The organism is Rhodococcus sp. MPR-R1B (assembly GCF_058793255.1).
In genome coordinates this window covers 221,264-275,306 of the sequence record NZ_JBXAFO010000008.1, presented here as the reverse complement: position 1 = coordinate 275,306, position 54,043 = coordinate 221,264, and the positions used below count along the sequence as shown (strand labels likewise).

Here is a 54,043-nt window from a genome sequence, read left to right as displayed (position 1 = left end):
AACAAGATCGCTGCGTTCTTCGCGGAGCCGATCATCGGTGCGGGTGGGGTGTATCTGCCGCCGGAGGGGTATCTGGCGGAGGTGCGTGACATCTGCCGTGAGCACGACATTCTGTTTGTCGTCGACGAGGTGGTGACCGGTTTCGGCCGGATCGGTGGTGAGTGGTTCGCGTCCACTCGTTTCGATTTGCAGCCGGACATGATGACCACGGCAAAGGGTTTGACGTCGGGTTATGTTCCGATGGGTGCGGTGTTCATCGCGCCGCGGGTGGCGGAGCCGTTCTATGCGGGTTCGTGGTGGCGTCATGGGTACACCTACGGCGGGCATGCCGGTGCTGCTGCGGCGGCGATGGCGAACCTGGACATTCTCGAGCGTGAGAATCTGCTCGCGGAGTCGAAGCGTTTGGAGGCGTCGTTGCATACGCATCTGCAGCCGTTGGCGGAGCATCCGCGGGTGGCGGAGGTTCGTAGTGGGCTCGGTGCGGTTGCTGCGGTGCAGTTGGCTGATCCGGCGGAGGCGTTGCCGTTTGTGAAGACGCTTCGTGAGCATGGTATTTCGGGTCGCGCTGCGGGTCAGGGTGCGATGCAGATTTCGCCGACGTTCGTCATGAGCGATGATCAGGTCGCGGAGATGGCAGCGGGAATCCTCGCAGCCCTCGGCTAGGACTGTCGTTTTCCGTTGACAGACATCGTGTTACGGAATCATTAAGCCGAAGAAAATGTTTGGGCCCTTCGTGGCGTGGTCCTCATTTCGGTCGAAACTGCCTCCAACACTGACGATGACCCCTGCCCGCATCATCTGCCACCATTGTTGCCAATCTCGGTGAGTGGGTTCTGGCAGATTGTCATCACGTCCAAATCTCGGTCCTGCATTAGCGTTTCACTCCAGACACGGTGTTTGTGAGCTGGGGCACAAAGCATTTCGAACACCTTCCTCCTTTGCGAAAGGTCTCGTCATGCCGATCTGGACGTTGCACGGAGACGGAAAGAACATCGGAGCCGGTGAAGTGGTCGCTCCCGGCGAGCGACTCAGTTGGGCGAGAACCATCGGGTTGGGCGGCCAGCATGTCGTGTCGATGTTCGGCGCGACGTTCGTCTTCCCGATCATCATGGGCCTCAATCCTCAACTTGCCGTGATGATGTCAGGCTTTTGTACGCTCTTCTTCCTGCTGGTGGTCAAGGGGCACGTCCCCAGCTACCTCGGAACATCCGCAGCTTTTGTCGGTGGCGTTGCCGCCATTCGTGCCCAAGGTGGAACGACGGCCGAAGTGACCGGTGCGATTCTGGTGTCGGGGTTGGTTCTGGGATTCGTCGGCATCGCCATCCACTTTCTCGGCGGTGGCGTCATCAGTAAAGCGCTACCGCCGGTGGTCACCGGCGCTGTGGTGATGTTGATCGGCTTCAACCTGGCGCCCGTTGTCGCGGGGTTGTACTGGCCGCAGGATCAGTGGGTGGCACTGATCGTGATGGTTGCACTGATCGTGATGAGCGTTGCGCTACGCGGCTTCCTGGGACGTATCGCCATTCTCGTCGCGCTGGTTTTCGGCTACATCTTCTCGTGGGTCCTCGACCGGCTCTCCGGTCCGATCACGTCCGCCAGTGGTAGCGGCGCACCCACCGAGCACTTTCGTGTCAACTGGGATTCGGTGCACTCGGCGTCCTGGTTCGGGTTGCCGCCGTTCTCGGACGAAGCCAACGGGATCGTCGGTATTCATGCTCCCTCGTTCAGCCTCACATTCATCGTTCTGGTGCTTCCCGGTGTCATCGCACTGGTCGCGGAAAACGCCGGACACGTCAAGGCGGTCGCCGAAATCACGGGCGACGATCTCGACCCGTACATCGGACGCGCCATTGCCGGTGACGGTTTTGCCACCGCCATCGCCAGCGCAGTAGGCGGCTCCCCTACGACGACTCATGCCGAGAACATCGGTGTCATGGCTGCCACGCGGGTGTACTCGACCGCCGCGTACGTGATTGCGGGTTTCATCGCGATCCTGCTCGGCTTCTCGCCTAAGTTCGGAGCAGTCATGGCGGCGACGCCCGGCGGCGTCCTGGGCGGAATTCTTGTGGTTCTGTTCGGCATGATCGGTCTGCTCGGCGCCAAGATCTGGAAAGAGAACGGCGTCGACTTCGGGAACCCGCTAAATCTGATGCCGATTGCCGCCGGTCTGATCATCGGTATCGGCGACACGGCGCTGAAGTTCAGTGACACGTTCTCGCTCGGAGGTATCGCGCTCGGCACCATCGTCTTGATCGTGATGTACCACCTCTGCCGGCTCGTAGGGTCCTGGAACCCTGAACTGAACAGGCCGAAGTCCGGCAGGCGGCCGGGCGCAACGCCGGGGGCGAATGCGTCAGATGACGAACGCGAAGAGCCCGTGGCGCAGCTCACGTGATGCCAAGTTGAATGTATGCCAGGTATGACCCGTGACCGTTGTCACATCTGCACAAAACGTGAAGTGACTCATAGAGGCAGGATTGAGTAATGAAACCGTCGCCGCTGACTTATCACCGACCGTCCTCGGTCGAGGACGCGTGCCGAATCCTCTCCGAGGTCTCTCACGAGGGGAAGGTGCTCGCCGGTGGGCAATCGCTTGTGCCGCTGCTGTCCATGCGCCTCGCCGCGCCCGCCCACATCGTCGACATCGGATCGATCCCGAACCTCGCTTCGGTGACCTCGTCCGAAGACGAAGGAGTGCGGTTCCAGGCCCTGGCCACGCACTCGGTGCTGGCGGCCGACGAAGGTGCTCGTCGAGTCCAGCCTCTGCTGAACCGTGCTCTGCAGTTGGTAGCGCACCCCACGATCCGTAACCGCGGGACGAGCGTCGGCTCCATCGTCCATGCCGATCCGTCGGCGGAGATGCCGGCAGTCCTGACGCTGCTCGGGGGCAGCGTGACCGTCCAGTCGGTGCGTGGCACCCGCGAGATCGCGTCGACGGATCTCTTCGCCGGCCCTCTCGAGTCGAGCCTGGAATCAGACGAGATCGCGGTGTCGGTGTCGGTGCCCGCCGCCGAACCCGGCGTGGGAACCGCCATCGACGAGATCGCGCGTCGTCACGGTGACTATGCACTGGTCGGCGTCGTCGCCCGGATTCGCGTGGTCGACGGTCTGGTGACCGAAGCGCACATGACGTACGTGTCCGCCGGAGAGCTGGGGCAGGTCGTGGACTACACGAACGTGCTGGCGGGGGCGTCCGCGACGGATCAGCGAGACCCGCGGTGGCGCACCCTCGGGGAATGCGCCCGCGCGCAGATAGATACCGAGGCAGACATTCACGGGACGGCGGCGTACCGCTCGCAGTTGGTGTCCGCGCTCACGGCGCGGGTCGGCTTCGCGGCGGCAACGGATGCTCTCAGTGAGAACGCAGTACTGGCAGGAAAGTGGTGACAATGTCCAAAAACGATCGCTCCATCGATGATCAACTTGCCGAGCTGGCAGCAGATACCGGTGAGCACCATGTAGCTGTCACGTTCACGCTCAACGAGGTGACGAACACCGTCGTTCTTCCCTCCCGCACTCTGGCTTCGGATGCCATTCGTCACCACCTCCGTAAGACGGGCACGCACGTGGGTTGTGAACACGGCGTGTGTGGTGCGTGCACCGTGCTGCTCGACGGAAAGCCTGTTCGATCCTGCCTCGTCCTCGCGGCCAGCCTCGAAGGTCGATCGATCACCACCGTCGAAGGCCTCGTCGAGCCGGACGGCACTTTGCATCCGGTTCAGCAGGCGTTCAAGGATTGTCACGGTCTGCAGTGCGGATTCTGCACTCCGGGATTCGTGACGACCATCGCGGCATTTCTCGAGGAGAACCCCAACCCCACGCGGGAGGAAGCTACCGACGCGATAGCGGGAAACCTCTGCCGTTGTACGGGGTACCAGAACATCAGGGCGTCGGTTCTGCGCGCAGCCGAGATCAAGCGTGAACGGGCCGGGCAGTTCCCGCTCGGAATCGACGACGCGTCCACTCGGGAGGCGTTGGATCGTAAAGTGCGGGGAACAACGAATCCCGTCGGAGGACGGGCGGGTAAGGCATGAGTACTCCGGTCAAACCAGCAAAGCGCAACGGGGCGAAGCATCCCGCTTCCGATCATTCGACGGCCGATCATTCGGTTGCCGACGACGGCAAGTTCTTCGGCAAACCGATTCCGCGCGAGGAAGATACGCGTCTGCTCAGCGGGCAGGGGCGATACCTCGACGATCTGGGCCACAATGCGCTGATCGCGGCATTCGTCAGGTCGCCGCACGCCCATGCGCGAATCATCGACATCGACATCGATCAGGCGCTGGAAGTGCCTGGCGTACATGCCATCTACACCTACGAAGATCTCCTCGCGGACACGCCGGAAATGGCGGAGAACCTGCCACTGCTCATTCCTCATCCGGGAATCATCGCTCCGCGCAACGGGTATCCCCTCGCGAAGGACGAGGTGAAGCATGTCGGAGAAGCCATCGCCATGGTGGTCGCCGACAACCGGTACATCGCCGAGGACGCTTGCGCGAAGATCGACGTCACCTACGAGGCGCTGAAGCCTGTAGTGGGGATCGACGTCGCTCGCACCGCCGCCAACGCCGTCCACGCCGACGTTCCGGACAACGTCGCCGCTCACCTGCAGCACGGGTTCGGAGATCTGGATGCCGAACTGGCCGCCGCGCCGCACCGACTGACGCTGGATCTCGAAATCGAGCGTTCGGCTTCCATGCCGATGGAGGGCAAGGGCGTCTACGCACGTTGGGACGGTGACGAGAACACCCTCACGTTCTGGACCTCCACCCAGACGTCCACGTCCGCCCGCGCCGCAATCGCCGCGCGATTGGGGATGGCGCTGAACAAGGTTCACTGCATCGCTCCTGACGTCGGCGGCGGATTCGGCGTCAAGATCGTTCACCCGTGGCCCGAAGAAGTCATGATCACGTGGGCCGCTCGACGCCTCGGCCAGGCCGGTATCTCCTGCGAGGTGAAGTGGGTCGAGGATCGCCGTGAGCACTTCATCTCGAGCGCACACGAGCGCGGGCAGATCCAGAAGGTCGACATCGGATTCGACGACGAGGGTCGTCTGTTGGCGTTCGACTTCACGTTCTGGCACGACAACGGTGCCTACCTGCCGTACGGGATCATCGTCATGATCAACACCGCGACGCAGGTTCTCGGGCCGTACAAGCCGAAGTCGTTCCGGGTCAACGCCTATTCGCTGTACACCAACACCGTGATCGTGACCCCGTACCGCGGCGCCGGACGTCCGCAGGCCGTGTTCGCGATGGAGCGATCCATGGACGCCATCGCCAAGTACCTGAACAAGGACAAGATCGCGGTGCGGGAGGCGAACTTCATTCGCCCCGAGGACATGCCGTACGACTTCGGCCTGATGTTCCAGGACGGACGCCCGTTGATCTACGACACGGGCGACTATCAGGCAGGCATCGAAAAGCTCAAGAAGCTCATCGACTGGGACGGATTTCCCGAGTACCAGAGGAAGGCTCGCGCCGAAGGTCGGTCGGTCGGAATCGGTATCGGTGCGTACGTCGAGGGAACCGGACCCGGACCCTACGAGGGTGCGCACGTCGTGGTCGAGACGTCCGGAAAGGTCAAGGCCGCAACAGGCCTGACGACGCAGGGTCAGGGCCACCAGACCGCGTTCGCCCAGATCGTTGCGGACGACCTCGGAGTCAAGGTCTCCGACGTCGAGATCGTCACGGGTGATACCCGCCGGTTCGGTTATGCCGTCGGCACTTTCGCCTCGCGTGGTGCGGTCATGTCAGGTTCGGCCTTCCACGTCGCAGCGCAGATGGTCGCGGAGAAGGCGAAGAAGATCGCGTCCGGAATCCTGGATCTGCCGGAAACCGAACTGGAACTCCGGGAAGGCCACGTGTGCAAGATCGGCACCGAAGCCGGCGTGGAAGGTACGTCCGTACCGCTGAGTGTTGTTGCCGTGCTGTCGAACCCGCTACGATATGCGTTCGACCGTGAGTCGAAGCTGGCCACCGGTTTCGCCAAGACCGACACGGACATGTCGAAGCCGCCGATTCCCGAGGGCGAGCAGCCCGGTCTGGAAGCAACCGGCTACTACTCGCCGCCCAGTTCCACCTTCGCTTCGGGAGTGCACGCGGCGATCGTCGAAACCGATCCCGTGACAGCGGAAATAACGGTGCGTCGTTACGTTGTCATCCACGACTGCGGAAACGTGATCAACCCCCGCATCGTCGAAGGTCAGGTCATGGGCGCCGTTGCGCAAGGTATCGGCGGCGCACTCTACGAGCGGATCGTCTACGACGAGCACGGGCAGATGCTCAACGCGTCGTACATGGACTTCTTGATGCCGTTCGTCACCGAGATGCCGGATTCGCTCGAGATGGATCACACCGTCACGCCGTCAGGGCTCAACCCACTCGGAATGAAGGGTGCCGGTGAGGCGGGTGTGATCCCCACCAGCGCCGTCATCGCGGCTGCCATCGAGGACGCCGAAGGAATCTCGATCACGTCCATGCCCATTTCACCGTCCGAACTGTTCGAACTTCGACTCGCACATGCGGGTTCGTCATCAGAGGAGAATGCATGAGAATCGCCGGCACCGCGCAGCTGACGGCACCTCGCGAAGAGGTCTACGACAAGCTCCAGGACGGTCGTGTACTGGCCGCGACCATTCCCGGTGTGCAGTCGCTCGAGCAGCTCACGGACAATCACTACAAGCTCTCCATCATGGCGGGAGTTGCGTCGATCAAGGGCGTCTACGACGGCGAGGTTGTTCTGTCGCAACAGAATCGGCCTAATTCGTTTGTCATGACGGCTTCGGGGGCGGGTGCTCCCGGCACGGTGAAGGCGGACGTCACGGTCACCTTGACGGAGAACGAGGGTGGCACGCTGCTTTCGTATGACGCCGACGCCGTGGTCGGCGGGATGGTCGGCGGCGTCGGGCAGCGCATGATCACCGGTGTAGCCAAGAAGATGGCCGGGGTGTTCTTCAAGAGCATCGACGGCGTCATTGCCAACGGCATCCCCGAGAAGGTCACTGCCGCCGTGGCGGCGGCGGTACCGGCAGTGGCGGTCGAAGGCGCGCCGGTAGTTTCCGGAGCTGTCGCGGCACCGGCGGTTCTCCCGGCCGCTGCACCGACAGCGGGCGGCACAGATGCTCGCACGGTGATGGTCAGCGCCGTCGTCGGCGCAGCCATTGCTTTGTCAGGTGTTGCTATAGGCGGATTCCTGGCGCGTTCTGGTTGTCGCGAGTAGTTCACTCAGGTGTCAACAGCTGATTTGCGATGAGGGAAACGCCCCGAACCGACCAGGTTCGGGGCGTTTTTCACGTCCGCGTAACCCACGGGGGCGCCGGCGAAGATCCGCTCGTGATCGTGCGCCGAACCTTGGTCCCCCGATTCGGCGAATTGTGACAAAGAATCCGCTCTTCCGAACCTGTGGAATAGCTCTACACGTCAGGTACGAGCCACTTACCGGCTAGGCCGCAACCGTCGATCGGTACCAGACGAGACGAGCCAAAGATCTCAGGAGGAAGCGTGGAACCCAGGAAGATTCGGGTCGGTATCGATACCGGCGGAACGTTCACCGACATCGTGGCAGTGGACGACGAAACCGGCGCCATCGTCACCACCAAGACCCCGTCCACCCCGGCGGACCCCGCCGAGGGCTTTCTCGCCGGTATCGAGAAGGTACTCGCCAAGCTCGGTGAGAGTGGCGACTCCATCGGTGCGGTCAGCCACGGCACGACCGTAGCGACGAACAAGCTGCTCGAAGGCAAGGTCGAGAACCTCGGCTTCATCACCACTGAGGGCTACGAGCACGTTCTCGAGATCGCTCGTCAGTCGGTGCCGGACGGTTACGGCAACTCGTACTTCTGGGTCAAGCCCGAACGCATCGTCCCCGCCGATCGTGTACGCACCGTCGGTGGACGCCTTTCCTTCGACGGCAGCGAGATTCGTCCGCTCGACGAAGAGAGCGTTCGCAGCGCAGCGCAGTTCTTCAAGGACCGCGGGATCCGGACCATCGGCGTCTGCCTCATGCACTCGTACGCCGATCCGACGCACGAGGAGCGCGTACGCGACATCCTCTTCGAAGTTTTCCCCGATGCGACGGTGAGCATCTCGAGCCAGGTGCTGCGTGAGTACCGCGAATACGAGCGGTCCATCACCACACTCGTGGACGCCGCGGTCAAGCCGAACATCCGCAACTACGTGAACAACATCGCGAATCGTCTGCGTGAGTTCTCGACCACCGACGGTGAACCCCGCGACATCCCGTTCTACGTCATGAAGTCCAACGGCGGTGTCCTGTCGGCCAAAGAGGTTGTTCACCAGCCTATTACGACAGTCCTGTCGGGACCGGCCGCCGGAGCCCTCGGTGCTGCGCTGATCGCCGACGCCGCCGGCGTCGAGCAGGTGTTGACCTGTGACGGCGGCGGAACGTCGACGGATGTCACCGTCGTGGTTCGCGGCGAGCCCGCGCTGACCACCGAAGGGCGAGTAGGCAACTACCCGTCGAAGATCCCGATGATCGACGTCGTGACCGTCGGCGCCGGTGGTGGGTCGATCGCGTGGATGACGCCGGAACACACCCTCCGAGTCGGCCCTCAGTCGGCCGGCGCCGATCCCGGACCGTTGTGCTACGGCAAGGGCGGCAGCGAACCGACCATCACCGACGCGCACGTCCTGCTCGGTCGCATCCCACCCCACCTACTCGGTGGCGAGATTCCTCTCGACACGGAATTGGCACGCAAGGGCCTCGAAGAGCTTGCAACACAGCTCAGTCTGGGCTTCGAAGAGTGCGCGGTCGGCGTCCTCGAGGTCTCGGCATGGAACCAGGCCAACGCCCTGCGTCAGATCACCGTCAAGCGTGGCCTCGACGTTCGCGACTTCACCCTCGTGACGTTCGGCGGCTCCGGCTCCCTGCTCGCCTGCCGTCTCGTCGACATCCTGGGTCTGAAAGACGTTCTCGTCCCGCTCAATCCGGGTAACGTCTCCGCGTTCGGTCTGCTGACGGTCGATGTCCGCAACGACTACGTCCAGACGCACGTCAGTCGTCACGACCGGTTGAAGGCTGAAGACCTGCAGAGCCAGTTCGACGCGCTGGCCGGCGAAGCCGAGATCGCGCTTGCCGAAGAGGGTTTCGACGAGACGCAGCGCAAGTACTCTCGCACTGCGGATCTGCGTTACCTCGGTCAGGCCTTCGAGGTACGCGTCCCGGTGGCGGAAGGTACCGTCACGACGCAGATCATGGACGACGCGGCCGAGGCGTTCCACCAGGCGCACCGCGAGCTGTACGGCTACGACTTCCGGGGAGACCCGTCGCAGCACGTGGAATGGGTCAACCTGCGCGTGAGTGGCATCGGCCCGATCAAGCGTCCGACGCTCAAGGAGATCCCGGCCGGCACCGGCGCCGACACCGCTCGAACCGGTTCGCGTCAATCGTATTTCGACAGCTGGGTCGAAACGGCCACCTACGATCGCACACTGCTCGGTGCGGGTGACGTCATCGAAGGACCGGCCGTGATCGAGGAGTTCAGCTCGACTGTCCCGATCCATCCCGGATTCTCGGCACGTATCGACACCTTCGGGAACATTCGTATCTCGAAGTCTTCCGACTCGAACGGAGTGAAGTGATGACCGCCATTCTCGATGCTGCTGCTGCCACCGCGGCCAAGCCGTACCGACTCACCGCTACCGACGGCGCGTCACCTGATCCGATTTTGGTCGAGATCGTCGCCGGTTACCTCGCCAGCGTGGAAATGGAGGTCGAGACCTCCATTTCGCGCACCTCGCGCTCACCGATGATCCGTGACGCTCACGATTTCCGCGCCGGTATTCACGACCGGAACCTCCGCAAGCTCACGGGCCGTTCGTATTCCGCGCTGGTGCATCCGATCGCCCGGGACTTCCCACTCGAGACGATGAAGCCGGGAGACGTGTACTTCCACAACGACGTCTACCTGTCCGAAGGTGGCATCGGCCATCTCCCCGACCTCTGCGTCACGGTGCCTGTCTTCGCCCGCGTCACTCCCGATGCCGAGCCGAAGGTTGTTGCGTTCGTTCAGGCATTCGGTCACCACGACGACATCGGCGGTTGCTGCCCCGGCTCCATGCCGTCCGGCGCCACCACGGTGTACGAAGAGGGACTGATGGTTCCGCCGATCAAACTGTGGGACCAGGGAGTTCCCAACGAGGCGGCACTGCGCATCATGACGCGTAACTCCCGTATGCCGGATGCGTTGGCAGCTGACCTCGACGCCGAGTGCTCGGCGTGCCTGATGGGTGCGCGTCGACTCACCGAATTGTTCGAGCGCTACGGCGTCGACACCGTCGAGTCGTGCTTCGACGCGATGATGGACGCGACCACCGAGACGTACCGTCGCGAGATCCTCAGCAAGATCCCGGTCGGTGAGTACACGTGGGAGGACTACGCCGAGCACGACGGCGTCGACGAGCCGATGCTCCACATCCAGCGCATCACGCTCACGAAGACGCGGCCGGAGGACGAGGGCGGCGAGCGACTCATCCTGGACTTCAACGGAACCGGACCGCAGGCAAAGGGTCCGATCAACCACTGCGGTGACTACGCGGACGGAAACTTCCTCATCAAGTGGTTGGCCCCGATTCTGCGTAACCTCGCGGACACCCCGGAGCGCATGGCCGAACTGGATGTCAACGAGGGCGTCGTACCGCTGATCGAGATGAAGTTCCCCGAGAAGGGAACACTGATCACCCCGATCTTCCCCGCTCCCACCAACGCGCGCACGTTTGTCATCCTCCGTCTGCTCGGAGTGCTGGCCGGCGTCGTGGCCAAGGCTGTGGACGGCAACATGCCCGCCGATCAGGAGACCATCAGGTACACCGGTGTTTACGGTGAGGACTTCGAGGGTCACTCGTACCTCATGCGTGAGGTGCTCGGCGGAGGTTCCGGCGGACGCTACTACGCCGACGGCGAGGACACGATTCACGTCGTTCCCGATTCACGGAACCTGCCGACCGAGTTCACCGAGAGCCGTTTCCCCTTCATCGTCGAAAAGCTCGGTCTGGCCATGGATTCGGGCGGAGCCGGACGTTACCGCGGCGGCTTGGGATACGAGAAGCACATCCGCATGCTCAAGGATGCTCACTTCATGTCCATCGCGGACCGTTCGATTCTCGCCTGCTGGGGAGTCAAGGGTGGCAAGGCCGGTCGGCCGTTCTCCGTCGTCCTGGATCCGGGTGGACCGAACGAGCGTGAGTTCGACGCGCTGACCGATGCCGAGCCGATCAAGGCCGGCGAGGTCGTACGGATTCGCACCACCGGTGGTGGTGGTTGGGGAGATCCCCTGGAGCGCCCGACCGAAGAGGTCTTGCGAGACATTCAGTGGCGCAAGGTTTCCGTAGAGGGTGCACGCGACGACTACGGCGTTGTCGTCGTGATCGAGGGTGACGAGCCGACCGTCGACGAGGCTGCTACCACGGAGCTACGGGATCAGTTGCGCTCGGAACGCGGTGAGAACGAGCCCTTCTTCGATCGGGGTCCGGGCTACGCGCAGCTTTCCGGTGGCGCCACCTCAGCGGTCTACGACTACGTCTAGGACGGAAAACTCTCATGGAGAACGGAATTGCTCGCGGCGCCGACATCGCGGTGATCGGCGCCGCGGGTAAGACCGGTGAGGCCGTCGTCGCCGCACTGCCGCCGAGCGTGACAGTTCGGCGACTGGTGCGAAAGGCGCGTGTCGACGGGGACTTCGAGGTAGAACTGGAAACCGGAAGCGGACTGCGCAAGGCGCTCGCCGGGTGCCGAGGCGTGTACTTCATTGCCCCGAACGTCCATCCCGACGAGCCCGCACTGCTTCGCAATGCGCTGACGGCAGCGGCTTCGGCGGGAGTGGAGCACTTTGTCTATCACTCCGTCGCGTGGCCGTTCAGCCCGTCCATGCCGCATCACCTGGACAAAGCCAGGTGTGAGGACGAGCTGCATCGTTCACCCTTGAAATGGACTGTGCTGCAACCGTGTGCGTACGCGCAGAATTTCGAGGCGGTACTCACGGGCCGATCTGACACCATCGTCCTGCCGTACAGCGCGGAAACGAAGTTCTCGTTCGTGAGTTTGGCGGACGTGGCGGCTGTTGCCGCGGTCGTACTGAGCGAGGGCTCGGGTGAACATCACGGAGCGACGTACGAGGTGGGCGGCCCGCAAGCTCTGAGCGTCATGGAGGTGGCACAGATGGTGGAAAAGCAGACGTCACGGACCGTCGCGATAGATCAGATCAGCGTGGATCAATGGCGCGAACAGATCGGCAGCAGCCTTGACGTCAACGCCAGCTCGCGTCTGGCGGCGATGTTCGAGTTCTACAACCACCATGATTTTCTTGCCGGCAGCGCGGCCGTCGAACTGCTTCTGGGTCGCCGACCGATGGGCGTCGAGAGCCTGATTCGCTGAATCCGGCTACGAAATGCCTCCGACCGCCCAGACCACCAGTGGGGGCAGGGCGGCCAGGATCAGGCAGACAGTTCCGTTGAGCCACTTGTGCTCCACCGTGACGGCGGCGAACTCGCGCAGAATGGCGCTCGGCAGGTAGTACCGGGCGGTGTGGGAACCGATGACTTCCGCATCCAGATCGAGGCTTCGGGCAAACGTCGCGGTTCGGAGGATGTGGAAGTTGCTGGTGACCAGAATCATTCGAGGCTTCGTGGTGTTGGCACGGAGAAGGTCTCTGGTGTACTCGAGGTTCTCGAGCGTGGTGGTCGAGCGGTCCTCGAGAATCACGCTCTCGCGCGGTATCCCGTGATCGACGAGGTAGACGCACATTGCCTCCGCCTCGCTGACCACCTCGTCCGAACCCTTCCCGCCGCTCACGACCAACAGTGGTGAACGTCCTTCGCGGACCTCGGCGCGAAAGACGTCGGCCGCCTTGTCCAGACGGCTGGCAAGCAGGGGTGTCACGTCGGCGCCCGAAAGCCCGGCGCCGTGAACCACTATCGCGTCCATTCCGGGCTGGTACTTCTGGCGTCCGTAGACGTAGGAGTAGAGCAGAAAGCTCGTGAACAGAAACCCCAGGTACGACGCGACCAGGCTGAACGAACCGAGAACGACTGCGAGCCAATATCTCTGCGTCAGCAGCGCTGATGCGAGCAACACGTAGGGAACGAGCAGGCCGAGTCCGGCGACGAGTGAGAGCAGATTCGCGACGCTGAATCCCTCGCGCCGCAGCATCGTGACTCCGTTGACGATCAGGAATCCTGCAAGCATGAGCACCAGCAACGGCGAGAGCAGAGCGATCGTCGCGATGACGAACGACGGGACCTCGGTTCCCGGCGCACCCGACTGCAACATCCACAGACCGGTGAAGATCAGTCCGAGAAGTAGGTAGACGCCGTTGCTCAGCCTCCGTCGATCCTGCCTGAACCGGTAGCCGCAGAATCCGAGCAGCGCGAGGCCGATGAGGAGAAGGATCACGGAGCCAGCCTAGGCGAGGCGCTTACGACACGGGCGCCACCACCTTCGACTGCTGGATCGCGGACAGGACCCTGGTACGACACTCGATGAACAGTGGGTCTGCCTTGGTGGTCAGTTGATCTCGAGCTCCGGTCAACGGGACGTCGACGATGTCCTGCGTCAATGCCGGAGTTCCGCCGAGGACGACCACTCGATCGGACAGGTACACCGATTCGTCGACGTCGTGGGTGACGAGGAGGACGGTGATGCCAAGATCACGCTGAAGCGTCAGCAGCAGGTCTTCGAGTTCCGCGCGGGTCTGCGCATCGACCGACGCGAAGGGTTCGTCCATGAGGAGTACCTGCGGCCGATAGGCGAGAGCGCGAGCTATCGCCACTCTCTGCTGCATTCCGCCGGACAACTGCCAGGGGTAGGAACGCGCAGCACCGCCTAGACCGACAACGGCAAGTGCATCGCCAACCCTCTCGTTCTGAACCTTCCGCGCCAGACCGTTGCCCCGTAGCGGCAGGCGAACGTTCTCGCCCACTCGAAGCCACGGCATCAGTGTGCGTCCGTAGTCCTGTGACACGAGAGCCAGCGTGGCCGGCGGTGCATCGATCGCGATCCCGGCGATGCGGACCTCACCGGTGGTCGGCTTCTGCAGACCGGCGATGCAACGAATCAGCGTGCTCTTGCCGATGCCGGAATGGCCGACGATGCAGACGATTTCTCCGGGTGCAACGGACAGATCGATGCCGCGGAGCACTTCGCGGCCGGTGGGACCGCCGTAGGTCACCCCGAGGCCGCTCAGTTCGACTGCGGGTTTCGATGCCGCAGATTCTGTGGATGACATCAGTTTCCTTTCACTGCGAGAGCGTCGTGGGTCCGCGGCTGCCATCTGAGCAACCATCGTTCGATCACGCCGTATCCGAGGTTGAGCACGTATCCGATGATTCCCAGCAGGAGAATTCCGGACCACATGTCCGCGATCGCGAAGGTCTGTTGCGCGACGATCACGAAGTGACCGATTCCTGCAGTGGATACATACATTTCGCTGCCGACCATGATGACGACACCGATCGCGAGACTGGTACGGATACCGACTGTTATCTGCGGCATCGCTCCGGGGAGGAGTACCTGCGTCACCAGGAGGGGTGTACGGATCCGGTAGCTGCGCGCCACCAATCGGATACTCGGGTCGATGGAGCGAATGCCGTCGAGGGTGTTGAGGAGTATCGGCCAGACCGCGCCGAAGGCGATGGCGGCAACGTTACCCGTCGAACCGGTTCCGAAAACGATGAAAAGAGCGGGTAATACGGCCAGCGCCGGAATAGCGCGGAAGAACTGGAGAAACGGATCGGCAATGTCGGCAGCCAGCGGGAACAGTGCCAGCAGGAGACCGGCGCCGACGCCGACCACCAGTGCCACGGCGAGACCGAAGGCAAGGTTGGTCAAGCTCGGTACGACGTCGTGGGCGAATCCCGGACCGAACCAGTTGTCCACAAACGCTTTCCAGATACGCGACAGCGGCGGGAAGTAAGGCCACTTGCTCGACTCCGAACCGAAGTACCATACGACGACGATCAAGATCGGCAGCCACAACTCCCACGCGAGGAGTCGAAGTCCTGACATCATCTTCACGTCGTCATCCTCCTCGGGATGTAATGCCAGGCAAGTAAACGATTCTCGATCGCCATCACGGCGGAGGTGAGCAGCATTCCGAGTAGTCCGGCGACGATGATCAGTGCGAACATTCGATCGGGAACGGATTGGCTCAGCAGGATCTCCTTACCGAGTCCCGGCACGCCGGCGATCAATTCTGCACCGATGGTCAGCAGCAAGCTCAGTGTTGCCGAGATGCGAATCCCGGTGAAGATGTAGGGCATCGACGCCGGTGCGACGACGAGAGCGAGCCTGCGCCACAGTGGAAGTCGGAAGGATCGTGCGGTGGCCAGCAGTTCCGGGTCGACGTTGCGCACACCGTGAATCGTCTGGAGCAGAATCGGCCACACACTTACTGCCACGATCAGTGCCACCGCCATCCGTTGCGTCGGGCCCATGATCAGCAGAAAGAGCGGAATGATTGCGAGCGGCGGAACGGTTCGGCAGAAGTCGATGACGAAGCGGGAGGAGACCGTCAGGAACGGGTGCGCGGCGAGCAGCAGCCCTGCCGGGATTCCGATCACCAGGCACAGTGCCAATCCGATCGCCGTGGTGGTCACCGTTTGTCCCAGTGATGTCCACAACGAGGACGTGCCGAGTTCGTTCACAAAGGCCACTGCCACGTCGCTGAACTTCGGAATACCTTTGACGTCCTCGTCGCCGAGCATTCCGAAGATCTGCCAGGCGGCTGCCAACGCGAAGAGCGTCAGCAGCCGACCGAGCAGAACCTGCCTGCGGCGAGTCTGCAGGGTTGTCAAGGCGGGCAACTCAGTTGGCCGGGGTCAGCAGGGATTCGGCCTCGACCGAATCCGTCAGTACCCCGTACTTGACCAGCAGTTCGATCTCCGTGCCGAGAGCACCCGGTTCCACTACTGCGACGAACTGAGGATTCTTGCTGTTGGCCAGCATTTCTAGCGGAATCTTGGCTTGTGTCGAGAGTGCAGCCTTGACCGCGCCCGGATTCTGATTGGCGTAGTCAACTGATTTGGCAAGCGCGGTAAGGAATTTCGCGAGTGAGTCAGGGTTCGCATTGACAAACGATTCCGAAGCGACCAGCGAGGTCCCTGGCACACCGGGCGCGGCCAAGGGGAAGGGGTGGCCGAGGATCTTCAGCCCCGAGTCGGTTGCTTTACTCAGGAACGGATCGATGAGGAACGCCGCGTCGGCCCCGCCGGTGGAAACCAGGTCGCCGAGGTTGGGCATGGGCGCCTGAATGAACGAGACCTTGTTCGCTGCTCCGCCGGATTTCTCCACCGCGGCAGAGATGACTGCTTCGCTGACGGACTTCAAACCGCTGATCGCGACGGTCTTGCCTTCGAGGTCACGGAAGCCGCTGATGGAACTGTCCTTGGCGACCACGAGACCGGACTGGTCGACGCTGTCATTTGCGGCAAAATTCGTGAGCCCGCCGACAATGGTGACGGGCATGTTCTGGCTCCGTGCCTGAATTGCGGCAGCGGCAGTCGTGGCTGCCATATCTGCATTTCCGCTGAGCAACAACGGAATTTGAGCCGAGGAACTAGCGCCGCCCTCCACGAGTTGGATGTCGAGTCCCTCATCGGTGAAGTACCCCTGCTCCATGCCGAGCCAAATCGGTGCGAAGTCCGCGATCGGCTGAGGTGCGATTCGAATCGTGGTGGTCTGGGTGCCCCCGTCGTCGGAGGCCGTGGCGTCGCTCGAACAGCCTGTCAGTGCCAATGCCGCGGTCGCGACCGCGGCTAGGGCAACAACTCTGAACCGTGGTGTCGACCGAAGGGTAAGTCCAACCGTCATGTCCGAAAACCTCTCGCTGGGAAAGATATGACTTCCTTGCCGGTAATCCGGTGGGAAGGTGAAGAAGCTCAAAGAATTCCGTACGCCGGAACGATTGTTGTGACTATAGTAATTTCCAAGACGAATGCCAAGGGTTTTCCAAGAACACGAGATTTCGGATCGCCGGGTACATCCACGGCACCGGGAGGGGATCGGATGACGAAGGGTTCTGCGTCCGCCGTCGACAAAGCGTTGGATCTACTCGAGGCCATCGCGCGCTCGACCACGCCGATGAAGCTCAGCGAACTGGCAGAAGAAGTCGGGATGCTCCGCCCGACTGCGCACCGAGTGCTCGGAGAACTCGCGAACCGTGGTTGGGTCTTCCGCTACGACGGTCGCTATCTCCCCGGCCCGGCTGCACTGCAGGTTTCCCACGAAGCGGCAGCGCATTCGTTGGCGGCCTTGTGCGATCCGACCATGCGGGTGCTGTCCGAGAGCACGGACATGATGGTGAATCTGCAGGTTCTCGAGAGCGGCGGGACGCGGATCATCGCGGCGCTGCGTCCCGAGAGACTCAAGATGATCACTCGGATGCTCGGGGATCTGCTTCCGCCGCACCGGTTCGCGGGTCCGCTCGCGTTGGTGGCGGCACTCGAGGACAACACCCGGGCGCCCTACCTGGCGATGGTGGAGAAGAGCGGCTATCCGCTGGAAGGACCCACCGGCTTTCTCGCCGACATCGCCGAGACGCAGAAAACCGGATTCGCCGTTGTCCACAAACGATCTCAGGACATCATCGGTTCGGTCTCGCGTGCAGTGTCTTCCCGCAAGGGGTCTCCGCTCTGTGCGTTGACGGTGATCGGTTTCGATACCGACTTCGATGCGAAGACGACGCGAATGGTCGAAGAACACCTGCTGCGGGCCACCGATGAAGTGCAGCAACTCCTCACTGACCACACTTCGGGCAAGCGCCCGTCCGACACAGGAGAATAAGGATGATTTCACGGACCGAGGGCTTCATCACCGTCGCAGACGGCGAACGGGTCTGGTACGAGACTGCCGGCGAGGGCCCGGATCTGATTCTCACGCACGGTCTCGGCGGAAATGCGGCCGTCTGGTACCAGCAGGTGCCCTACTTCGCTCAGCACTATCGGGTGATCAGCTGGGATCAGCGAGGATTCGGCCGCTCTACCAACGAGAACGGCAACCACGGCCCGGTAGCGGCAGTCTCTGATCTGATCGAAATCATGGACCTGTTGGCGGTTGATCGAGCGCACGTGGTCGGCCAGTCGATGGGCGGTTGGGCCGCATTGGGGACCGCGATCGCTGTTCCGGACCGGGTGGAGTCGGTAGTCCTGGCCTGCACGACCGGCGGCATTCCCGTCGGATTCGGTCCGGACAGCGCACCTCCCCTCACCGCAGCACCCGTCACCGCGCGGCCCCTGGGGGAGCATCCCGCTGTGGGCGGACGGTTGCCGAGCTTGGACATGGCGAGGGCATACCTGTACCAAGCGCTCGGCACCTTCGGTCATCGCCCACCTGACACCGAGTTCTTCCGAATTCTCAAGGCCCACAACTACTCGCCGAGCGATCTTGCCGCGGTGACGGCGCCGGTTCTGCTGATCGCGGGTGAGCTGGACGATTTGATGACACCCGAGCGGATTCGCAGCGCCGCCGAGTTCCTGCCCCACGCCGAAGTGGTCGAACTTGCCGACCGCGGCCACTCCCCCTATTTCGAGGACCCACACGCGTGGAACGAGTTGGTGGCGCACTTCCTGGCCGATGTTCGTGCGCGCCCAGTGCGCTGAAACGCCAACTCGTCACGCATATTCCAACTCCGAGGAGATCTAATGGATTCATCTCAGACCGTCGAGTTCATCCCACCCGCTTTCGATACGCCGTTCTCCACCGGAGTGCGCGTCGGAGACGTTCTGTATCTGTCGGGTCAGATCGGCATGCTCCCGGACGGGACTTTGGCCGACGGCTTCGAAGCGCAGGCTCGTCAGACCATGGAGAACATCGTGGCTTCGCTGATCGCTTACGGTTCCGGCGTCGAAGCAATCTTCAAATGCACTGTCATGCTCGACGACATGTCTCGTTGGCAGGAGTTCAACAAGGTCTACCTCGAGTATTTCCCGGCGTCGAGACTGCCGGCCCGCAGTGCGTTCGGAACAGACGGACTGGCACTGGGTGCGCACATGGAGGTCGAATGCATGGCCTACACCCCGCGGTTCTGACTGCTCGCGGGCACTAACCGTCCCAATCCACACGTTCAGCCAGGCGCAGCAATGTGCGTCGGCGTGTAGTGCTGGTTTCGCCGATGTGCGCGATCCGGCCGTAGATGTGGGCGCGGAAGTTCTCCACGCCATCCCGATTCTGTTCCTGCGCAGAAGTACTGGCGGCATTGTGCAGCAGGGCGCGCAAGCGATCGTAGTCGTCGCGCGGATACGAGGGTTGGTCGTTGATCACCAGCCCGGTGAGGTGTTGGCGTCGATGAGGGCGCATCACCTTGGTCTTTCGTGGATGGATGGCAAACCCTTCGTCTCTGGCGATCTGCTCGACCGTCCAGAGGAGGGTGCCGACGTCGGCTACTTCGATTCCGGAGAACGCGAGGTCGTCGGCGTATCGGGTGTAGGTGAGCCAGTTCGCTTGTGCGAGTCCACTCAAGCGGATGTCGAGTTTGCGTGCGACGAGATTCGCCAGTGCAGGAGAAGTGGGTGCGCCTTGCGGAAGATGCGCGGTGCGTAGCTGTGATGCCTGTGCATACGGTAGGCCGCGCAGGGTATCGGCAGGTGTTGCAACAGTGCACAATCCGGTGAGAACGCCTGCCACTGTGGGTGGATAGCCGAGGGCGGCGAAGACGGCATGAACGCGGCTGCCGCTGATCGAAGGGAAGAACTGCGCGAGGTCCGCGCCGATCACGATTTCCGACTGTGCGTGCGGAGCTGCAAAAGTCAGAGGGCTTCGACCACGGACAAATCCGTGTGCCGCGTCGTGCGGTGGCACCAGGTCGAGGATGCGGCGCAGGATCTTCCGCTGAATTTCGCGCAATCGGGGTTTCGGTACCTCGAGGAGGCGAGCGCCGGCCTTCTTGCTGATCTGCATCGGCCGGTAGTGGCGTAGCGGTCGGGGTTTCGTGCGGAGCCATTCCCCTCGGTCGGCGAACCACTCGAGTTCGGAGATCGTCAGATCCAGTGAACGAGCCAGGTCCACACTGGTGTTGTAGCGGGGAACGTCGAACCGCCACAACGAGGTTTCATTGGTGTCCAGTGAGAGAGGAACAGGCCGCAGGCGAGGTAGTTCGCGAAGCAATCGATACAGAGTCTGCGGTTCGAACGGTGGAGCAGGCATGAGGTCGAGAACGCGCACAGCCAGGAGCGTCGGGGAAACGCCGAAGACGGTTCCGAATGCCTCCTCGAGGCCGCTGAGGGTCCACGGAGCGTCAGCGGCCGCAACGGCCAGACGACGCGCCAACTCGGGATCGAGCTCGAAGTCACGCATGATTCGACTCCGGGATGCGACGGGGCGGGGTGACCAAATCCTTTGTCCGGTGCGGCGGCAAGCACGCGGAGCGTGCCGAACGCCGGTGGACGCAGTATCCAATTCTTCTGGCCGACCCAGGGGTTACCCCTGAGACTGGTCGCGTGGACCAACTCTCACCCACGCGCCGCCGCATTCCTTCACAATGGCAGACCGTTCGGTATCTGTCACGTGTGAAGCGGATCTGTCAGGAGTGGGTCCTCAGATCGACGAACGATCCGAACCGACGAACTCGCTGATCCACGGCACGACTGCTTCGCGGACGGTGACCGCCTTCGGCAGTAGTCCGTTGCTCAGCAGGAGATCGGCCGCGCGCTGCTGCTCGTCCAGGAACTCGTCGGTGACAGGGTTGACACCGAAAGGACGTCCGCGCAGTGCAGCTTCCCAGGCATCGATGCTCGCGGACCCGCCACGCTTCTCGACGTCGTCGACGAAGACCTGGGCGGCTTCGCGGGGGTTGGCTTCGATCCAGGCGTCGGATTCCTGCAGGGCCTCGATGATCGCCTGGAGGGCCTCCGGGTTGGTATCCGCGAAATCGCGCCGGGTGAACCACAGTGAGGGGTGGCTGAAGAGTCCGTCGGTGGCGATCAGCGTGCGCAGTTCGTGGTTCGCTTCGATGTCCGTCAGCCCCGGGTACGCGCCAACCCAGGCATCGATGGTGCCGTCGACGAGGTCCGCTCCACCACCGCGTACGTCGGTGTCGACGGGGACGATGTCGGACCAGGTCAGCCCCGCCTGATCCAAGGCGAACAACAAAAGTGTGGTCTGCCACGATCCGTGCGCGATGCCGACGCGCTTGCCGCGCAGGTCCTCAACCGTGTTGATCTCGGACTCTGCCTTGACTACCAGGCGCCCGTTCTCCACACGTGGGCCGGAGATTCCGATGTAGACGAGATCGCGGCCCTGAGCCAATCCGGTGACGGGCGGCGTGAATCCGGTTCCGATCACGTCGTATCCGCCCTCCTCGAACAGCCAGTCCGAGTGCAGGGTCGGCAAGGCGTTTTCCGGGTTGACTGCAGGCTTGGCGGGAAGCTCACGCAGGTCCACCCACTCGACGTCCGGGAGACGACGTTCGAGGATTCCGGTGTGACGCAGAACGAACAGCGAATTGTTGTGTGGGAAGTATCCGACGCGAACGGTCATGAGATCTACGGTTTCCTGTTCTGAATCAGTGATGGGGGTGGCTAGATGAGGCCGCGTCGACGCGCCTCGTCGGCGAGTCCGCTACGGCCCCACTGCACGACGAGGTTGGATGGATCGAATTCAACCGAACCGCCGAGGGATTCGGCGATCGCCTGGAACTGGGCGCCTTCCTCGAGGAGGACGACGAACTTCGCGAGGTCGAGCAACCCGCTGCGGCCGATGACGTTGACCCCGCCGTTGGCTTCGAAGATCGCCACCAGATCGGGATCGTGTTCGAGACGCTCGAGAATGAAATCGCCTGCAGAACGGGACCGATCGATGTGCGGCGGAATCTCTCGGGAGAGCGTCAGCCTCTGCGAAGCCGCATAGCGGATGGGTAGCGTCCGATGTGTCTGTGCCCAACCGCCGAGCCACGGTGTGTGGATGTGGACAACGCTGGTGATTTCCGGATGCTGACGGAAGACCGATGCGTAGCCGGTGACAAATCCGGCAGATCCGTTGCCGGACAGCACCTCTCCATCGAAGGTGGCGACAACCGGTGACACCGACGGATCGTTCGCCCACGGTCCCGGATCGTTCAGGGCGACCGCGATTTCGGTGCCGGGTACTCGTTCGACGAAGTTGACGGTCCCGTTGGCTGCAACGGTTCCGGTCTTGCGGAAGACGTCGAATGCTTTGTCTGCTGCTTTGCGAGCTTCTTCGACGAATGCTGCGGTATCGGTGTCGAGTCGAGTTTCGGTGGTGGTCATCGAGTCTCCAGTCCAGAAGGTGTGATCGGGGTGCGCTGCAGGAGGGGAAGAACTTCTTCGCCGACGCGGTATGCCTCTTCGAGATGCGGGTTACCGGCGAGGATGAAGGCGTCGACGCCCAGTTCGCGCAGCTCGTCGATTCTTTCGGCGACCTGCTCGTAACTGCCGACCAGTCCGAACGCCGGTCCGCCGCGGATGAGGCTGAAGCCGCACCACACGTTGGGTTGCACTTCCAGATCTCGGTAGCCGGTGATGTGTTCGGGTACCCAGCCTTTGATGCGGGCGGCGCCCACCGAGTCACCCTGGGCTGCACGGTCGGCGGCCCCCTTGTCGACGAAGGCCCAGCCTTTCTCGATCTCGGCCCACGCGGCTTCTTCGGTGTGCCGGGCTACGACGTCGATGCGTACGGCGAATTTCGGCGTGCGTCCCAGTTTGGCCGAGTTCTCCCGCACCCCGTCGATCTTGGCTCTGAGATCGGCGTACGGCTCCAGCCAGGAAAGGTAGTAATCGGAGTGCAGTCCGGCGGCGGCGACGGCTGCGGCCGAAGATCCGGAGAAGTACACCTCGGGAAACGGTTGGCCGGCCAGTCCGGTTGGCAGTGCGGCGCCGTGGGTCTGGAAGAAGCGACCGTCGAAGTCGAAAGGTTCACCGTCCCACACACCCTTGAGGACATCGAGGAATTCGGATGTCCTGGTGTAGCGATCGTCGTGGTCGACCTTGTCGCCCCACCACAGCTGAGGCGCTCCACCTCCGCCGCTGATGATGTTGTAGACCAGACGTCCACCGGTTGCGCGCTGCAGACTGGCCGACATTCGCGCTGCCTGTACCGGGTGAAGGAACCCCGGTTGGAACGCAACCATGAAACGGTAGGTGGTGGTCTCGGCGGCCAACGCTGCTGCGGTCGCCCACGGATCCTCGGTCATCGGGAAAGACGGCAGAAGTCCACCGAGGAACCCTGCGGACTCGGAAGCCTTTGCCACCGCTGCCATGTGGTCGATGTAGCTGTATCCGTCCAATTCGCCGCCGCGGATCGCGGGAGCAATGTTGCCCGGCCCGTATCCACCGGCATCGCCGCGGTTGTAGCGACGCGGAGTACGCAGCGACGCGTGGTCGCCTTCCATCCCGATCCGCCAATAGAAATCGATGCTCATGCGGTGGCCTTCTCTTCTGTGGTGGCCTTCTCTTCCTTGCGAATCCGACCCTCGGGATCGACCAGGTGCAGGAGATGCTCGCCCGCCCGGTGCAGCTCTTCGATGTGTGGCCGACCGGACAAGACGAAACCGTCCACGCCGATATCGCGATACGACGACAATCGCTGCGCCACCTCCTCGTAGCTTCCGACGAGGCCGATACTGTGCTCGTAGCCGATGCGGTCGAATCCGGACCACAGGATGCCGCCCCGATCGATCTCGAGTGCAGCGGAATCGGCTTCTCTCAGTTGCCGTTCGACGCGAGCCCAGGCTTCGTCCGCTGTTTCCCTCGCGATGATCGGGATGCGCAGGACCTTCTCGACGGTCCTGCCGAGTTCGGATGCTCGGTCGTCGAGGGTGGTGATCCGTGTCGACAACTCGCCGCCGGCAAGGGTGAACTGATGGACATCGGCATGGTGGGCCGAGAGTTCCAGAGCTTCCGGTGAGTCTCCGGTCAGATGTACTCGGGGAAAACGGAGTCCCGACAAGATGCCTCGGAATCCGCCGCCGAGTACGTCGTAGTATTCGCCGTCGAAGTCGTAACCCGTGCCGCCGAATCCGCCAGGGAGAATTTGCTCCTCGTTCCATACGCCACGGGCGACGGTCAGGAACTCCGCGGCGCGCGCGTAGCGGTCGGCTCCTCGAACCACGTCGCCGCGAGCAGCGGCGTCTTCGGGGTCCGTCTCTACCTTCACTCGCCATTCGAGACGACCTGCTGACAGGCGCTGAAGTGTCGCCGACATTTTGGCGGCGTAGACGGGGGTGCCGAAAGTGGGGTGAAACTCCACGACCACTCGCGAATGACGCGTCTGACGTAGGGCGGCGGCAGCAACGATCCAGGATTCTTCGCCATTCGGATCGTACGGTGCGACAACGCCGTCGACGCCCGACAGTTCGGCGGCGAGAACGATCTGTGCCAATTCGTCGAAGGGCCCGAAGTTTCCGGGACGAACATCGGTCGCAACGGTAGTCGGTCGCTGTGGCCCGAAGCCGCCGCGACTGTTCAGCGCGGCCACTGCTCGGCGTCCGTCACCGCGCGAGGACAGCTCCCAGTAGACGTCCGTCATTCTGCTGTGCCCTTCTGCGCAACAAGGTTGCGTGCCTGTTCCAGTGGTTCGTGCGCCACCCAGGACTGCAGGTCGAAGTCGGCGGCAAGGAAGCCGTGCGCATACAGGAATTGCTTCTGCACCCCGAGCAGGTCCACACGCTCGTCAGACAGGCTCAGATGCAGTCCGGTGTGGAAGTTCTCGCCGTATGCTGCCACCACACCTTCGGGCCCCGACTGTGTTTCGGTTTGCAGAACGGCTCGGACCTCGTCGATGTTGGCTGCGGCCCAGTCCGCCGCTCTCAGGCTCTCGGCAAGGAAACCCACGACGATGTCCGGGCGCTGTTCGAGTAGATCGGCGTGAACCGTGATCGGTCGTGGGGTGCCGTTGTTGACGCGATCACGCAGGGAAGCAGTGGAATCGAGATCGACGGCCACCGCGAGACCGTGTTCGCGGGCAACTTCCTGGGCTCGGGCGCCCTTGACGTAGATTGCGTCGACGTCGCCGCGTAGCAGGGATTCGACGCCCCACGTCGTGTTGCGGGTGGACGAGGCGGTGCGGACCTCGGGGGCCGCCGTCGTCGCAACCTCGACGAGAGTGACGTCGGCAAAACTCAACTCGCCGAGTCGAAGTGCGGAGGCGAAGCCGTGCAGGGCCATGGCACGAGGAAAGCTCCTGGCCTGATCTGCCGCCCAGGCCGGGATGCCGATCCGAGCGCCTGCCAGAAGACCGGCTTCTCGGATGTCGGAGTCTCCGCGCACCAGGATTGCCTGGGCCTCATCGATCCAGGTGAGCCCGATGAGCCTCGTCGGAGAACCACTGGCACGCGCAGCCAGTGCGGGGACGTTGCCGCCTTCGCGAATGAGTCCGGAGAGGTGGTGATCGAAATGGCGCACTGCCAATTCCGGTCCGGCATCTTGCAGTACGCCGAAACGCACTCCGGATTCGTTTGCCGTCCGGTCGAGCCAACCGAGACTGTTGGCGAGGCCGCTGGCGGTGGGAACGGGGCAGCGGGTGTACCAGAGTGTGTCGATTGCGGAATCAGCGATCAATGTCATGACTGTCCTGTCCGTCGGGGAAGGTGCGACCGACGCCGAGTTCCTTCAGGAAACTCGCTCGGTAGCGCAGAGATTCGGGATCGTTCCGATCGCGGGGGCGTGGTAGGTCGATGTCGACATCCACGGCAAACCCGCCCTTGTCGAGGATGAGCACACGGTCGGCAAGTCGTACGGCTTCGTCGACGTCGTGCGTGACGAGCAGTACTGCCGGACGGTGGCGGGCGACCAGATCGCCTACCAAGTCTTGCATTTGGAGCCTGGTCAAAGCGTCGAGGGCTGCGAACGGTTCGTCGAGCAGTAATAGTTCAGGTTCGCGAACCAGAGCGCGCGCCAGTGCGACGCGTTGGGCCTCGCCGCCGGAGAGGGTGGCCGGCCAGGCGCGGTGCTTGTCCGCGAGGTTGACCTCGGCGAGTGCGTTGCGTGCATTGTCGGTGACCTGACGTGACCGTTTCTGTCCGACTGTGACATTGGCCAGAACTCGCTTCGACGGGATCAATCGCGGTTCCTGGTAGACAACCGTGCGGTCGCGCGGAACCAGCACCTCTCCGCTGTCCGGTGCTTCCAAACCGGAGAGCACTCGCAACAGGGTCGTCTTGCCGGTACCGCTGGGGCCGAGGAGAACGACGAACTCGCCGCGCGTGATCTCGAGGTCGATACCGCCCAGAACAGTCTTGTCACCGAACGACTTACGCACTCCGGTGAGCGAGACCGCTACCGGTGATCCGGCACGTCGCTCGGCCGCAGTGGTGCCGGTCCGCTCACGGGCTGCCAACGGCGGCAGAGGTGCTTCGGTGGATGGCAGCGAGCCGATGGTTGTATTCGTCATCGCGCCACCGACAATCTCCGCCACGGCATGGAGTACCGCTCGATCAGTCTGACGATTGCGTCGAAGATGAGTCCCAGTGCCGCGTACATGACGATGCACAGAACCATGTAGTCGGTGCGGTTGTATTCCTGCGCCAGGGTGACCAGATATCCGATGCCCTCACGTGTGCCGACCTGCTCGGCGGCGATCAATCCGGTGATGCTGAGCGACAGGCAGATTCGAAGCCCCATCAGAACACCGGGGAGGGCGGTCGGAAGAATCGCTCCGAACACCAGTCGCCAACCCGTCAAGCCGAAACCTTGTGCCGCTTCCACCATCTTGCGATCGACTCCGCGCACTCCCAGGTAGGTGTACGCGTACATGGGGGCGACGGTCGCGACGGCGATCAGGACTACCTTGAAGGTTTCGTCGATACCGAACCAGGCGATGAACAACGGAACGAGCGCGAGGAACGGAACCGCGCGGTTGATCTGCATGGTCGAGTCGATCAGTTCTTCGCCGAGCGAGGAGAGACCGGACAGAACCCCGAGCACCAATCCGACGATCACACCGACCGAAACACCGAGTGCAGCACGTTGAAGCGACGCGAGACCGAAGTCGACCAACTGACCCGACTGGTACAGCTCGGCGAATGCCGTCCACACCGCCGGAGGTCCGGCCAGGATCTCTTCGCGGATCAGTCCGGTAGCGGATCCGATCCACCATCCGGCAACCAGCAGCGCGGGCACGAGGAAGCGGAGTGGGATCGAGACCCACTTGGGCCTGCTGCGATTGCGGCGGTAGCGGGGCGTTTCGAGTTGCGGATGCACCACCGACGGCGACGCAGTTCGTGCGGGCCGGGTCAGCGTCACCATCGGGTCACTTCCCCTCGGTGGTGGGCGCTGCCGCTGCCGAACCTGCCACAGCACCCTGGAGGTCGAAGATCACGTCACTGCCCTTGATCGGCTGCTGGATCACCTTGTTGTCGGCGAACAACGTGGAGATCGATTCGAGGTCGGTAGCGTCGGCTGCAGTCGGGTAGCGGAAGTTGGTGATCTGGCCGCCCAGGGTGATCGCGTCGTCGAGTCGCTGTCCGGAGAGTGCGCGCGGACCGGTCTGTTCGAAGACGTTCTCGAATGCTGTCGGGTCGGCCTGCTGCTTCGCGGTGAGTTCCTGGGTGACCTCGAGGAACTTCTGGACCACTTCGGGATGCTCTTCGAGTACTACGGTGCGGCCGGCGATGATGGTGCTGTCCACGGAGTCGATGCTCGCCTCGGTTGCGATCTCGACCGCGCCCTTGGCCTTGGCCTCCTGATACGGAATCAGGAACGATGCCCACGCGTCGACCTGCCCGGTGGAGAATGCCGACGCCGCGTCAGCCTGTTGCAGCGGAACACGTTCGACGGAATCGATCGGCACTCCGGCCTGCGTCAGAGCCTTGAGCGTGATGTACTCGCCCTTGCCTGCAGGGTTGACGGCGATGCGCTTGCCGGCCAGATCTGCGACGGTCTTGATGCCGGACTCCGGAGTGGCGATGATGCCGGCCTGGTCCTTGTTGTACGGGTCGGACGTGGCGAAGATGCGGACACCCACGTCCTTGGACAGTGCGCCGACGACGGGACTGTATGCGCCGGTTTGGATGTCGAGTTCACCGCTGTTGAAGAGTTTGAGGTTGGAGCTGAATCCCGGTGTGGTCTTGACCCATTCGATCTTTGCGCCCAGCGGTGCCAGAGCCTCGTCGTAGGTTCCGTCACGCTTGCCGACGGCGATGGCACCGGAGTTTCCGGGATCGAAGACCTTGAGCGTGAAGTCTGCGCTGGAATTGCCTGCGGCGCTGTCGGAATCGGAAGACCCACACGCCACCGCCAACCCGGCCAGCGGGATCATGGCGAGCGCAGCGGCAGCTCGTGGCAGTCGGCGGAAGCGGGACATGTATGTGGCTCCTTCAGGCGTTGAATCGTCAGAACTGACGACGATGACGCTATTGGGTGCCTGTCCGTTTTACCCCCGTTTGCTTTCTGGAGATTGGAAATCTTGACAACATCGGAAGTCTGTTCATCTGGGCTTTTGCAGGTCCACGTTCGGTTCCTTTCCATCTGATGGAAAGGATGGCCGGACTGCTGGGTCCGTGTTAGCGTCCGATTCTCAGGTCGATCAGGCCACAGCGAAAGGATCGTTCGTGACGGACGCACGCGGCGCGGGAGTTCAGACGGTAACCCGTGCCCTGACCATGCTCACATGTTTTCGCAGTGGCGAAGAACTGGGAGTCTCGGAAGTTGCGCGGCGACAAGAGCTTGCGGTCAGCACCACGCATCGATTGCTGCAGTCGCTCGTCGACGCGGGATTTCTCGAGAAGGACGACGCAACCAGTCGGTATCGCATCGGCGCGGCGCTGGCGGCTTACGGACAGGTCTCCTACCGGCAGCATCGGATCTATCTGTCCGAGCCCTATTTGGAGCAATTGGCCGCGACGACAGGAGCATCCGCTTCCCTGGCAGTGCGAAGCGGAAGTGAGGTGGTGTTGCTCGGATTCAGTCGGTGGCGCGAGGCCGACGGGCACGTGCTGCAGGGTGTCCGCCTTCCCTTGCATGCGAGCGCACTGGGGAAAGCCTTTCTGGCTTGGTCCGATGTCGACGATTCCGAGCTGGCTGCGCTGCCACGTGAAGCGACCACTCAGCGTGCGATCACCGATGTCGCCGGTATCCGCCGGGAACTGGAACTGACTCGTGAGCGAGGATACGGATTCAACGACGAGGAGTTGACCCCGGATTTCCGAACGATCGGAATTCCGATCATCGATGGATCCGGCACTGTGCGTTACGCTCTCGGGCTTCGTGGTCCGGTCGAGCTGATGATCGACGAACGGATTCCGTTTCTCGCCGACCTTGCCAAGGTGACTGCACGACAGATCGGTGAGGTCCTTCTCTGACGTGATGTGAAAGCGCTTGTGGCAGATCCGGCCGAACGTGATTACCGTTGAAGTCGAGGGCGTGATCGCACAATGGCTACGCGACGTGACCGCGTCCTCGCGAGCGTGGAGACGAGTGATGACGACGATCGGTGTCGTTGCCCTGTTGCTGGGCGTCCTGTTGATTGTGGTCGAGGCGCATGCCCCAACCGCGGGGGTGCTCGGTGCGCTTGGAGCACTCATGATCGGTGCCGGCGTCTGGATGCTCTTCACATCCGACGGTATCGGCCAATTGATCGCGATCCCGGTGACGGCGGGGGTCGCGGTAGTCGGCCTGGGCGTGGTGGCGGTAGCGAGTCGAAAAGCGCTTACCGCGCGCCGCGCTCCCGTGCGTACGGGGACGGAATCTCTTGTCGGCTCGGACGCGACCGTTCGCAGTTGGACCGGTGCGCAGGGTCAGGTCGAGCTCGACGGCGGATTATGGCGTGCTCGAATGGAATTCGGGTACGACGATTCTGTGCCTGCCGTGGGCGAATCCGTCGTCGTAGAGCAGGTTCGAGGCCTGACTCTGAAAGTGCGCCGTCGTGAACCGTGGGAGCTGCCGCTATGACCACCGTGCTTGTCGTGTTGTCCGTGTTTGTCGTGCTGATTGCAGTCCTTGTGGGCATGTCGGTGAGAGTTCTGCGCGAGTACGAGCGCGCGGTGGTGTTCCGCCTCGGTCGACTGATCACCTTGAAGGGTCCTGGTCTGGTGATTCTGGTGCCGGCGATCGATCGCATGGAGCGGGTCAGTCTGCGAACCGTCACGCTGAAGATACCGGTCCAAGAAGTGATCACTCGCGACAACGTCCCCGTGAAGGTCACCGCCGTCACGTACTTTCGGGTCGTCGACGCTGACCGTTCGATAGTCGAGGTCGAGGATTTTCTGGCCGCCACCTCACAGATCGCCCAGACCACACTGCGCTCCATTCTCGGTAAAGCTGAGTTGGACTCGCTCCTCTCCGAACGTGAACGGCTCAACGAGGACTTGCAGAAGGTAATCGATCAGCAGACCGAGCCGTGGGGAGTCAAGGTCACGACCGTCGAGATCAAGGACGTCGAGATTCCGGCCAACATGCAGCGCGCCATCGCCAGGCAAGCAGAGGCCGAACGAGAGCGGCGAGCCAAGATCATCAACGCCGACGCCGAGTTTCAGGCTTCGGCCAAGCTCGCCGAGGCGGCCGAGGTGATCAGCCGCAATCCGACCACCCTGCAGTTGCGATATCTGCAGACACTTCACGAGATCGGTAGCGAGAACAACTCCACCGTTGTCTTCCCCTTGCCGCTGGATCTTGTCCGGCCCTTTATCGGTGGCGGAGTTGCGGCAACTCCCGCGACCCAAGAACCTGCCCGTTTCGCCTGGAATGCGAAAGTTGTTGATTAGCATCTAGTTTCGGTTATCCGTTCCTTGTATTCGAAACTATGTTCGATTAGACTTTCGGCATGGACAGTCGGGATGCGTGGCAGCTGGATGGCGAGGGCCTCAAGGGGGAGGTTCTGGATCTGGTGCGTGTCCGGCACGAGTTGCAGTCGCGGTTGGTGTTGCTGATCGTGGAGTTGTTTTCCCGTGAGGTTCTCGGCGGGAAGGGTTTTCGGGCGATCGCGCAGTGGTTGCATGGTTCGACGAATTTGGAGATCGGTGAGTGCAGTCTGCTGGTCGGGTTGGCGCGGTTGTTGATGCTCGAACCTGTTGTCGCGGATGCGTTTCACCGTGGTGATGTGGATGCGTTGAAGGCGCGGCAGGTTGCGTCGTTTTGTCAGCATCCGCCGAAGAACATGACGCCGGCGGACGTGGACAAGGCTCGCGGGATCTTGCTCGGGTTGGCGTCGAAGAACATTGCCGATTGTGATGCGGTGCGGGCGGCGATCCGGCGGATCGAGAAGCAGTACGGCAAGCGTGAGGACGGTGTTCCGGTCGGCGAGGATTCGGAGCGTAACGAGTTCTACGCCTCGAAAGGTTTGTACGGGCGGGTGTCGGTGAAGGGTGACTTGGATGCTGTGAACGGGGCGCGTCTGATCACGTTGTTGTCGAGTCTGTCGGCGCCGACGCCGGAGAAGGACGGTGTCAAGGACACGCGTACGCCGGCGCTGCGGCGGGCGGACGGGTTCTGCGAGTTGTTGCGGCGGTACGAGCGGGCGGGGTTGGGTCCGATCGAGGGCGGGGTGAAACCGCACATCACGGTGACTGCGTCGGCAAAAGATATGACGGACCTTAAAGTTCTGAAAGACCTCCTGCCGTCCACTGAGGAGTTGGGGTTCGCGTGGGCGGATTGGGTGGGCCCGATCAGTATCGATACTGCGCGGATGTTGGCGTGCGACTGCACCGTGACGCGGATTTTGTTGGATGCGAATGGTGTTCCGCTCGACTGCGGTAAGGAAGCGAGAACGGCGACGGTTCCGCAGCGGCGGGCGTTGGCGGTTCGGGATGGCGGGTGTGCGTTTCCGGGGTGCGGGACGCCGTCGGGGTGGTGCGATGCTCATCATATTGTTCACTGGAACGATGGTGGCCCAACAGATCTCGACAATCTGATCTTGTTGTGCGGTCATCATCATCGGACACTGCACCACACCGAATGGCGGGTCGAGATCGGGCCGGATCGCAAATCGGTGTTCTATCCACCGATGTCGATCGATCCGTATCAGCAGCCGATCGGCGGGAACAGCCCACCAACAGCCGCCTGAAGTGAAACAACTCGAGACGCGAGCACCGGGGCACGATCATGCCCCGGTGCTCATGCTGCGTTCCGTCATCTTCGCGGAGACGTACGGCCTACCAGCGGTTCCGAACCTCCTCGGCAAATCCGAGGAGATCTCGAACCACCACGGAGGTACCGTCGTCGAGGATCACTGTGCCGGAGAACTTTCCGAACACCTGATGCTGAATCGAACGCAGCACCCCGACGTCGAAAGTCGCGGCACGGTCGATGATCGGCTCGAAAGTCATCTCGAAGCGACCATCGTTGCTCGAGAAGTTCCACGGAGCGCCGTCGTACGTTCCCTGCGGGATGCCGAAGTCGATCCTGTCCAGTTTGTGGGCCCGCCCTCCGACAAACACGATGTTCTCGCTGGCCGCCGTAGTGTCACCGAAGCCGTAACCGATGTTGAATCCGAACCGCTCGCCGTTCACCAGTCCGGATGCAGAACCCCAGTACCAGGTGTTGTCGTAAGTCCAGACTCCCCTGCCCCAATCGAGAACGCCGAACGAGTCTTCCGAGCGAAATGTGAAGTCGTCGATCCCGATTCGCACGGTCCCGGCAGCGGGCAGGCAGTTGATCTTCTGGTTGTAGTAAAACGAACGGGACGCCTTCGGAAACGGTGTGGCGATCACCATCCGGTCATCGGCAGGACTCGCCAGGAACAAATCGGCATGAAGGCCTCGCCCACCGTCGAAAGCCGGGTAGTCGACAATCAGGTGGCGCCCACCGTCCACATGGCGAAACTCGAAGCGAGCTTTACCTTTCGACACCACCACATCACCGTCGTCCGCGCTTTCGGGCAGACCGAGCCTTCCCATCGGGAACGGCAGCATCACGTTTTCGGTGATCTCGTGTGGTGTTCGGAAATCGAGCCAGGAGACTCCGAGCAAGCCCATGTACCCGTTGTCGGCGACGGTCAACGCAATGCCGTAATCCGCAGTGAGAACGCAGTAGTAGTCCCACTCCTTGATCCGGAACTTGGGAGCGGTGATCGCAGAGCGTCGATACTTGCGAATCTCCGATGGGGCCCAACCCGTCTCGACCAAATGTCCGCGATCGTCGAGAAGCGGGCCGGGCGACATCAGTGTCTGCATTCTTACTTCCAGCGTCCCAAGATCTCGTTCGCACGGTTGGCCAATGCCATCTGGAAGAACGGACCGAAGCTCACACGTGCCACTCCGAGCGGACCGAAACTTGCCGGGTCGTCCTGATCCGGGATTCCGATCGCATTGATCGGAAGTGGGAGCTCGGACGTCAGGCGGCGCTGGGTCGCGTCGTCATGGCGCCCGACGGGGTAGAGAACGTCGGCGCCGGCGTCGGCCGCCAGCTTGAGGCGTGCGATGGCGCGATCGACGCGATCGGACTCGTCACCGACCTGCTTCACGAACAGGTCGGTGCGCGCGTTGACGACAACGTGAACTCCGGCTGCGTCGGCGGCCTGACGAAGCCTACCCACGAAGTCGGCGTGCTCCTGCGCCTCGCGCAAGCGTCCGCCTTCACTGTGAACGGTGTCCTCGATGTTGAGTCCGACAGCGCCGGCATCGATCAACCCGTCGATGAGAACTGCCGGCTCGAGCCCGTAACCACCCTCGATGTCCACCGAGATCGGGGCGTCGACCGCACCGGTGATCTGCTTGATCCGGTGCAGAAGTTCGTCGAAGGTGATGCCCTCGTTGTCCGGCTTGCCGATGGAATCGGAAACCGGATGACTGCCTACCGTCAGGGCTGCAAAACCGGCAGCCACCGCAAGATTCGCCGACCACGCGTCCCACACCGTCGGGAGAATGACCGGATTACCTGGCTGGTGCAACGCCAGTAGAGCAGTTGCCTTGTCGTTGATCGAAGTCATGCGGTGGCTCCTCGAGATCGTGGGGTGTACCTCTCACCTACCGACTCTAGTGAGCGACCGGGCAGCCTGTGCTCTTGTAATCGACCTGGAACTCCTTGATGCCGTTGATCCAACCCGAGCGCAGACGGCGCGGATCACCGATCTTGGTGATGTCCGGGACGTTGTCGGCGATCGCGTTGAACATCAAGTCGATCTCCATACGAGCGAGGTTGGCACCGATGCAGAAGTGCGCGCCCGTTCCGCCGAAGCCCAAGTGCGGATTGGGGTTACGAGTGATGTCGAACGTCATCGGGTTCTCGAACACGTCCTCGTCGAAGTTCGCGGAGCTGTACAGCATCACCACGCGCTGCCCCTTCTTGATCGACACTCCTGCCAATTCCGTGTCCTCGAGCGCGGTGCGCTGGAAGGCGGTGACGGGTGTCGCCCAACGGACGATCTCGTCGGCCGTCGTCTTGGGACGTTCCTTCTTGTACAGCTCCCACTGCTCGGGGTTGTCCAGGAACGCGATCATTCCGTGCGTGATGGCGTTGCGAGTGGTCTCGTTCCCTGCGACCGCCAGGATGAGCACGAAGAACCCGAACTCCTCCGGGCTCAAGGAGTCGCCGTCGATGTCGGCCTGGACCAGAGTGGTGACGATGTCGTCTGCCGGGCAGGTACGACGTGCGTCTGCCATTTGGTACGCGTATCCGAGGACCTCGGTGGACGCGACTGCCGGATCACCCTGGTATTCCGGGTCGTCGTAGCCCATCATCTCGTTGGACCACTTGAACAGCTTGTCTCGATCGTCCTGCGGTACACCGATCAGATCCGCGATCGCTTGGAGCGGCAGCTCGCTGGCAACCTGCTTCACGAAGTCGCCCGGGCCTTCGCTCACAGCGGTGTCGACGATGCTCCGTGCACGACGGTCCAATTCGTCGCGCATGCCGTTGATCGCGCGAGGCGTGAACAGCTTCGAAATCAGCTTGCGGAGCTTGGTGTGCTCCGGTGCATCCTTGTTGAGCAGAAGATGCCGGAGCATCTCGACGGCCTCACGTGGCATGTCGTCGGCGAAACGCGCGATCGCGGTGTTCTCCCAGCTCGAGAACACATCGCTGCGCTGGCTGACCTCTTTGACGTCAGCGTGACGCGAGACCACCCAGTAGCCCTCGTCCTGGAATCCACCGACCGTCGGCGGCTGCTCACACCACCACACGGGTGCGTTGCGACGCAGTTCGGCGAATTCCTCGAAAGGGATCCGCTCCCCGAGGACAGCAGGATCGGTGACGTCGAATCCGGCCGGCAGGTCAGGCGTGCGTGTTGTGTCCGAGATGGTCATGGCGTCCTCTGATCGGTCGAATGTGCGCTACACCACAGAGTAGCTTTCACTAACGGACTGTCAAGTGAAAGACGGAGAGTCTCGTGCAACTGACCCGTGAGAGCCCCCGCGGCACTAGGATCCTGGTAATGACAGATACCTCCGGCAGACTGACGCTGCGAGAGAAGCAGAAGCAGCGAACCCGCGCAGACCTCGTGGATGCCGCCGGCGCGCTCTTCACCGAACGCGGATACGCGGCTGTCACCGTCGAGGACATCGCCGGCCGGGTCGGTTGCAGCCGAGCCACCTTCTACCTGCACTTTCCCGGAAAGATCGACATCCTCAAGGCGCTCGGCTCGAACACCGTCGTATCCAGCACCCTCGCCATATTCCAGGATCTCGACCACGTACTCGATTCCGGTTCGCGCGAAGAATTCGCCGGCTGGATCAACCGCGCTCTCGACTGGTGCCGCGATCACCACCACATGATGCGGGCGTGGGACGAGGCCATGGTCCTCGAACCCGAGTTCCGCACACTGGCCCGCGAAGGCATCTCAGCACTGCCCAACGCTATGCCGTCGTACCTGGCACGCTGGCCGCAGAGCCGACACGACGAGGCGAAACTCCGGGTCGAGCTCCTGCTGACACAAGTCGAGCGCTTCTTCATTCGCTGGGCGGAACAGGGCGCGATCACCGCGGGTGCGGACGTCGCAGCAGACGTTCTCACCGACATCTGGTTTCCGGCACTCACGCCGCCCACGACCGATGTTGCGGCGCCGCGATAGGTTGGCCCGATGCCACTCGATCTTCGAGCGATCCTCACCACCGTCGCTGCGCTCCTGTCCGGGATACTCGCGGCGCTGGCCCTGACCAATCCGGTTCTCCGTGACTGGGCCATCGTGGCCTCTCCGTCGGAAGTAGATCGCTGGATCAGCAGTGGACCCACCGCTGTCGGGCTCGGCGCCGTGGTTGCCGTGCTTGCCTGCGCACTCTCACAGCGTCGCGGCTCCCGTCGGGCAGCCTGGATCGCGATCACCGTCGGGGTCGCCGTCATCGCGATCATTCGGGCAGTCGTGCCCGAGGTTGCGTCACTGGACCTGCTGATCGCCTTGATCATCGTCAAAAGTGTTGCAGCCGGTGCGATTCTGGGTTGTGTGGTTGCCGTCAGTTGGGATCGCACCGCCACGAAGAACGCCACCCTCCTCGGCGTGCTTGCCGCCTTCCTCGCGGTTCGCACGTTCGCCGGCGGGACGGGCCGGATGAGTACGTCTTCGGTAGGTGAGCCGTCGTGGTGGCTGATCGGCGCCACGGCCGCAGCAGCAATCGCCTGTGCAGTGACCGCGCAATCCGGCTTCCGGATCCGCAAGCCCGACGCGGGCGAAATCCGCATAGCGCTCGTGGTGATCGCCGCGCTGGCGATCGGGCATCGAGTGCTCGGCGCCGTGATCGATCGCCAGCAGTACGCGTCCGAGGCAACTGCCTGGATCGTCATGGTCTTGGCAGCGGGCGCTGCGCTCGCGTTGACATGGATCGCCGCCTACCGTCTCGGCGACACCTCCGGTGCTGGTGGCAAGTTCCTCTGGGCCGCAACCGCTCTGGCCGCTGCGTCGGCTCCGCTGTTCGTCGACATCGCGAAGGGTTCCGGCCACTGGGGAGACCTGAAGTCCCCCTGGGTACTGGTGCTTTTCGCAGCCCTGCCGGTCGCCGTCGGATTGCGACTGCACAAGCAGGTGCCAAACCTCGTTCCCATCGCCGTTCTCGTTGCGGTACCGCTGTCAGAACTACTGCCCTTCGACTCCGCGCACGGTGTCTGGTCAATCGCACTGAAGATCGCCTCGCTGGGTCTCGCCGCCGGATTCCTGTTCGGTGCCCTGGCTCCCGGCAGCCTGGTCGACGCCACACTCGGACTCGCCATTCCCTTTGCCGCAATGACCTTCTCGTCGATCGCCATTCTCACCGATCAGCTCACCGCGCCGCCAGAGTTGACAGCGGCAGACATTCAGCGATTGATGGAACTTCCCATCCCGGCGCACGTCAGCGCCAACGGAGGACTATTCGGACGCGGAATAGGCATCACCATCGACTACGTCACCCCTCAGACCGTCGGCGCTGCAATCCTCTTCGCCTTGATCATCGGCTTCTGCGGTGCAGCGATCCTCCGACGGTCCCATCCACCCGTCGACACCACGGAATCTCGGATCGAACCGGGGCCAGTCGACTGACACACCGTCACCGGACTGAGACCTGCTATTGCGGTGCAACTGGTACCGGATTGACTATTTTGGAGCAGTGCCCATCGCCCGCAGGACGCTGCTCGTCGCGCTGAGTGGTGTGACGGCATTCGTCGTCACCGTCGTCGCCTTGGCACCGTTCGTGAACAGCCAGTCGACGTCGATTTCGACGGGCGACAGGTTCTGGTCCATCTCGACCATCGGCGCCGGCGTCTTGGCTGTCGTCGCGGTCGGGACAGCCGCGATGATGGCCCGCTGCCGGTTGCGGACCGCGGCCATGACGGTCTTCGGTGGACTCCTACTCGAACTGCCCGGGCTCTACGATCACAACTTCGAGGCACTCTCACCCGTCGGTGCGGGAGTCGCTGTCGGCGCGGTCACGGTTGCTGCCGCTCCCCGGGTCCGAGCCGCTTCCGTCGCGGGAACGATTGTTGCCGTGCATGTCTCGGATTCACTCCTCGACGAAGACGCTATTCCTCGGCGGTACGCGGACTACATCGCCGACAACACCAACCAGTTTCAACCACCAGTGTTGGGGGCAACACTGCTCGCGCTCGCTTTGGCCGCCGCCTGCGTCGCCGCGTTCTGGTTCCACGACTTCGACAAGGACCACCCCAAGGAACGGATGGCCGTTCGACCGGTGACTATCGCGGCGGTGCTCACTCTCTTCGGGGTCGCTGCGAATTGGTGGTTCGAGATCACCACCGTCACGGCGGCGGTGCCTCTACTACTCGTCGCGCTGGTGATCACGGTGATCTGCGCGCGGGTGCTGGGCGACGGCAGTCGAATCCTGCTGATGTGTACCGCTGCCGTCGCAACTCTGGCGGCGGTCTCGGCGAACCGTCCCGCAACCGAAGCCATGGAATGGTCGAAAACCCCCGCCTCCACCGCCGTCGTGATCGGACTCGTCATCGTCGCCGCGGCAGCGATCGGCGCGATCGCTCCCTCGCGAGTCGTCGGCTACGGATTGCTCCTGACGGTCACGGTCGCCGGGATCGTCAGCTACGCCACGTCGCCGTCGCCGAAGATCGGTGACGTTCTCACGATCAGCGATCTTCTTGTCGCCTTCACCGCTGCGGTCGTCACGTACGCGATCGCCAGCGCGATGTACCGAGAGCCACCGCGGACCGGAGCGTCACGAGCCCTCGTCGGACTCGGTGTCATCTTCGGCCCGACGGCGCTGGCCCTGCTCGTCTATCCGCAGTTCGACTACGGATGGACGGCGTACACGCCGCTCGACGAGAACAAGCCCTTCAACGGCATCACGACGGTCGGCCCGTTCGAAATCTCGACCGACATTCTGATACTCGACGCCGTGGCGCTGATCATCGTGGCCGTCTGCGCCTACGTGAGTCTCCGATTGGGGCGGATCAATCGATCCGTTCCTCCGCCGATCAGTCGATCAGATCCATCGACGCCAGGCGATGGAACACTTTGAGTGATCCGGGCGCCACCTCGTCCATCGCTGCGTACTCGGCGAGCGTGAAGTAGCGGAACTCGGCGATCTCGCTGGTCGGGTGCGGGTCTCCGGCCATCTCCGCCAGATAACAACTCATGTGCAGGCCCGTGTCCGCGGAATGTCCGAAAGCGTGAGCCTCGAAGACGTCGAGGAACGTGACCGTCCCGTCGACCAGATCGACGTCGAGTTCCTCCCGAATTTCGCGGTGCAGTGCCTGCTCGGGCGTCTCCCCCGGGTCGATCTTTCCGCCGGCCATGTAGAACGCCGTCTTGCCCACGGAGCGGGTCTGGATCAGCTTGCGGTCACGAATGTGTGCAAGGGCAGCGGTACGGATGATCGTGGTGGGTGTCGACGAATTCACGTCGTCCAACCTACGTGTATCAGCGAGTGCCGATGATGTCCGAATCGACTCGCTGCACATCGAAACTGCCACGCCCGGTAATATGTACGCAAAGACAACCTCTCCGACAAGGTGAATTGTCTCGTTAATCCGATAGGTTCGATTTTGTTCGGACACCCCGCCGCCCGCTGACAACACGACGGAGTGCCTTTTGCTCGCTATCTTGCTTGCCCATGCCGTTGCCGCCCTCTTGGCTCCGCTTGTGGTGCGCAGGTTAGGGCGAAACGGCTTCTTCCCCCTCGCGATAGTCCCCCTCGCCGGCCTCGGCTGGGTCATCGACAAATGGGGCACCGTCGAGACGCTGCACATCACCTGGGTTCCAGGGCTGTCGATGGACATCGACTTCAGGTTCGACGCGCTTTCGGCCATCATGGCCGTGCTCGTCCTGGGTGTCGGCACGCTCATCCTGGTCTACTGCGCCCGCTATTTCACCGACGACGAACCTCGACTCGGTATCTTCGCCGCCGAGATGGTCGCCTTCGCGGGTGCCATGTTCGGGCTAGTGACCAGCGACAACATGCTGCTTCTCTACGTGTTCTGGGAACTGACGACGGTCCTGTCGTTCCTGCTCGTGGGTCACTACGCCGAACGCGCCACCAGCCGCCGCGCCGCGACCCAGGCACTGCTGGTCACCACCGCGGGTGGTCTGGCGATGTTGGTCGGCATGATCATCCTCGGCCAGGTCGGCGGCAGCTACAACCTGTCCGAACTGGTCGCGAACCCGCCGACGGGGTGGCTCCCGTCCGTCGCGATCGTCCTGATCCTGATCGGTGCGCTCTCCAAATCGGCAATCGTGCCCCTGCACTTCTGGCTTCCCGGTGCAATGGCCGCGCCAACCCCTGTCAGCGGTTATCTTCACGCTGCTGCAATGGTCAAGGCCGGTATCTACCTCGTCGCGCGCCTGGCTCCCGGGTACGCCGATTCGCCGCCGTGGCGCATCACCATCATCAGTTTGGGTCTGCTGTCGATGATCCTCGCCGGTTGGCGAGCCATGCGCGCGTACGACCTCAAACTCGTCCTCGCCTTCGGAACCGTCAGCCAACTCGGCTTCATGATGGTCCTGGTCGGCATCGGCACGCGTGACGCCGCCCTGGCCGGCATGACGATGGTCGTGGCGCACGCGATGTTCAAGGCCGCACTCTTCATGGTCGTTGGCATCATCGATCACACGACCGGTACCCGTGACCTGCGCAAACTTGCTCACCTGGGTAAAGCGGCACCCGCTCTCGCGATCATCGCGAGCCTCGCTGCCGCCAGCATGGCCGGTCTGCCACCGCTACTCGGATTCGTCGGCAAGGAAGCCGCACTCGAATCGGTGCTCGAAACGAACGCGCTCGGCCACTGGTCGTCCATCGCCGTCGTCACGGTGATCGTGTTGGGCTCGATCCTCACCGTCGGCTACAGCGTCCGCTTCATCTGGGGCGCCTTCGGACGTAAGACCCTGAGCAAGCCCAGCCCAGCCGTGAGCAAGATGCACAAGCCGGGTTGGCTGTTCCTGTTCGCGCCCGGCCTGCTCGCTGTTCTCGGTCTGGCCGCCGGCATTCTCTCGCCCCAGCTCGAGAAGCTGCTGACCCCGTACTCCACCACACTGGCCCCCGGACCTCACGCCGACTACCACCTCGCGCTGTGGCACGGATTCAACACTCCGCTGCTGCTCACCTGCATCGTCATCGCCGGCGGCATCGCGCTCTACATCGCGCAGCGTCAGATCAGCCGACTGCACTTCGAGCACCCGCCGCTCGGCAACGCCGACCGTATCTACGACGCGACCCTGCGCGGCATGGACACCATCTCGATGCGCCTGACCGGTGCCACTCAGCGTGGTTCGCTCCCCCGCACACAGTCGACGATTCTCGCGACGCTGGTCGTTGTGCCGCTGTTCCTGCTGATCATCGACACCGATGGCGGCGGAGTCGACCTTCGGATGTGGGATTCACCCATCCAGTTCACTATCGCGCTGATGATGATCTCGGCCGCCATCGCCGCGACGCTGATGCGCAACCGACTCGCCAGCGTCATCCTCGTCGGACTCACCGGCTACGGCTGCGGCGTGTTGTTCGCGCTGCACGGCGCACCCGACCTCGCGCTGACCCAGTTCCTCGTCGAGACACTGACACTGGTGATCTTCGTGCTCGTGCTCCGGAAGTTCCCCGCCGAAGTCGACGAGAGCAAGGCGATCGGCTTCAAGTGGCCGCGTGCCGCACTCGCTGTCGCCGTCGGTATCACCGTCACCACCATCGCGGCCTTCGCGACCAATGCCCGAAACACTCGTCCGATCTACGAGCTGCTTCCCGACGCTGCCTACGACCTGGGCAACGGCAAGAACGTCGTCAATGTCCTACTCGTCGACATCCGCGCATGGGACACCCTCGGTGAGATCTCGGTGCTGCTGGTCGCGGCAACTGGCGTCGCCAGCCTCGTCTTCCGCAACCGCCGGTTCGGTATCGCGCCGCGCGTCGCGGACGCCCCCTCCGTCATCGTCGACAAGGCAGCTGCCAACTCGGACACGACGTGGTTGCGCGGCGGAGACCTCATCGATCCTCGACACCGTTCGCTGGTTCTCGAGGTCACCACGAGGTTGATCTTCCCGACCATCATGGTGTTGTCGATCTACTTCTTCTTCTCCGGTCACAATGCCCCCGGTGGCGGTTTCGCCGGAGGCCTGACGGCGGGCCTGGCGCTGGTACTTCGGTACCTCGCCGGCGGACGCTACGAACTCGGTGAAGCCGTACCCATCGACGCGGGCAAGATTCTCGGCCTCGGTTTGGCGCTGGCCGCGGGCACCGCCCTGGTGTCGCTGTTCCTCGGCGCCCCGGCGCTCTCGTCCGCCGTATTCGAGTTCACACTCCCGCTCATCGGCCACGTCAAACTGGTCACCGCACTGTTCTTCGACCTGGGCGTCTACCTCATCGTGGTCGGCCTGGTCCTGGACGTACTCCGAAGTCTCGGCGCCCGCCTCGACGCAGAAATCGAGGTGAAAGCACCATGAGCGCAAACATCGGAATGCTGATCCTGATCGGCGTCCTCACGTCGGCCGGTGTCTACCTGCTGATCGAACGAAGCATCACTCGGATGCTGCTCGGTCTACTTCTATTCGGCAACGCCATCAACCTCTTGATCCTGACCGTCGGTGGATCGGACGGGAATCCGCCCATCGTCGGCCGAGATTCGGTCCACGAGGAAATAGCGGATCCGCTCGCCCAGGGCATGATCCTGACGGCGATCGTGATCACGATGGGTATCGCCGGCTTCGTTCTGGCACTGGCGTACCGGTCTTACAAGATCAACACCGCCGACGCCGTCGAGGACGATCCCGAGGACACCAAGGTTCTCAAGCGTCGCCTGCCTGCCGACGCTCCCGACCACGACCGCTCCGACGACCCGGTCACCGGTGCCCCGAGCATCGGCGGCGACGCATTCGACAAGGACGGCAACCCTATTCCCCTCGAACAACTGGTCAACCTCGAGGACATCGAATGCTACGACGACCTCCACGACGGCGACTTCGAGGACGAACCGGTACCCGACTGGGCCACCGACCTTGCTCGTAAGAAGGAATCCGAGAAGCGGCGCAAAGACGCTCGCCAGACCAAGATCGAGGGAGGTGGAGGCGCATGACCATCTCGGACAACCTGATGGGAGCCCTTGCGCCCCTGCCCGTCTTGATCCCGATGCTGGCCGCTGCTGCGACGCTGGTCGTCGGCCGACGTCCTCGTTTCCAGCGCGTGATCACACTGATCGCGCTCGTCGGCGTCGTCGCGGTGTCGGGCTTGCTGCTCTACCTCGCCGACCGCGACGGTACGACGGCCGTTCAGGTCGGCGGCTGGGACTCCCCCATCGGCATCACACTCGTGGTCGACCGTCTCTCGGCGATGATGCTCGTGGTCTCGTCGGTGGTGTTGCTCGCCGTCATGATCTACGCGATCGGTCAGGGTATTCGCGACGGCAGCGAGGCCCAGCCGGTCTCGATCTTCCTGCCGACCTATCTCGCATTGACCGCCGGTATCTCCAACGCGTTCCTCGCCGGTGACCTCTTCAACCTGTACGTCGGATTCGAGGTTCTGCTCGCTGCGAGTTTCGTGCTCCTGACGCTCGGTGCCAGCGCCGACCGCGTCCGGGCCGGTGTCTCGTACGTGATGGTCTCGATGGTGTCCTCGCTGATCTTCCTGGCGGGCATCGCCTTCGCCTACGCGGCGACCGGCACCCTCAACATGGCCGACATGGCCCTGCGCTTCGACAACATTCCGCCGGGCACACGAACCGCCATCTTCGCTGTCCTTCTCGTGGCGTTCGGCATCAAGGCCGCGGTCTTCCCGCTGTCTGCGTGGCTACCGGACTCGTATCCGACCGCGCCCGCACCGATCACCGCCGTCTTCGCCGGGTTGCTCACCAAGGTCGGTGTGTACGCGATCATCCGCGCGCATTCACTGCTGTTCCCGCAAGGGGAACTCGACAACGTACTGATGGTGTGCGGCCTGCTCACGATGGTGGTCGGCATCATGGGTGCCATCGCGCAGAGCGACATCAAACGTCTTCTCTCGTTCACACTGGTCAGCCATATCGGTTACATGATCTTCGGTATCGCACTGTCCACGACGTCCGGGCTGTCCGGCGCGATCTACTACGTCGCCCACCACATCATCGTGCAGACGACGCTCTTCCTCGTCGTGGGTCTGATCGAACGACAAGCCGGGTCGTCGTCGCTGCGCCGTCTCGGCGGTCTGGCGGCGGCCAGCCCGATCCTCGCGATCGTCTTCCTGATCCCGGCGCTGAATCTCGGCGGTATCCCGCCGTTCTCGGGCTTCATCGGCAAGGTCGCGCTCCTTCAGGCCGGTGCGGCCGACGCCAGCGCGTTGGCTTGGATCCTCGTTGCCGGCGGCACGATCACCAGCTTGCTGACGCTCTACGCCGTCGCCCGCGTGTGGACCAAGGCTTTCTGGCGAGCCCGGGCCGACGCGCCCGAAGGTGACCTCGCCGACGTCAGCCCGTCAGCGTTGATCGACGAGTCCGAAGAGGACATCGCGTTCGTCGACCGCGAGGATGTCGGCAAGATTCCGCTCTTCATGCTGATTCCGACGGTCGGACTTGTCATCGTCGGTCTGGCACTGACGGTGTTCGCGGGCCGGATCATCGACATCAGCGACAGAGCGGCGAAGGATCTGCAGGACCGGTCCATCTACATCGACGCGGTTCTCGGCAACCACCGGCCCGTGCCGGTCGACGAAGCTCCCGTCGCTGCAGACGACCCCGCAGCCGTTCCGAATACCGAGGCCCCGAACACCGACGTCCCGAATACCGAGGAGGCTCCGCGATGAAACGCGAACAGGTACTCCGCGTCGGGATCCTGCTGTGGCTGATGGTCGTATGGATCCTGTTGTGGGGCAACATCAGTTTCGGCAACATCTTCGGCGGACTCGCCGTCGGCCTGATCATCATGGTCCTGCTTCCCCTCCCCCGCGTACCGGTCGAGGGTCGGGTACATCTGCTGTCGATTCTGCGTCTGTTGTGGATGATCGTGTACTACGCGATCCAGTCGAGTATCCAGGTCGCGTGGCTGGCGATCCGTCCGTCGCCGCCGCCGGTCACCGGAGTTCTGCGGTACCAACTCGGGATCAAGTCCGACCTGGTTCTCACGCTGTGCATCGACGTTCTCAACCTGATCCCCGGCACGATGGTTCTCGAGATCGACCAGAACCGACGCATCGTCTACGTCCACGTGCTCGACGTCGGCTCGCAGAAAGCCGTCAGCGCGTTCTACCGCTCGGTGGAGGACCTCGAGCGGTTGTTCATCGCGTCGTTCGAACGTGATTCGGACTGGCAACCCAGCCCATGGCACCAGCGCGACTACGAATTCGATGCACCCCGGCAGGAGGACCAACCATGAACGGGTTCATCACCACGATCTTGATCATTTCCGGAGTGATTCTGCTGATCGCCGCCGTACTGACCACGTTCCGATTGCTCGACGGTCCGAGCTCACTCGACCGCCTCGTCGCCCTGGACACGATCATCGCGGTCTCGATGTGTGGACTCGCGGTCTGGGCCGCGTACAGCAAAGACACGACCATCGTTCCCGCGATCGTCGCGCTGGCGCTGGTCGGCTTCATCGGTTCCGTGTCCGTCGCGCGCTTCCGGGTGAGTGACCAGTGATCGGCAACATCCTCGACACGATCGGGGCCATCTCCATCTTCCTCGGCGCGCTGCTCGCGCTGACCGCCGCGGTGGGAATCGTTCGCTTCCCCGACACTCTGCGTCGTATGCACGCGGCCACGAAACCTCAGGTGGTCGGACTGATCTTGGTCCTGATGGGCGCCGTGTTCCTGCTTCGTGGGAGCGTCGACATCTGGATGTTGGTCCTGGTGGGCATCTTCACGCTGCTGACGGCGCCCGTGATCGCGCACAGCGTCGGCCGAGTCGCCTACCGCGAACAGCGCGAAGAGGACGACCTCATGAAGATCAACGAGCTGGAAGACCCGGACTCTCTGCTGTAGCGGCATCCCACTCGCCGTCGCGCTCGCCCCACACCGCAAGAGCAGTGCCGGGGCGGGCGAAGAAGGTGGCGAAGTACGCCACCGACATGAGAACCAGGACAGCCATCAGCAGCGGCCCGAAGATCGCCGGGTACTCGGCCATCTGCACCGCAGCGAACCGGTACGAGAGCAACAATCCCGCCAGGAGTGCCGAGCCACCGATCAACAGACGCACTCGGAACCACCCCCAGCCGCGCTCCGGATCCCGTAGCGCCGCATCGAGGGTCAAGCACAGGACGGCACCGGCAATGAGGTCGACGCCGTAGTGGAATCCGAAGCCGAGCGTCGCGGTCAGGGTCGCAACGAGCCAGAACGATCCCAGGCTGCGAATCCACCACGGTCCGCTGCGCGAGTGGATGAACAGCGCGACTGCCCACGCGGTGTGCAGGCTCGGCATGCAGTTTCGCGGTGCGGCGTCGTCGAACGGCAGCGACGACGGTGATGCGAAGTCGAAGTTGGGCACGATGTTCGGCCAGTAGTCACCGATCTGGAATCCGAACCCACGCGGACCGAAGGCGAACACCGGGCCGACCACCGGGAACAGGACGTAGAAGATCGGGCCGATCAGCCCGATGAGCAGGAACGTGCGCAGCAGGTGATGCGACGGCCATCCCTTACGTACTTGATAGAGAGCAACCACGATCACTGCGACCGGCAGTTCGACGTAGATCCAGTCGAGGGCTGCTGCACCGACGGGGCCCATGGCGTCGACGATCTGGCCCATCACCCACGACGGATTCCCGAGAGCCTGGTCGGCGAGGAACACGTACTCGTCCCACACGTCGGTGCCGACGAGAATGGTGATCTCCAGCCACGTCTCGGCAACCTTGGCCGCGATGATGAGCAACGCGCCGAGAGCGACGCCGTGCAGAACGCTGAGTCGACGCTCACCGGACAACTTCCACACCGCGTACACCGCGATGGCCGTCAGCACCCAGGTGCCGCCGGTGCCCATCGTCAGCGGTCCACCCGAGAACCAGCGGATCGCGCCGACGACCACGTCGATCACGACGGCCGCGGATACCGCGTAGATGCGTTCTTTGTTGTTCAGTCCGACGAGCGCGAGAGCGAGGCCCACCCAAGGCATGGTCGCGGAGCGGGGAACGAGGAAGTAGTCACCGAACAGGCTTTCCACCGGACCGAGATAGCCCTTGTACGACGCGAACGCCTGCACGCCCAGGACCAGCACGGTCAATGCTGCTGTGCCGATCAGAAGGAGTCGGTGAGAACTCGACCACGAACGGTCCGACTGTCCGGGTGCGCCCCCTCGTTGGGACCAACTGTCTATCAACACCGGACAATAGTAAACGGCGTGTGAACTGAATATGGACACCCACTGGACAAACGGTTGGTATGCCCGGATTTCCAGTCCGCGAAACAGTCCTTCGCACTGTGAACCTGCTAGGTGCCCAACTCTGCGACCAAGGCGTCGACGACCGCAACCAGATCGCCGCCCGTCGCTTCCGCGACACGACGTTGCCGCTGGTAGGACGCGCCGCGACGGGGAATGTCCGCCACCGACGCCAACTCGTCCGCGCAGCCGAGTGAGACCGCAATCGGCGCCAAGTCGTCGAGCAGGCGATCCAGATCGTCAGTGACGAGGCACTCGTTTGCGTCGGAGTCGAGGATGATCTCGGCGTCCAGTCCGTATCTCGCTGCGCGCCACTTGTTTTCCTTGACGTGCCACGGCTGCATGTTCGGCAGAGTCTCACCGGCACTCAGTCTGCGGTCCAGATCGACGATGAGGCAGTGGACCAGAGCAACGAGAGCACCCAGTTCAGCGCGTGTCGAGACGCCGTCGAACACCCGGACCTCGATGGTTCCCCACTTCGGCGCGGGACGGATGTCCCAGTGCATGCCACCGATCTTGGTGATCACACCGGTCTTCATCTGGTCGTCGATGAACGACTCGTATTCGGCCCAGTTCTCGAACTGGTACGGAAGGCCCGCGGTGGGGAGCTGCTGGAACATCAACGCGCGATTGGAAGCATAGCCGGTGTCCACACCGGCCCACATCGGCGAGGACGCCGACAGCGCCAACAGGTGCGGATAGCGCTGCAGCAGTGCGTTGATGATGGGGAAAACGCGATCCGCGGACGAGACACCCACATGAACGTGCACGCCCCAGATCAGCATCTGCCGACCCCACCACTGCGTGCGTTCGATGAGTTCGTCGTAGTCGGGTGTCCGGGTGACCAGCTGCGTCGACCATTGCGCGAACGGGTGCGTGCCCGCGCTGATGAGGTCGACGCCGAGCGGATTCGCAGCGCGGCGAAGCAGATCCAGTGACCTGTCGAGATCACTCATCGCCTCGCCGACCGTCGAATGAATACCCGTGACGAGTTCGACGGTATTTCGCAGTAGTTCCTTGGTGATGTGCGGGGTTTCGGAGCCGGCAAGCTCTTCGACCGCCGAAAACACCTCGGCTGCTGTGTTGGAGAGATCTCTGGTCTTGCGATCGACCAGCGCGATCTCCCACTCCACGCCCAGCGTCGGGCGCGGCGAACCTGGAAATGGAACTACCACGCAGAGAATCCAATCACAGTGTCGGTAAAAACACCGTGCTGGCTACTGCGTGGTAGTCGCCGGAAGTGATGCAAAACTCAGGTGAGTTTGTCAGCTCTTGGTGATGACACCGCAAGCAACGCGTCCGCCGGCGTCACCGGTGTCGAGGGTCTGCTGATCCGGTGCCGGCGCGTAACGCGTCGGGATGTTGCCGAAGTTGTCCGCTCCGGCGTGGATCATGACGGATGTTCCACCGTTTGCGACCAGTTCGTCGACGGTGAATGCATCGGTCGTGGTGACCAGTGTGGCGGTGCCGTCTTCGAGGACCTGAACCGAAGTGAGGTCGCCGCTCGCCGGGTGGCCCGTGTGACCCTCGGCCTGGAAGTGTCCGCCTGCCGAGAGGAAGTTACCCGGCTCTCCGCCGCTGGGGGCAACGGAATTGGTCTCGCACTTGGCGACCTGGTGGACGTGGAATCCGTGGAAGCCGGGGGTGAGGCCCTTGGCGTCGAGGGTGACCTTGACGTCGCTACCTTCCTGCGCGAACGTGACCGTTCCGACCTTGGCGCCGTCGGTGCCGTTCAGCGTTGCGGTGACCGTTTCGGCAGAAGCGCCGGCGTGAGCCGTCTCGGAACCGTGGCCGCCCGCGCTTTCGTGCGCGCTGGGATCGGCTGCACCGGTCCACACCGGAGGAGTCGTGCCGGGGACGCTGCTGGGCTCTTCGCTGTTACTGCAAGCGGTCAAGCCGAAAGCGGCAATCGCGACTACAGGGGCAACGACGCGCCAGGACATACGCCGGGTGCTGCTGGGGGCCATCGAACCGCTCCTTTGAGGTGGCGAGAAAGTGCTTCTGATCATAACGGCGCGTGTAGTAGCTGGAACCGACGGGTCAGTTCCACCTTCACGACCGGTCAGTTGGAGGTCACGATCACGATCACGCCAGGTGACGCGTTCGCGATGCCGGCGAATCGAGGCTCTGCGGAGACTCCGAGTTCAGCCGCGATCTTCTGCGCCGCTGCCTTCTCCGCCGCGGACGATCCGTAATACACCGTCGTCGTACTGACGGTGCCCTCGCTGTAGTTACCCGTCTCCTCGACGTTCCAACCTGCTGCCGTCAATTCCTCGGCGGTGCCTGCTGCCAGACCGGAGACGGTGCTGTTGTTGAGAACTCGAACGCTGACATTCGACGTGTCGGTGCCGCTCGCGGAGCTGGAAGTCGTGGTCGTCGCAGTTCCCGAGGGTCGCGACGTGGTGGTGGTATCGCCCGAAGCGGGTTGTGTCGTCGCTGCCGGCTTGGTGGTGGCCGGCGCGGGGGCGCTCGTCGTGGCAGACGCCGAGGATTCGGTCTGCTCTGCTGCGGTGTTCTCGTCGCCCGATCCACCGTCGCTCGATCCACCCAGTGAGGCTGCTCCGAGACCGATGAACACGATCGCCAACGCGATCAACACCATGGCGATTGCGCGAAGCGGAGGTCCGGACGGCTGCTCTTTCGGGGTACTCACGATGTCGACCTTATCGCCAGTGCGTGGACAGCCCGATCATATGTACGCGTGATTCAGGTGACCTCGAAGCCGAGGCGACGCGCGGCCCTGGCCTTCTGACGGCTGGCACGCAGACGACGCAGGCGCTTGACCAGCATGGGATCAGCCGCCAAGGATTCGGGGCGATCGACCAAGGCGTTGAGAACCTGGTAGTAGCGGGTTGCCGACATGTCGAACAACTCCTTGATGGCTTCTTCCTTCGCACCGGCGTACTTCCACCACTGACGCTCGAAAGAGAGGATGTCGTGCTCCCGGCGGGTGAGGCCGTCTTCGCCGACCTCGTGCATGCCTGCTGTATCTACTACCGAATCGTCGGCGCCAGTGCCTTCGGACTGGTTCCGACTACGCGCGGTTGCGCCGTCCATGTCACTCCTCGACTGCTGTGCTCGGCGTCAGCGAGACTCGTATGCCCGGTGTTCTTTTTCCGACCGAATTCTCGCGGCCGTGAGTTTCCCGGTCCCCTGGCCCGAAGGTAACTCACAATTTCCCCCGCGGCCCACGTTCCGACCGAGCAACGAATTACATCGCTGTTCTTCAGCAACCATTGAACCATGATCGAGTGTGCGGGCCGTGATAACTACGCGGGCGCGCCGCACTATCCTTGTCCGCATGGCTATCCTCCCCATCCGAATCGTCGGCGACCCGGTACTGCACAAGGCGACAGAGCCGGTCACTCAGTCCCCGGCCGAGATCGCCGAACTGATCGCAGACATGTACGAGACGATGGACGCTGCCAACGGCGTCGGTCTGGCGGCCAATCAGGTCGGTGTTCCACTGCGAGTCTTCGTCTACGACTGCCCCGGTGACGACCGCAGCAGCGAGCGTCGACGCGGCGTCGTCGTGAACCCGGTACTCGAGACGTCCGAAATCCCCCAGACGATGCCCGACCCGGACGAAGACTTCGAGGGTTGCCTGTCCGTTCCCGGCGAGCAGTTCCCGACGGGTCGCGCCGATTGGGCGAAGGTCACCGGCACCGACGCCGACGGCAACCCGATCGAGGTCGAGGGCACCGGATTCTTCGCACGGATGCTCCAGCACGAGACCGGGCATCTCGACGGTTTCCTCTACACGGACGTACTGATCGGCCGCAACGCGCGCGCTGCCAAGAAGATCATCAAGCGTTCCGGTTGGGGCAAGCCCGGTCTGACCTGGACGCCGGGGACCGTCGACGATCCGTTCGGTCACGACGACGACGATTACGAAGACTGAGAATTCTGCTCTGAACGGCAACATTTCGATCGGTAGCCGGGTGGTTTTGCGATACAAGCTCCCACCCGGCTATTCGCATCCCATGACCGACGTCATCGGCATCCTCGAGGGCGCCGATCCCATCGCCGTTCGCGCCGGCGACGGTCGGCTGGTCCAGGTCTCCGCCGATCAGGTGATCGCGCTCAAGAGTCTCTCGGCCCGCCCGATTCGCATCGGCGAGATTCGAAACCTCGAAACGGCTGCTGCGGCGGCGTGGCCGGGGGTCGAGCGGGCGTGGATCGACGGTTGGTTGCTGCGCGCCGGTCACGGTGTCACCGGTCGCGCCAATTCGGCTTTGCCGCTCGGTGGTGCGGGGGCGGTTGCCGGCTTCGACGCGAGCACCATCGAGCGGATACGCCAGTGGTTCGGTGACCGCGGACTGCCGACCCTGCTGCTCCTCCCCGATCGACTCGGCACCGCTCCGGACGGGTGGAGCAGCGAGAAGGAAACCATCGTGATGGCCGCCGATCTGGGCAATGTCACGCTGCCGCTCGGTCCTCCGGTCACCTCGTTCGCCGACCGCCCCGACCACAACTGGCTGTCGATGTACGACACCCACGGCGATCCGGCGTACGTCGAGGCGGTCCTCACGGCTGTCGTGGGCACTGCAACTTTCGGCGCGATCGGAAACACCGACACGACGCTTGCCATCGGGCGCGCTGCGCTCACCGAGGCACCCGACCACAAACGCTGGGTAGGACTGACCGGCATTCACGTCGCCCCTGAACACCGTCGTCACGGAATCGGGTCGCTGATCTGCGGAGATCTACTCTCCTGGGGTCGTGAGAACGGTGCGACGCACGCGTACCTCCAGGTTTCGGCGGACAACTTCGCGGCGATCGCGCTCTACGAGCAGCTCGGATTCGTCGAACACCACCGCTACCGATACGCCACCGATCCTGTCGGCGGCTGACGCTAGGCTTGCCCTCGTGCGCATCGCTACCTGGAACGTCAACTCCGTCCGTGCCCGTACCGACAGGATCATCGACTGGCTCGGTCGATCCGACGTCGACGTCCTGGCAATGCAGGAAACCAAGTGCAAGGACGAGCAGTTTCCGTACGAACGCTTCAAGGAAATCGGCTACGAGGTCGCCCACGTCGGGTTGAGCCAGTGGAACGGTGTCGCCATCGCTTCCCGCGTCGGCTTGGACGACGTGCAGATCGGATTCGAGGATCAGCCCGGATTCGACAAGGATCCCGAGGCAGACCCGGTCCGCGAGGCACGTGCGATCGGTGCCACCTGCGGCGGTGTGCGGGTGTGGAGCCTGTACGTCCCCAACGGCCGTGAGCTGGAAGACCCGCATTACGCCTACAAGCTGGATTGGCTGGCCAAGCTGCGCGACGACGCGGAGGGCTGGCTCAAGCAGGATCCCGACGCGCAGATCGCCCTGGTCGGCGACTGGAACGTCGCTCCCACGGACGACGACGTGTGGGATCCCGCTTTCTTCGAGGGCAAGACCCACACGTCGCAGCCGGAACGAGCTGCGTTCACCGCCTTCACCGAGTCCGGGTTCGCGGACGTAGTTCGCCCGTACACACCCGGTCCCGGCGTGTACACGTACTGGGATTACACGCAGCTTCGCTTCCCGAAGAAGCAGGGTATGCGAATCGACTTCATCCTCGGCTCACCGGCATTCGCAGCACGCGTCGAGGCGGCCGAGATCGATCGAAACGAGCGAAAAGGCAAGGGCGCCAGCGATCACGCTCCGGTGATCGTGAATCTCGGGTGATCGTGAATCTCGGAGCCTGATCGTCTGTTTGCACCCTCGGGCTTCTAGTCCTCGACGAGCAGTTCCAGATACTCGGGATGCTCGCCGAGGTACCGCTGAACATAGGTACACACGGGCCGTACCGACCATTCACGTTCACGGGCGCAGTCCATTGCGAACTGCACGAGTACGGCTGCCAGTCCCTGCCCGCCGTACTCCTCTTTGACAACGGTATGCATGTACGCAACCACGTCGCCCGCTTCGGCTCCGCTCCCCGAAATCTCGTCTTCGTCGCGGTATCCGAGGATGCCGACCAACTCGTCGTCGGAGAGCAGTTCGAATCGTTCGTGCGACGGATTGTCCACGAGCGTGACTTCCGGTGAGGTTCCGGTTTTCGAATTTTCGATGTCGTTCATTGCGGCGACCTCCACGGCACGATGTGCACCTGCGCGATCGGCGACAGCTGCGTTCGCACGCTCTCCATAACTGTGATCCATGCCACTCATAGAATCAGCTACCGACGACGCTGTCCCGGGTTCGACCAATTTTTGCACCGGGAACGACCGGATCGCAATCGCAGTTCGCGCCGTCGTTCCCGCGAGAGGTGGGACCGAGCTGCCGTTTCCCCAGGTCCGATCGGTAGGCTCGTCGTCGTGAAGCTGCTGCCCCTGACCCCCGCCGGACAGACCCCGATTCGGGCATTGACCATCGCCGGAACCGACTCCGGTGGCGGAGCCGGCATTCAAGCCGATTCCCGCACGATGGCGATGTGCGGAGTGCACGCCTGCGTGGCCGTCGCCGCAGTGACGGTCCAGAATTCGGTGGGAGTCAGCGGATTCCACGAGATTCCGCCGGAGATCGTCGCCGACCAGGTGCGCGTCGTGGTCTCGGACATCGGCGTCGGTGCGGCGAAGACGGGAATGCTCGCGTCGACGACGATCATCGAAGCGGTGGCCGCGGTTGCCGCCGAGGTTGGGATCGGCCGCGACCGTCCGATTCCGCTCGTGGTCGACCCGGTGTGCGCGTCGATGCACGGCGATCCGCTGTTGCACGAAGAAGCTCTCGACGCGGTCCGCAACACCTTGATTCCGGCAGCCACGGTGGTCACTCCGAACCTCGACGAGGTTCGGTTGATCACCGGTATCGAGGTCGTCGACGACAAGAGCGCCCGCCAAGCGGCAGAAGCGCTGCATGCGCTCGGCGCTCAATGGTCCATCGTCAAGGGTGGCCACCTTCGTACTTCGGAGTTGTCCACCGACCTGTTGTTCGACGGCGACCGTTTCCTCGAATTCAGCAGTGCCCGG

Annotated in this window: 53 protein-coding genes (1 of these 53 only partly in view); 29 read left to right on the top strand and 24 right to left on the bottom strand. The window is 63.0% G+C overall.

The genetic code is table 11. From position 1 onward, the window contains the following. The 9 genes from AC1Q61_RS14440 to AC1Q61_RS14400 form a co-directional block, all read left to right on the top strand. Nucleotides 1–663: aminotransferase class III-fold pyridoxal phosphate-dependent enzyme (locus AC1Q61_RS14440; protein WP_492651114.1), on the top strand; the 663-nt coding region annotated here is incomplete at its 5' end. Nucleotides 664–955: 292 nt separating this feature from the next. Then, entirely contained in the window at nt 956–2,395 is a 1,440-nt protein-coding gene (locus tag AC1Q61_RS14435) for a uracil-xanthine permease family protein (protein ID WP_003945984.1), read from the top strand. A gap of 89 nt (nt 2,396–2,484) precedes the next feature. Next, a complete protein-coding gene (locus AC1Q61_RS14430) occupies nt 2,485–3,387 on the top strand; it encodes an FAD binding domain-containing protein (protein WP_007735487.1) in 903 nt (300 codons plus the stop codon). Nucleotides 3,388–3,389: 2 nt separating this feature from the next. Next, nucleotides 3,390–4,034 (top strand): (2Fe-2S)-binding protein, encoded by a 645-nt coding sequence (locus AC1Q61_RS14425; RefSeq protein ID WP_003946048.1) that lies wholly within the window; start codon nt 3,390–3,392, stop codon nt 4,032–4,034. Then, entirely contained in the window at nt 4,031–6,553 is a 2,523-nt protein-coding gene (cutA, locus tag AC1Q61_RS14420; RefSeq protein ID WP_030537954.1) for an aerobic carbon-monoxide dehydrogenase large subunit, read from the top strand. Before AC1Q61_RS14425 ends, cutA begins: the two co-directional genes overlap by 4 nt. Beyond that, complete coding sequence (locus AC1Q61_RS14415; protein WP_007735490.1) at nt 6,550–7,221, top strand: SRPBCC family protein; 672 nt, start codon at nt 6,550–6,552, stop codon at nt 7,219–7,221. The genes cutA and AC1Q61_RS14415 overlap by 4 nt, the downstream gene beginning before the upstream one ends. Nucleotides 7,222–7,502: 281 nt before the next feature. Continuing rightward, complete coding sequence (locus AC1Q61_RS14410; protein ID WP_007735491.1) at nt 7,503–9,602, top strand: hydantoinase/oxoprolinase family protein; 2,100 nt, start codon at nt 7,503–7,505, stop codon at nt 9,600–9,602. Then, nucleotides 9,602–11,545: a hydantoinase B/oxoprolinase family protein gene (locus tag AC1Q61_RS14405; protein WP_007735492.1), complete on the top strand. Its 1,944-nt coding sequence runs from the start codon at nt 9,602–9,604 to the stop codon at nt 11,543–11,545. The genes AC1Q61_RS14410 and AC1Q61_RS14405 overlap by 1 nt, the downstream gene beginning before the upstream one ends. A gap of 14 nt (nt 11,546–11,559) precedes the next feature. Then, entirely contained in the window at nt 11,560–12,393 is an 834-nt protein-coding gene (locus AC1Q61_RS14400; RefSeq protein ID WP_030537953.1) for an NmrA family NAD(P)-binding protein, read from the top strand. Between the two features lie 6 nt (nt 12,394–12,399). Here the strand turns inward: AC1Q61_RS14400 and AC1Q61_RS14395 are convergent, their stop codons facing one another. Genes AC1Q61_RS14395 through AC1Q61_RS14375 form a run of 5 tightly spaced genes read right to left on the bottom strand, consistent with a single transcriptional unit; the run spans nt 12,400 to nt 16,824 of the window. Beyond that, nucleotides 12,400–13,410 (bottom strand): YdcF family protein, encoded by a 1,011-nt coding sequence (locus tag AC1Q61_RS14395; RefSeq protein WP_073513432.1) that lies wholly within the window; start codon nt 13,408–13,410, stop codon nt 12,400–12,402. Nucleotides 13,411–13,432: 22 nt separating this feature from the next. Then, nucleotides 13,433–14,242 carry an ABC transporter ATP-binding protein gene (locus tag AC1Q61_RS14390; RefSeq protein WP_042921963.1) on the bottom strand — a complete coding sequence of 270 codons (810 nt, stop codon included), beginning with the start codon at nt 14,240–14,242 and terminating at the stop codon, nt 13,433–13,435. Further along, complete coding sequence (locus AC1Q61_RS14385; protein ID WP_252194701.1) at nt 14,242–15,024, bottom strand: ABC transporter permease; 783 nt, start codon at nt 15,022–15,024, stop codon at nt 14,242–14,244. Before AC1Q61_RS14385 ends, AC1Q61_RS14390 begins: the two co-directional genes overlap by 1 nt. A gap of 2 nt (nt 15,025–15,026) precedes the next feature. Then, on the bottom strand, nt 15,027–15,809 hold the full coding sequence (locus AC1Q61_RS14380; protein WP_175280126.1) for an ABC transporter permease: 783 nt from the start codon (nt 15,807–15,809) through the stop codon (nt 15,027–15,029). A gap of 10 nt (nt 15,810–15,819) precedes the next feature. After that, nucleotides 15,820–16,824 carry an ABC transporter substrate-binding protein gene (locus AC1Q61_RS14375; protein WP_003946036.1) on the bottom strand — a complete coding sequence of 335 codons (1,005 nt, stop codon included), beginning with the start codon at nt 16,822–16,824 and terminating at the stop codon, nt 15,820–15,822. Between the two features lie 195 nt (nt 16,825–17,019). Here AC1Q61_RS14375 and AC1Q61_RS14370 point away from each other — a divergent pair, with 195 nt between their 5' ends. The 3 genes from AC1Q61_RS14370 to AC1Q61_RS14360 are packed head-to-tail and all read left to right on the top strand — an operon-like array spanning nt 17,020 to nt 19,040. Then, nucleotides 17,020–17,796 (top strand): IclR family transcriptional regulator, encoded by a 777-nt coding sequence (locus AC1Q61_RS14370; RefSeq protein ID WP_007735498.1) that lies wholly within the window; start codon nt 17,020–17,022, stop codon nt 17,794–17,796. A 2-nt stretch (nt 17,797–17,798) separates the two neighbouring features. Next, nucleotides 17,799–18,611: an alpha/beta fold hydrolase gene (locus AC1Q61_RS14365; protein ID WP_050656903.1), complete on the top strand. Its 813-nt coding sequence runs from the start codon at nt 17,799–17,801 to the stop codon at nt 18,609–18,611. A 42-nt stretch (nt 18,612–18,653) separates the two neighbouring features. Further along, complete coding sequence (locus AC1Q61_RS14360; RefSeq protein WP_050656904.1) at nt 18,654–19,040, top strand: RidA family protein; 387 nt, start codon at nt 18,654–18,656, stop codon at nt 19,038–19,040. Between the two features lie 13 nt (nt 19,041–19,053). Here the strand turns inward: AC1Q61_RS14360 and AC1Q61_RS14355 are convergent, their stop codons facing one another. The 9 genes from AC1Q61_RS14355 to AC1Q61_RS14315 all read right to left on the bottom strand — a co-directional run bounded on the left by AC1Q61_RS14355 (nt 19,054) and on the right by AC1Q61_RS14315 (nt 28,266). Continuing rightward, a complete protein-coding gene (locus AC1Q61_RS14355; protein ID WP_215516206.1) occupies nt 19,054–20,304 on the bottom strand; it encodes a reverse transcriptase family protein in 1,251 nt (416 codons plus the stop codon). 240 nt (nt 20,305–20,544) lie between these two features. After that, nucleotides 20,545–21,486 (bottom strand): ABC transporter substrate-binding protein, encoded by a 942-nt coding sequence (locus AC1Q61_RS14350; RefSeq protein ID WP_042921968.1) that lies wholly within the window; start codon nt 21,484–21,486, stop codon nt 20,545–20,547. A 41-nt stretch (nt 21,487–21,527) separates the two neighbouring features. Beyond that, nucleotides 21,528–22,235: a class II aldolase/adducin family protein gene (locus AC1Q61_RS14345; RefSeq protein WP_065456452.1), complete on the bottom strand. Its 708-nt coding sequence runs from the start codon at nt 22,233–22,235 to the stop codon at nt 21,528–21,530. Further along, on the bottom strand, nt 22,232–23,386 hold the full coding sequence (locus AC1Q61_RS14340) for an LLM class flavin-dependent oxidoreductase (RefSeq protein ID WP_125052434.1): 1,155 nt from the start codon (nt 23,384–23,386) through the stop codon (nt 22,232–22,234). The genes AC1Q61_RS14345 and AC1Q61_RS14340 overlap by 4 nt, the downstream gene beginning before the upstream one ends. Further along, entirely contained in the window at nt 23,383–24,492 is a 1,110-nt protein-coding gene (locus AC1Q61_RS14335; RefSeq protein ID WP_042922013.1) for an LLM class flavin-dependent oxidoreductase, read from the bottom strand. Before AC1Q61_RS14335 ends, AC1Q61_RS14340 begins: the two co-directional genes overlap by 4 nt. Next, complete coding sequence (locus tag AC1Q61_RS14330; RefSeq protein ID WP_007735503.1) at nt 24,489–25,529, bottom strand: ABC transporter substrate-binding protein; 1,041 nt, start codon at nt 25,527–25,529, stop codon at nt 24,489–24,491. Before AC1Q61_RS14330 ends, AC1Q61_RS14335 begins: the two co-directional genes overlap by 4 nt. After that, nucleotides 25,513–26,355 carry an ABC transporter ATP-binding protein gene (locus AC1Q61_RS14325; RefSeq protein WP_007735504.1) on the bottom strand — a complete coding sequence of 281 codons (843 nt, stop codon included), beginning with the start codon at nt 26,353–26,355 and terminating at the stop codon, nt 25,513–25,515. Before AC1Q61_RS14325 ends, AC1Q61_RS14330 begins: the two co-directional genes overlap by 17 nt. Further along, the gene (locus tag AC1Q61_RS14320) at nt 26,352–27,209 is read right to left on the bottom strand and encodes an ABC transporter permease (protein ID WP_007735506.1); all 858 of its coding nucleotides are present in this window, start codon (nt 27,207–27,209) and stop codon (nt 26,352–26,354) included. The genes AC1Q61_RS14325 and AC1Q61_RS14320 overlap by 4 nt, the downstream gene beginning before the upstream one ends. 4 nt (nt 27,210–27,213) lie before the next feature. Beyond that, nucleotides 27,214–28,266 carry an NrtA/SsuA/CpmA family ABC transporter substrate-binding protein gene (locus AC1Q61_RS14315; protein WP_007735508.1) on the bottom strand — a complete coding sequence of 351 codons (1,053 nt, stop codon included), beginning with the start codon at nt 28,264–28,266 and terminating at the stop codon, nt 27,214–27,216. A gap of 247 nt (nt 28,267–28,513) precedes the next feature. On the opposite strand from AC1Q61_RS14315, the gene AC1Q61_RS14310 reads away from it, so the two are divergent. From AC1Q61_RS14310 to AC1Q61_RS14295, 4 genes are all read left to right on the top strand, one after another. Next, nucleotides 28,514–29,263, top strand: coding sequence for an IclR family transcriptional regulator (locus tag AC1Q61_RS14310; protein ID WP_030537941.1), 750 nt, complete (start codon nt 28,514–28,516; stop codon nt 29,261–29,263). 118 nt (nt 29,264–29,381) lie between these two features. Beyond that, nucleotides 29,382–29,852 (top strand): NfeD family protein, encoded by a 471-nt coding sequence (locus AC1Q61_RS14305; RefSeq protein ID WP_007735511.1) that lies wholly within the window; start codon nt 29,382–29,384, stop codon nt 29,850–29,852. Then, a complete protein-coding gene (locus tag AC1Q61_RS14300) occupies nt 29,849–30,664 on the top strand; it encodes a slipin family protein (protein ID WP_003946040.1) in 816 nt (271 codons plus the stop codon). The genes AC1Q61_RS14305 and AC1Q61_RS14300 overlap by 4 nt, the downstream gene beginning before the upstream one ends. 59 nt (nt 30,665–30,723) lie before the next feature. Continuing rightward, entirely contained in the window at nt 30,724–31,962 is a 1,239-nt protein-coding gene (locus AC1Q61_RS14295) for an HNH endonuclease signature motif containing protein (RefSeq protein WP_492651113.1), read from the top strand. A gap of 88 nt (nt 31,963–32,050) precedes the next feature. Here AC1Q61_RS14295 and AC1Q61_RS14290 read toward each other — a convergent pair whose 3' ends face one another. From AC1Q61_RS14290 to AC1Q61_RS14280, 3 genes are read right to left on the bottom strand one after another with little or no spacing between them, the layout of a single operon-like run. After that, entirely contained in the window at nt 32,051–33,070 is a 1,020-nt protein-coding gene (locus AC1Q61_RS14290) for a DUF2804 domain-containing protein (protein WP_042926211.1), read from the bottom strand. A 2-nt stretch (nt 33,071–33,072) separates the two neighbouring features. Then, nucleotides 33,073–33,825: an isocitrate lyase/PEP mutase family protein gene (locus AC1Q61_RS14285; protein WP_492651112.1), complete on the bottom strand. Its 753-nt coding sequence runs from the start codon at nt 33,823–33,825 to the stop codon at nt 33,073–33,075. 46 nt (nt 33,826–33,871) lie between these two features. Further along, nucleotides 33,872–35,140 carry a cytochrome P450 gene (locus AC1Q61_RS14280; RefSeq protein WP_003945041.1) on the bottom strand — a complete coding sequence of 423 codons (1,269 nt, stop codon included), beginning with the start codon at nt 35,138–35,140 and terminating at the stop codon, nt 33,872–33,874. A 128-nt stretch (nt 35,141–35,268) separates the two neighbouring features. On the opposite strand from AC1Q61_RS14280, the gene AC1Q61_RS14275 reads away from it, so the two are divergent. The 3 genes from AC1Q61_RS14275 (at nt 35,269) to AC1Q61_RS14265 (ending at nt 38,788) form a co-directional block, all read left to right on the top strand. Then, nucleotides 35,269–35,904, top strand: a complete 636-nt coding sequence (locus AC1Q61_RS14275; protein WP_042926208.1) for a TetR/AcrR family transcriptional regulator — start codon at nt 35,269–35,271, stop codon at nt 35,902–35,904. Between the two features lie 9 nt (nt 35,905–35,913). Next, the gene (locus AC1Q61_RS14270) at nt 35,914–37,341 is read left to right on the top strand and encodes a hypothetical protein (RefSeq protein ID WP_193595514.1); all 1,428 of its coding nucleotides are present in this window, start codon (nt 35,914–35,916) and stop codon (nt 37,339–37,341) included. A gap of 67 nt (nt 37,342–37,408) precedes the next feature. Next, on the top strand, nt 37,409–38,788 hold the full coding sequence (locus AC1Q61_RS14265) for a hypothetical protein (protein WP_223304380.1): 1,380 nt from the start codon (nt 37,409–37,411) through the stop codon (nt 38,786–38,788). Here AC1Q61_RS14265 and AC1Q61_RS14260 read toward each other — a convergent pair. Continuing rightward, nucleotides 38,745–39,170 (bottom strand): NUDIX hydrolase, encoded by a 426-nt coding sequence (locus AC1Q61_RS14260; protein WP_007730102.1) that lies wholly within the window; start codon nt 39,168–39,170, stop codon nt 38,745–38,747. The two genes, AC1Q61_RS14265 and AC1Q61_RS14260, sit on opposite strands and share 44 nt — an antisense overlap. Nucleotides 39,171–39,360: 190 nt before the next feature. Here AC1Q61_RS14260 and AC1Q61_RS14255 point away from each other — a divergent pair, with 190 nt between their 5' ends. The 6 genes from AC1Q61_RS14255 to mnhG are packed head-to-tail and all read left to right on the top strand — an operon-like array spanning nt 39,361 to nt 45,700. Then, nucleotides 39,361–42,198 carry a Na+/H+ antiporter subunit A gene (locus tag AC1Q61_RS14255; protein WP_007730104.1) on the top strand — a complete coding sequence of 946 codons (2,838 nt, stop codon included), beginning with the start codon at nt 39,361–39,363 and terminating at the stop codon, nt 42,196–42,198. Then, nucleotides 42,195–42,827, top strand: a complete 633-nt coding sequence (locus tag AC1Q61_RS14250; RefSeq protein WP_003945054.1) for a Na(+)/H(+) antiporter subunit C — start codon at nt 42,195–42,197, stop codon at nt 42,825–42,827. The genes AC1Q61_RS14255 and AC1Q61_RS14250 overlap by 4 nt, the downstream gene beginning before the upstream one ends. Then, nucleotides 42,824–44,524, top strand: coding sequence for a Na+/H+ antiporter subunit D (locus tag AC1Q61_RS14245; protein WP_003945059.1), 1,701 nt, complete (start codon nt 42,824–42,826; stop codon nt 44,522–44,524). Before AC1Q61_RS14250 ends, AC1Q61_RS14245 begins: the two co-directional genes overlap by 4 nt. Next, nucleotides 44,521–45,093: a Na+/H+ antiporter subunit E gene (locus AC1Q61_RS14240; RefSeq protein WP_003945063.1), complete on the top strand. Its 573-nt coding sequence runs from the start codon at nt 44,521–44,523 to the stop codon at nt 45,091–45,093. Before AC1Q61_RS14245 ends, AC1Q61_RS14240 begins: the two co-directional genes overlap by 4 nt. Beyond that, nucleotides 45,090–45,359 carry a monovalent cation/H+ antiporter complex subunit F gene (locus tag AC1Q61_RS14235; protein ID WP_003945061.1) on the top strand — a complete coding sequence of 90 codons (270 nt, stop codon included), beginning with the start codon at nt 45,090–45,092 and terminating at the stop codon, nt 45,357–45,359. The genes AC1Q61_RS14240 and AC1Q61_RS14235 overlap by 4 nt, the downstream gene beginning before the upstream one ends. Continuing rightward, on the top strand, nt 45,356–45,700 hold the full coding sequence (mnhG, locus tag AC1Q61_RS14230; RefSeq protein ID WP_003945045.1) for a monovalent cation/H(+) antiporter subunit G: 345 nt from the start codon (nt 45,356–45,358) through the stop codon (nt 45,698–45,700). The genes AC1Q61_RS14235 and mnhG overlap by 4 nt, the downstream gene beginning before the upstream one ends. On the opposite strand, the gene AC1Q61_RS14225 is transcribed toward mnhG, so the two are convergent. The 5 genes from AC1Q61_RS14225 to napA form a co-directional block, all read right to left on the bottom strand. After that, nucleotides 45,666–47,033, bottom strand: a complete 1,368-nt coding sequence (locus AC1Q61_RS14225; protein WP_042926204.1) for a phosphatase PAP2 family protein — start codon at nt 47,031–47,033, stop codon at nt 45,666–45,668. The genes mnhG and AC1Q61_RS14225 overlap by 35 nt on opposite strands. 107 nt (nt 47,034–47,140) lie before the next feature. Next, nucleotides 47,141–48,265, bottom strand: a complete 1,125-nt coding sequence (locus AC1Q61_RS14220; RefSeq protein WP_003945034.1) for a glutamate--cysteine ligase — start codon at nt 48,263–48,265, stop codon at nt 47,141–47,143. Nucleotides 48,266–48,355: 90 nt separating this feature from the next. Next, the gene (gene sodC, locus AC1Q61_RS14215) at nt 48,356–49,057 is read right to left on the bottom strand and encodes a superoxide dismutase[Cu-Zn] (protein ID WP_007730117.1); all 702 of its coding nucleotides are present in this window, start codon (nt 49,055–49,057) and stop codon (nt 48,356–48,358) included. A 95-nt stretch (nt 49,058–49,152) separates the two neighbouring features. Further along, nucleotides 49,153–49,743 (bottom strand): LytR C-terminal domain-containing protein, encoded by a 591-nt coding sequence (locus AC1Q61_RS14210; RefSeq protein ID WP_042926201.1) that lies wholly within the window; start codon nt 49,741–49,743, stop codon nt 49,153–49,155. A 53-nt stretch (nt 49,744–49,796) separates the two neighbouring features. Beyond that, entirely contained in the window at nt 49,797–50,147 is a 351-nt protein-coding gene (napA, locus tag AC1Q61_RS14205; protein WP_007730120.1) for a nucleoid-associated protein NapA, read from the bottom strand. Between the two features lie 244 nt (nt 50,148–50,391). On the opposite strand from napA, the gene AC1Q61_RS14200 reads away from it, so the two are divergent. From AC1Q61_RS14200 to AC1Q61_RS14190, 3 genes are read left to right on the top strand one after another with little or no spacing between them, the layout of a single operon-like run. After that, nucleotides 50,392–50,991, top strand: a complete 600-nt coding sequence (locus AC1Q61_RS14200) for a peptide deformylase (protein ID WP_003945053.1) — start codon at nt 50,392–50,394, stop codon at nt 50,989–50,991. 10 nt (nt 50,992–51,001) lie between these two features. Then, nucleotides 51,002–51,943, top strand: coding sequence for an N-acetylglutamate synthase, CG3035 family (locus tag AC1Q61_RS14195; protein WP_462933123.1), 942 nt, complete (start codon nt 51,002–51,004; stop codon nt 51,941–51,943). Between the two features lie 16 nt (nt 51,944–51,959). Then, a complete protein-coding gene (locus tag AC1Q61_RS14190) occupies nt 51,960–52,760 on the top strand; it encodes an exodeoxyribonuclease III (protein ID WP_042926198.1) in 801 nt (266 codons plus the stop codon). Between the two features lie 44 nt (nt 52,761–52,804). Here the strand turns inward: AC1Q61_RS14190 and AC1Q61_RS14185 are convergent, their stop codons facing one another. Then, nucleotides 52,805–53,155, bottom strand: coding sequence for a GNAT family N-acetyltransferase (locus tag AC1Q61_RS14185; RefSeq protein WP_003945052.1), 351 nt, complete (start codon nt 53,153–53,155; stop codon nt 52,805–52,807). A gap of 237 nt (nt 53,156–53,392) precedes the next feature. Between AC1Q61_RS14185 and thiD the strand changes: the two genes are divergently transcribed. Further along, nucleotides 53,393–54,043, top strand: the 5' portion of a protein-coding gene (gene thiD, locus AC1Q61_RS14180; RefSeq protein ID WP_003945044.1) for a bifunctional hydroxymethylpyrimidine kinase/phosphomethylpyrimidine kinase. It continues 192 nt past the right edge of the window; the window shows 651 of its 843 coding nt (coding positions 1–651); the start codon lies at nt 53,393–53,395; its stop codon lies off the right edge, out of view.

Coding starts and splice junctions, on each gene's coding strand:
- AC1Q61_RS14330 (WP_007735503.1), bottom strand. CDS start 25,529: ATGACATTGATCGCTGATTCCGCAATCGACACACTCTGGTACACCCGC.
- AC1Q61_RS14340 (WP_125052434.1), bottom strand. CDS start 23,386: ATGAGCATCGATTTCTATTGGCGGATCGGGATGGAAGGCGACCACGCG.
- AC1Q61_RS14415 (WP_007735490.1), top strand. CDS start 6,550: ATGAGAATCGCCGGCACCGCGCAGCTGACGGCACCTCGCGAAGAGGTC.
- AC1Q61_RS14360 (WP_050656904.1), top strand. CDS start 18,654: ATGGATTCATCTCAGACCGTCGAGTTCATCCCACCCGCTTTCGATACG.
- AC1Q61_RS14295 (WP_492651113.1), top strand. CDS start 30,724: ATGGACAGTCGGGATGCGTGGCAGCTGGATGGCGAGGGCCTCAAGGGG.
- AC1Q61_RS14245 (WP_003945059.1), top strand. CDS start 42,824: ATGACCATCTCGGACAACCTGATGGGAGCCCTTGCGCCCCTGCCCGTC.
- AC1Q61_RS14235 (WP_003945061.1), top strand. CDS start 45,090: ATGAACGGGTTCATCACCACGATCTTGATCATTTCCGGAGTGATTCTG.
- AC1Q61_RS14300 (WP_003946040.1), top strand. CDS start 29,849: ATGACCACCGTGCTTGTCGTGTTGTCCGTGTTTGTCGTGCTGATTGCA.
- napA (WP_007730120.1), bottom strand. CDS start 50,147: ATGGACGGCGCAACCGCGCGTAGTCGGAACCAGTCCGAAGGCACTGGC.
- AC1Q61_RS14185 (WP_003945052.1), bottom strand. CDS start 53,155: ATGAACGACATCGAAAATTCGAAAACCGGAACCTCACCGGAAGTCACG.
- AC1Q61_RS14370 (WP_007735498.1), top strand. CDS start 17,020: ATGACGAAGGGTTCTGCGTCCGCCGTCGACAAAGCGTTGGATCTACTC.
- AC1Q61_RS14435 (WP_003945984.1), top strand. CDS start 956: ATGCCGATCTGGACGTTGCACGGAGACGGAAAGAACATCGGAGCCGGT.
- AC1Q61_RS14325 (WP_007735504.1), bottom strand. CDS start 26,355: ATGACGAATACAACCATCGGCTCGCTGCCATCCACCGAAGCACCTCTG.
- AC1Q61_RS14355 (WP_215516206.1), bottom strand. CDS start 20,304: ATGCGTGACTTCGAGCTCGATCCCGAGTTGGCGCGTCGTCTGGCCGTT.
- AC1Q61_RS14405 (WP_007735492.1), top strand. CDS start 9,602: ATGACCGCCATTCTCGATGCTGCTGCTGCCACCGCGGCCAAGCCGTAC.
- AC1Q61_RS14250 (WP_003945054.1), top strand. CDS start 42,195: ATGAGCGCAAACATCGGAATGCTGATCCTGATCGGCGTCCTCACGTCG.
- AC1Q61_RS14320 (WP_007735506.1), bottom strand. CDS start 27,209: ATGGTGACGCTGACCCGGCCCGCACGAACTGCGTCGCCGTCGGTGGTG.
- AC1Q61_RS14290 (WP_042926211.1), bottom strand. CDS start 33,070: ATGCAGACACTGATGTCGCCCGGCCCGCTTCTCGACGATCGCGGACAT.
- AC1Q61_RS14200 (WP_003945053.1), top strand. CDS start 50,392: ATGGCTATCCTCCCCATCCGAATCGTCGGCGACCCGGTACTGCACAAG.
- AC1Q61_RS14285 (WP_492651112.1), bottom strand. CDS start 33,825: ATGACTTCGATCAACGACAAGGCAACTGCTCTACTGGCGTTGCACCAG.
- AC1Q61_RS14315 (WP_007735508.1), bottom strand. CDS start 28,266: ATGTCCCGCTTCCGCCGACTGCCACGAGCTGCCGCTGCGCTCGCCATG.
- AC1Q61_RS14335 (WP_042922013.1), bottom strand. CDS start 24,492: ATGACGGACGTCTACTGGGAGCTGTCCTCGCGCGGTGACGGACGCCGA.
- AC1Q61_RS14375 (WP_003946036.1), bottom strand. CDS start 16,824: ATGACGGTTGGACTTACCCTTCGGTCGACACCACGGTTCAGAGTTGTT.
- AC1Q61_RS14350 (WP_042921968.1), bottom strand. CDS start 21,486: ATGACCGTTCGCGTCGGATACTTCCCACACAACAATTCGCTGTTCGTT.
- AC1Q61_RS14425 (WP_003946048.1), top strand. CDS start 3,390: ATGTCCAAAAACGATCGCTCCATCGATGATCAACTTGCCGAGCTGGCA.
- AC1Q61_RS14390 (WP_042921963.1), bottom strand. CDS start 14,242: ATGTCATCCACAGAATCTGCGGCATCGAAACCCGCAGTCGAACTGAGC.
- AC1Q61_RS14280 (WP_003945041.1), bottom strand. CDS start 35,140: ATGACCATCTCGGACACAACACGCACGCCTGACCTGCCGGCCGGATTC.
- AC1Q61_RS14385 (WP_252194701.1), bottom strand. CDS start 15,024: ATGATGTCAGGACTTCGACTCCTCGCGTGGGAGTTGTGGCTGCCGATC.
- AC1Q61_RS14275 (WP_042926208.1), top strand. CDS start 35,269: ATGACAGATACCTCCGGCAGACTGACGCTGCGAGAGAAGCAGAAGCAG.
- AC1Q61_RS14345 (WP_065456452.1), bottom strand. CDS start 22,235: ATGACCACCACCGAAACTCGACTCGACACCGATACCGCAGCATTCGTC.
- cutA (WP_030537954.1), top strand. CDS start 4,031: ATGAGTACTCCGGTCAAACCAGCAAAGCGCAACGGGGCGAAGCATCCC.
- AC1Q61_RS14400 (WP_030537953.1), top strand. CDS start 11,560: ATGGAGAACGGAATTGCTCGCGGCGCCGACATCGCGGTGATCGGCGCC.
- AC1Q61_RS14305 (WP_007735511.1), top strand. CDS start 29,382: ATGACGACGATCGGTGTCGTTGCCCTGTTGCTGGGCGTCCTGTTGATT.
- sodC (WP_007730117.1), bottom strand. CDS start 49,057: ATGGCCCCCAGCAGCACCCGGCGTATGTCCTGGCGCGTCGTTGCCCCT.
- AC1Q61_RS14270 (WP_193595514.1), top strand. CDS start 35,914: ATGCCACTCGATCTTCGAGCGATCCTCACCACCGTCGCTGCGCTCCTG.
- AC1Q61_RS14430 (WP_007735487.1), top strand. CDS start 2,485: ATGAAACCGTCGCCGCTGACTTATCACCGACCGTCCTCGGTCGAGGAC.
- AC1Q61_RS14365 (WP_050656903.1), top strand. CDS start 17,799: ATGATTTCACGGACCGAGGGCTTCATCACCGTCGCAGACGGCGAACGG.
- AC1Q61_RS14240 (WP_003945063.1), top strand. CDS start 44,521: ATGAAACGCGAACAGGTACTCCGCGTCGGGATCCTGCTGTGGCTGATG.